Annotated in this window: 57 protein-coding genes (2 of these 57 cut by a window edge); 25 read left to right on the top strand and 32 right to left on the bottom strand. The window is 68.8% G+C overall.

The window, feature by feature from the left end; translation table 11 throughout:
• The 3 genes from BJP32_RS07480 to BJP32_RS07470 all read right to left on the bottom strand — a co-directional run.
• A protein-coding gene (locus tag BJP32_RS07480) for a VOC family protein (protein ID WP_003163610.1) crosses the window boundary here: on the bottom strand, positions 1-374 show its 5' portion. It extends 10 nt beyond the left edge of the window; 374 of the gene's 384 nt are visible here — the first part of the coding sequence; it begins with the start codon at positions 372-374; its stop codon lies off the left edge, out of view.
• A 129-nt stretch (positions 375-503) separates the two neighbouring features.
• Complete coding sequence (locus BJP32_RS07475) at positions 504-707, bottom strand: cold-shock protein (protein WP_003163611.1); 204 nt, start codon at positions 705-707, stop codon at positions 504-506.
• A gap of 368 nt (positions 708-1,075) precedes the next feature.
• Positions 1,076-2,173, bottom strand: a complete 1,098-nt coding sequence (locus tag BJP32_RS07470; protein WP_076223508.1) for a serine hydrolase — start codon at positions 2,171-2,173, stop codon at positions 1,076-1,078.
• A 95-nt stretch (positions 2,174-2,268) separates the two neighbouring features.
• Here BJP32_RS07470 and ppk2 point away from each other — a divergent pair, with 95 nt between their 5' ends.
• The 3 genes from ppk2 to BJP32_RS17490 all read left to right on the top strand — a co-directional run bounded on the left by ppk2 (position 2,269) and on the right by BJP32_RS17490 (position 3,807).
• Complete coding sequence (gene ppk2, locus BJP32_RS07465) at positions 2,269-3,012, top strand: polyphosphate kinase 2 (protein ID WP_046651664.1); 744 nt, start codon at positions 2,269-2,271, stop codon at positions 3,010-3,012.
• Positions 3,013-3,155: 143 nt separating this feature from the next.
• The gene (locus BJP32_RS17495) at positions 3,156-3,449 is read left to right on the top strand and encodes a hypothetical protein (protein WP_198935265.1); all 294 of its coding nucleotides are present in this window, start codon (positions 3,156-3,158) and stop codon (positions 3,447-3,449) included.
• Positions 3,400-3,807, top strand: a complete 408-nt coding sequence (locus tag BJP32_RS17490) for a hypothetical protein (RefSeq protein ID WP_198935264.1) — start codon at positions 3,400-3,402, stop codon at positions 3,805-3,807. Before BJP32_RS17495 ends, BJP32_RS17490 begins: the two co-directional genes overlap by 50 nt.
• Positions 3,808-3,811: 4 nt before the next feature.
• On the opposite strand, the gene BJP32_RS07455 is transcribed toward BJP32_RS17490, so the two are convergent.
• The gene (locus BJP32_RS07455; protein ID WP_046651665.1) at positions 3,812-4,450 is read right to left on the bottom strand and encodes a hypothetical protein; all 639 of its coding nucleotides are present in this window, start codon (positions 4,448-4,450) and stop codon (positions 3,812-3,814) included.
• Entirely contained in the window at positions 4,447-5,727 is a 1,281-nt protein-coding gene (locus BJP32_RS07450; protein WP_046651666.1) for an acyltransferase family protein, read from the bottom strand. Before BJP32_RS07450 ends, BJP32_RS07455 begins: the two co-directional genes overlap by 4 nt.
• Before the next feature lie 12 nt (positions 5,728-5,739).
• Between BJP32_RS07450 and BJP32_RS07445 the strand changes: the two genes are divergently transcribed.
• A complete protein-coding gene (locus BJP32_RS07445; protein WP_083673921.1) occupies positions 5,740-6,666 on the top strand; it encodes a LytTR family DNA-binding domain-containing protein in 927 nt (308 codons plus the stop codon).
• Here BJP32_RS07445 and BJP32_RS07440 read toward each other — a convergent pair.
• The gene (locus tag BJP32_RS07440) at positions 6,630-7,826 is read right to left on the bottom strand and encodes an MFS transporter (protein WP_046651668.1); all 1,197 of its coding nucleotides are present in this window, start codon (positions 7,824-7,826) and stop codon (positions 6,630-6,632) included. The genes BJP32_RS07445 and BJP32_RS07440 overlap by 37 nt on opposite strands.
• Before the next feature lie 127 nt (positions 7,827-7,953).
• Here BJP32_RS07440 and BJP32_RS07435 point away from each other — a divergent pair, with 127 nt between their 5' ends.
• Complete coding sequence (locus BJP32_RS07435; protein WP_046651670.1) at positions 7,954-8,973, top strand: UbiA family prenyltransferase; 1,020 nt, start codon at positions 7,954-7,956, stop codon at positions 8,971-8,973.
• Between the two features lie 25 nt (positions 8,974-8,998).
• A complete protein-coding gene (locus BJP32_RS07430) occupies positions 8,999-9,841 on the top strand; it encodes a DUF3298 and DUF4163 domain-containing protein (protein ID WP_076223505.1) in 843 nt (280 codons plus the stop codon).
• 7 nt (positions 9,842-9,848) lie between these two features.
• Here BJP32_RS07430 and BJP32_RS07425 read toward each other — a convergent pair whose 3' ends face one another.
• The 3 genes from BJP32_RS07425 to BJP32_RS07415 form a co-directional block, all read right to left on the bottom strand.
• The gene (locus BJP32_RS07425) at positions 9,849-10,778 is read right to left on the bottom strand and encodes an alpha/beta fold hydrolase (RefSeq protein WP_046651672.1); all 930 of its coding nucleotides are present in this window, start codon (positions 10,776-10,778) and stop codon (positions 9,849-9,851) included.
• Between the two features lie 126 nt (positions 10,779-10,904).
• The gene (locus BJP32_RS07420) at positions 10,905-11,102 is read right to left on the bottom strand and encodes a helix-turn-helix transcriptional regulator (protein ID WP_003163619.1); all 198 of its coding nucleotides are present in this window, start codon (positions 11,100-11,102) and stop codon (positions 10,905-10,907) included.
• A complete protein-coding gene (locus BJP32_RS07415) occupies positions 11,102-11,509 on the bottom strand; it encodes a hypothetical protein (RefSeq protein WP_046651673.1) in 408 nt (135 codons plus the stop codon). The genes BJP32_RS07420 and BJP32_RS07415 overlap by 1 nt, the downstream gene beginning before the upstream one ends.
• A 124-nt stretch (positions 11,510-11,633) precedes the next feature.
• On the opposite strand from BJP32_RS07415, the gene BJP32_RS07410 reads away from it, so the two are divergent.
• Both BJP32_RS07410 and BJP32_RS07405 read left to right on the top strand, forming a co-directional pair.
• Positions 11,634-12,209 carry a hypothetical protein gene (locus BJP32_RS07410; protein ID WP_052747929.1) on the top strand — a complete coding sequence of 192 codons (576 nt, stop codon included), beginning with the start codon at positions 11,634-11,636 and terminating at the stop codon, positions 12,207-12,209.
• Positions 12,196-12,861, top strand: a complete 666-nt coding sequence (locus tag BJP32_RS07405) for a methyltransferase (protein WP_143255439.1) — start codon at positions 12,196-12,198, stop codon at positions 12,859-12,861. The genes BJP32_RS07410 and BJP32_RS07405 overlap by 14 nt, the downstream gene beginning before the upstream one ends.
• A gap of 7 nt (positions 12,862-12,868) precedes the next feature.
• On the opposite strand, the gene BJP32_RS07400 is transcribed toward BJP32_RS07405, so the two are convergent.
• The 3 genes from BJP32_RS07400 to BJP32_RS07390 form a co-directional block, all read right to left on the bottom strand.
• On the bottom strand, positions 12,869-13,441 hold the full coding sequence (locus BJP32_RS07400; RefSeq protein ID WP_076223503.1) for an NADPH-dependent FMN reductase: 573 nt from the start codon (positions 13,439-13,441) through the stop codon (positions 12,869-12,871).
• An 81-nt stretch (positions 13,442-13,522) separates the two neighbouring features.
• Positions 13,523-14,833 carry a nicotinate phosphoribosyltransferase gene (locus tag BJP32_RS07395; protein ID WP_076223502.1) on the bottom strand — a complete coding sequence of 437 codons (1,311 nt, stop codon included), beginning with the start codon at positions 14,831-14,833 and terminating at the stop codon, positions 13,523-13,525.
• Positions 14,834-14,839: 6 nt separating this feature from the next.
• A complete protein-coding gene (locus BJP32_RS07390) occupies positions 14,840-16,705 on the bottom strand; it encodes a monovalent cation:proton antiporter-2 (CPA2) family protein (protein WP_076223501.1) in 1,866 nt (621 codons plus the stop codon).
• Between the two features lie 181 nt (positions 16,706-16,886).
• Here BJP32_RS07390 and BJP32_RS07385 point away from each other — a divergent pair, with 181 nt between their 5' ends.
• The 4 genes from BJP32_RS07385 (at position 16,887) to BJP32_RS07370 (ending at position 22,319) form a co-directional block, all read left to right on the top strand.
• Positions 16,887-18,701: a VWA domain-containing protein gene (locus BJP32_RS07385; RefSeq protein WP_233126766.1), complete on the top strand. Its 1,815-nt coding sequence runs from the start codon at positions 16,887-16,889 to the stop codon at positions 18,699-18,701.
• Positions 18,702-18,784: 83 nt separating this feature from the next.
• Positions 18,785-19,195, top strand: coding sequence for a CBS domain-containing protein (locus BJP32_RS07380; RefSeq protein ID WP_076223566.1), 411 nt, complete (start codon positions 18,785-18,787; stop codon positions 19,193-19,195).
• A gap of 86 nt (positions 19,196-19,281) precedes the next feature.
• Positions 19,282-19,857 carry a hypothetical protein gene (locus BJP32_RS07375; RefSeq protein ID WP_076223499.1) on the top strand — a complete coding sequence of 192 codons (576 nt, stop codon included), beginning with the start codon at positions 19,282-19,284 and terminating at the stop codon, positions 19,855-19,857.
• Between the two features lie 77 nt (positions 19,858-19,934).
• Complete coding sequence (locus BJP32_RS07370; protein ID WP_076223497.1) at positions 19,935-22,319, top strand: ATP-binding protein; 2,385 nt, start codon at positions 19,935-19,937, stop codon at positions 22,317-22,319.
• Between the two features lie 6 nt (positions 22,320-22,325).
• Here BJP32_RS07370 and BJP32_RS07365 read toward each other — a convergent pair whose 3' ends face one another.
• The 13 genes from BJP32_RS07365 to BJP32_RS17335 all read right to left on the bottom strand — a co-directional run bounded on the left by BJP32_RS07365 (position 22,326) and on the right by BJP32_RS17335 (position 36,702).
• Positions 22,326-22,859: a periplasmic heavy metal sensor gene (locus tag BJP32_RS07365; RefSeq protein WP_076223496.1), complete on the bottom strand. Its 534-nt coding sequence runs from the start codon at positions 22,857-22,859 to the stop codon at positions 22,326-22,328.
• Positions 22,856-23,281: a hypothetical protein gene (locus tag BJP32_RS07360; RefSeq protein WP_223850938.1), complete on the bottom strand. Its 426-nt coding sequence runs from the start codon at positions 23,279-23,281 to the stop codon at positions 22,856-22,858. The genes BJP32_RS07365 and BJP32_RS07360 overlap by 4 nt, the downstream gene beginning before the upstream one ends.
• A gap of 2 nt (positions 23,282-23,283) precedes the next feature.
• The gene (locus BJP32_RS07355; RefSeq protein WP_076223494.1) at positions 23,284-23,916 is read right to left on the bottom strand and encodes an RNA polymerase sigma factor; all 633 of its coding nucleotides are present in this window, start codon (positions 23,914-23,916) and stop codon (positions 23,284-23,286) included.
• A 62-nt stretch (positions 23,917-23,978) separates the two neighbouring features.
• Positions 23,979-24,608 (bottom strand): EF-hand domain-containing protein, encoded by a 630-nt coding sequence (locus BJP32_RS07350; protein ID WP_158043301.1) that lies wholly within the window; start codon positions 24,606-24,608, stop codon positions 23,979-23,981.
• A gap of 67 nt (positions 24,609-24,675) precedes the next feature.
• Positions 24,676-27,561 carry a bifunctional [glutamine synthetase] adenylyltransferase/[glutamine synthetase]-adenylyl-L-tyrosine phosphorylase gene (locus tag BJP32_RS07345; protein ID WP_076223490.1) on the bottom strand — a complete coding sequence of 962 codons (2,886 nt, stop codon included), beginning with the start codon at positions 27,559-27,561 and terminating at the stop codon, positions 24,676-24,678.
• A complete protein-coding gene (locus BJP32_RS07340; protein ID WP_046651684.1) occupies positions 27,558-28,994 on the bottom strand; it encodes a HAMP domain-containing sensor histidine kinase in 1,437 nt (478 codons plus the stop codon). Before BJP32_RS07340 ends, BJP32_RS07345 begins: the two co-directional genes overlap by 4 nt.
• A gap of 9 nt (positions 28,995-29,003) precedes the next feature.
• Positions 29,004-29,675 carry a response regulator transcription factor gene (locus BJP32_RS07335; RefSeq protein WP_046651685.1) on the bottom strand — a complete coding sequence of 224 codons (672 nt, stop codon included), beginning with the start codon at positions 29,673-29,675 and terminating at the stop codon, positions 29,004-29,006.
• Positions 29,676-29,740: 65 nt separating this feature from the next.
• Positions 29,741-31,291: a Do family serine endopeptidase gene (locus tag BJP32_RS07330; protein ID WP_046651686.1), complete on the bottom strand. Its 1,551-nt coding sequence runs from the start codon at positions 31,289-31,291 to the stop codon at positions 29,741-29,743.
• 173 nt (positions 31,292-31,464) lie between these two features.
• A complete protein-coding gene (locus BJP32_RS07325) occupies positions 31,465-31,944 on the bottom strand; it encodes a cytochrome c-type biogenesis protein (RefSeq protein WP_046651687.1) in 480 nt (159 codons plus the stop codon).
• Positions 31,941-33,950 carry a heme lyase CcmF/NrfE family subunit gene (locus BJP32_RS07320; protein ID WP_076223483.1) on the bottom strand — a complete coding sequence of 670 codons (2,010 nt, stop codon included), beginning with the start codon at positions 33,948-33,950 and terminating at the stop codon, positions 31,941-31,943. The genes BJP32_RS07325 and BJP32_RS07320 overlap by 4 nt, the downstream gene beginning before the upstream one ends.
• Before the next feature lie 3 nt (positions 33,951-33,953).
• Positions 33,954-34,451, bottom strand: coding sequence for a cytochrome c maturation protein CcmE (ccmE, locus tag BJP32_RS07315; protein WP_076223482.1), 498 nt, complete (start codon positions 34,449-34,451; stop codon positions 33,954-33,956).
• 67 nt (positions 34,452-34,518) lie between these two features.
• Positions 34,519-35,337: a c-type cytochrome biogenesis protein CcmI gene (gene ccmI, locus BJP32_RS07310; RefSeq protein WP_076223481.1), complete on the bottom strand. Its 819-nt coding sequence runs from the start codon at positions 35,335-35,337 to the stop codon at positions 34,519-34,521.
• 18 nt (positions 35,338-35,355) lie between these two features.
• Positions 35,356-36,702 carry a hypothetical protein gene (locus tag BJP32_RS17335; protein WP_076223480.1) on the bottom strand — a complete coding sequence of 449 codons (1,347 nt, stop codon included), beginning with the start codon at positions 36,700-36,702 and terminating at the stop codon, positions 35,356-35,358.
• A 199-nt stretch (positions 36,703-36,901) separates the two neighbouring features.
• Here BJP32_RS17335 and BJP32_RS07300 point away from each other — a divergent pair, with 199 nt between their 5' ends.
• The 4 genes from BJP32_RS07300 to BJP32_RS07285 all read left to right on the top strand — a co-directional run bounded on the left by BJP32_RS07300 (position 36,902) and on the right by BJP32_RS07285 (position 40,317).
• Positions 36,902-37,507 carry an HAD-IA family hydrolase gene (locus BJP32_RS07300; RefSeq protein WP_076223479.1) on the top strand — a complete coding sequence of 202 codons (606 nt, stop codon included), beginning with the start codon at positions 36,902-36,904 and terminating at the stop codon, positions 37,505-37,507.
• 230 nt (positions 37,508-37,737) lie between these two features.
• Positions 37,738-37,947 (top strand): hypothetical protein, encoded by a 210-nt coding sequence (locus BJP32_RS17115; protein WP_143255438.1) that lies wholly within the window; start codon positions 37,738-37,740, stop codon positions 37,945-37,947.
• Between the two features lie 785 nt (positions 37,948-38,732).
• Positions 38,733-39,524, top strand: coding sequence for a hypothetical protein (locus BJP32_RS07290; RefSeq protein WP_233126764.1), 792 nt, complete (start codon positions 38,733-38,735; stop codon positions 39,522-39,524).
• A 487-nt stretch (positions 39,525-40,011) separates the two neighbouring features.
• Positions 40,012-40,317, top strand: a complete 306-nt coding sequence (locus BJP32_RS07285) for a hypothetical protein (protein WP_143255437.1) — start codon at positions 40,012-40,014, stop codon at positions 40,315-40,317.
• A 27-nt stretch (positions 40,318-40,344) separates the two neighbouring features.
• Here BJP32_RS07285 and BJP32_RS07280 read toward each other — a convergent pair whose 3' ends face one another.
• From BJP32_RS07280 to BJP32_RS07270, 3 genes are read right to left on the bottom strand one after another with little or no spacing between them, the layout of a single operon-like run.
• A complete protein-coding gene (locus BJP32_RS07280) occupies positions 40,345-41,787 on the bottom strand; it encodes a sensor histidine kinase (RefSeq protein WP_083673920.1) in 1,443 nt (480 codons plus the stop codon).
• Positions 41,788-41,794: 7 nt separating this feature from the next.
• Entirely contained in the window at positions 41,795-42,475 is a 681-nt protein-coding gene (locus BJP32_RS07275; RefSeq protein WP_046651694.1) for a response regulator transcription factor, read from the bottom strand.
• Complete coding sequence (locus BJP32_RS07270; RefSeq protein WP_040344462.1) at positions 42,476-42,835, bottom strand: hypothetical protein; 360 nt, start codon at positions 42,833-42,835, stop codon at positions 42,476-42,478.
• Positions 42,836-43,082: 247 nt separating this feature from the next.
• Here BJP32_RS07270 and BJP32_RS07265 point away from each other — a divergent pair, with 247 nt between their 5' ends.
• From BJP32_RS07265 to BJP32_RS07235, 8 genes are all read left to right on the top strand, one after another.
• Complete coding sequence (locus BJP32_RS07265; RefSeq protein WP_046651695.1) at positions 43,083-43,463, top strand: hypothetical protein; 381 nt, start codon at positions 43,083-43,085, stop codon at positions 43,461-43,463.
• A gap of 122 nt (positions 43,464-43,585) precedes the next feature.
• Complete coding sequence (locus tag BJP32_RS07260; protein WP_046651696.1) at positions 43,586-44,374, top strand: folate-binding protein YgfZ; 789 nt, start codon at positions 43,586-43,588, stop codon at positions 44,372-44,374.
• Between the two features lie 110 nt (positions 44,375-44,484).
• A complete protein-coding gene (locus BJP32_RS07255; protein WP_052747931.1) occupies positions 44,485-44,949 on the top strand; it encodes a hypothetical protein in 465 nt (154 codons plus the stop codon).
• Entirely contained in the window at positions 44,946-45,146 is a 201-nt protein-coding gene (locus BJP32_RS07250; RefSeq protein WP_046651697.1) for a helix-turn-helix transcriptional regulator, read from the top strand. The genes BJP32_RS07255 and BJP32_RS07250 overlap by 4 nt, the downstream gene beginning before the upstream one ends.
• A gap of 55 nt (positions 45,147-45,201) precedes the next feature.
• On the top strand, positions 45,202-45,360 hold the full coding sequence (locus BJP32_RS17330; RefSeq protein ID WP_157683775.1) for a hypothetical protein: 159 nt from the start codon (positions 45,202-45,204) through the stop codon (positions 45,358-45,360).
• Between the two features lie 112 nt (positions 45,361-45,472).
• Positions 45,473-46,444 carry a TraB/GumN family protein gene (locus BJP32_RS07245; protein WP_046651698.1) on the top strand — a complete coding sequence of 324 codons (972 nt, stop codon included), beginning with the start codon at positions 45,473-45,475 and terminating at the stop codon, positions 46,442-46,444.
• A gap of 86 nt (positions 46,445-46,530) precedes the next feature.
• Positions 46,531-47,136 (top strand): DNA-3-methyladenine glycosylase I, encoded by a 606-nt coding sequence (locus BJP32_RS07240; protein WP_046651699.1) that lies wholly within the window; start codon positions 46,531-46,533, stop codon positions 47,134-47,136.
• 430 nt (positions 47,137-47,566) lie between these two features.
• Positions 47,567-48,217, top strand: a complete 651-nt coding sequence (locus tag BJP32_RS07235; protein ID WP_369822392.1) for a ribonuclease HII — start codon at positions 47,567-47,569, stop codon at positions 48,215-48,217.
• 7 nt (positions 48,218-48,224) lie between these two features.
• Here BJP32_RS07235 and BJP32_RS07230 read toward each other — a convergent pair whose 3' ends face one another.
• The 4 genes from BJP32_RS07230 to BJP32_RS07215 form a co-directional block, all read right to left on the bottom strand.
• The gene (locus BJP32_RS07230; protein ID WP_046651700.1) at positions 48,225-48,437 is read right to left on the bottom strand and encodes a hypothetical protein; all 213 of its coding nucleotides are present in this window, start codon (positions 48,435-48,437) and stop codon (positions 48,225-48,227) included.
• A gap of 36 nt (positions 48,438-48,473) precedes the next feature.
• Positions 48,474-49,514, bottom strand: coding sequence for a DNA adenine methylase (locus tag BJP32_RS07225; RefSeq protein ID WP_076223478.1), 1,041 nt, complete (start codon positions 49,512-49,514; stop codon positions 48,474-48,476).
• A gap of 9 nt (positions 49,515-49,523) precedes the next feature.
• A complete protein-coding gene (gene pyk / locus BJP32_RS07220) occupies positions 49,524-50,987 on the bottom strand; it encodes a pyruvate kinase (protein ID WP_076223477.1) in 1,464 nt (487 codons plus the stop codon).
• A 153-nt stretch (positions 50,988-51,140) separates the two neighbouring features.
• Positions 51,141-52,841, bottom strand: a complete 1,701-nt coding sequence (locus BJP32_RS07215) for an alkaline phosphatase family protein (RefSeq protein ID WP_076223559.1) — start codon at positions 52,839-52,841, stop codon at positions 51,141-51,143.
• Between the two features lie 154 nt (positions 52,842-52,995).
• Here BJP32_RS07215 and BJP32_RS07210 point away from each other — a divergent pair, with 154 nt between their 5' ends.
• A protein-coding gene (locus BJP32_RS07210; RefSeq protein WP_076223476.1) for a patatin-like phospholipase family protein crosses the window boundary here: on the top strand, positions 52,996-53,392 show its beginning. The gene runs 764 nt beyond the window's last position; 397 of the gene's 1,161 nt are visible here — the first part of the coding sequence; its start codon is at positions 52,996-52,998; its stop codon lies beyond the right edge, outside the window.

The raw sequence follows: 53,392 nt of genomic DNA, 5'->3' as shown, positions 1-53,392 counted from the left end.
CCCGCGCCGCCGACCAGGTGCAGGATGTTGCCGTCCGGATCCTTGAACCAGGCCAGACGCAGCGGCCCGGCGACATGGACGTCGCCGTCATGCGCCATGCCGTCATAGCGTTCAAAGACGACGCCCTTGGTCTTGAGATCGGCGACGATGTCGTCCACCTCGACGCCCACGTCCCAGGTCACGGCGTTGGCCTGGTTCGTCCCGGCGAAGTCCGAGCGGTAGACCGTCAGCCAGGTGTTCCCGGTGCGATAGCCCAGCACCCCGTCCATGCCGGTGTCCGCCAGGTTCAGACCCAGCACGTCGGAATAGAAGGCCCTGGCGCGCTCCAGATCCTTCACCGCCACGATGGCCGAAGAGTTCTTGTCCTTGAGCATGGTGTTTCTCCCGTTTCGAGAGACAACCATCGGCGCCCAGGGTCGATCCCTGCGAGGCGCGACAAAAAAAGACGCGGAGGTCGCCCTCCGCGTCTTCTTCTTTTCACGAACCAGAAGGTCCGTAAGGCCTTAGAGGAGCTTGAGATCCACGGCCGAAGTCTTGCCGCGCTGGGTTTCCAGCTCGTACTCGACCTTGGCGTTGTCATCGAGACCCACCAGACCCGCCTTTTGCACGGCGGTGATGTGGACGAAAACGTCCGCGCCGCCCGTGTCGGGTTGAATGAAGCCGAAGCCCTTCGTGGGGTTGAACCACTTGACCGTGCCGGTCGCCATATTGCGTCTCCGTAAACGCGCTTTTCCAGGCGGACGTCCTAGCAGGATCGCCCGTCAGCCCATCTGGACAAGCTCGTTCAGGCGAAGGAGCAAGACGCGGGTTTGGACCCCACGTGAAATCCGGACTGCGGCGATGTTGTCACCCGACTATCCACAGCGGTCAACTGTAAAGCGAAACCGAGCCGACAGGCTTTACAGTTAATTTCGCCGCGACGCGCGCAGCTTGCGCTTCTTGGCGCCCAGCCGACCACGCACCGACGCGCAGTGATGAGGTCCGACGACTGCACATGGCCGAACAGACGACGTTCCGCCCCGTGCAAACACCGAAGAAACGCCGCTCCTGAAGCGCAGAAGCGGCTATAGCGAGCTCAGATACCCAGCATTTCCATAGCCATGGCCTGACAGGTCGGGCCGCCGCGCCCGCCGTCGTTGGACAGGCCGAAGACGGCCCGGCCGCCCGCCGGATCGACCAGGGCGATGGCGTGCCACAGGGTGTTCGAGCCCTCATGCGCGATTACGGGCCCCTTGGCCCACGGCTGGGGCGGCAGGACGATCCAGCCATAGGCGTAGTTGCGCCCTTCGCCCGGCGTGACGAGACGCCGCACCGTCTCCGGCTTCAGCCAGCCGCCGCCTTCGGTCAGGAAGACCTGTAGAAAGCGGGCGTAGTCGGCCGCCGTCATGTGAACCGTGCCCGACGGGCCGAGCGCCAGAGGATTGTCCGAGCCCGGATCGACTGGGTCCATCGACACGGCCGTCTCGCCCATGCGGCGGTGCCCCCAGGCGTTGTCGCTTCCAGCCGGCGCGCCAAACCCCGCCGAGGTCAGGCCCAGGGGGCCGAACACCTCGGCCTGCATGGCCTCTTCCCACGAGCCGCCGGTGACGGCCTCGATCGCCGCTCCGACCAGCACATAGTTGGCGTTGCCATAGACGAACGCCCTGCGCGCGCCGGACGGCGGGGCGGCCAGCGCCTTCTCGACGATGGCGCGGCGCTGTGCGGGCAGGGATTGAGGGTCGGCGCGGGCGGTCATCAGCCAGGCCATGCCCATGACCGCCTCGTCCTTCAGCCCCGCCGTGTGGGTCATGAAGTCGTCCAGCGTCGCGCCGTCCCAGCCCGCGTCGATCGTCAGGTCGGGAAAGGCTTCAGCCAGCGGCATGGCCCAGCGCGCCCGTCCCTGCTCGACCAGGCGGGCGAACAGCGCCGCCGTCATCGCCTTGGTGTTGGAGCCCAGGTGCCAACGGTCGTCCGTCGTCGCCGGATCGTCCCCTCCCGCGCGCCGCACGCCGCGCACGCCGGACCAGGTCAGTCCTTGAGCCGTCACGACCCCGCCCGCCAGGGCGATCGGCCTGACCCCGTCGAAGGCTGTCGTCAGGGCGGCGTCGAACGCTCCTTCGCCTTGGGCGCGCGCCGCCGATGGCGCGACTGCGGCCGCGGCGCCGACGGCCAGGACATGACGACGATTGATCATTTTCGGCTCCTTTTGCGTTGCACCCTGAACGGCAAGGCTGGCGACGCCAGTGAATTCGCCGCAAGGTTGGTCGATCGCGACACAAGGACACGCCCATGGCCAAGGACGACTACGCCGACATCCTGGAAGCCCTGCAGATCCAGATGGTCGAGACCCAGGCCTGGGCCATCGAACAGGGGCTGAAGGTCGTCATCGTCTTCGAGGGGCGCGACGCCGCCGGCAAGGACGGGGCGATCAAGCGCATGACCGAATACATGGCCCCGCGGCAGACGCGCGTCGTCGCCCTGCCCAAGCCGACCGAGCGCGAAACGACGCAATGGTATTTCCAGCGCTACGCCGCCCATCTGCCGGCGGCGGGCGAGATCGTGATCTTCAACCGCTCCTGGTACAATCGGGCCGGGGTCGAGGCGGTCATGGGCTTCTGCACGCCCGAGCAGCATGAGCGCTTCCTGCACGACGCCCCGCATTTCGAGCGGATGCTGACCCAGTCGGGCGTCATCCTGATCAAGCTGTGGCTGGACATCAGCCGCGACGAACAGGCCCGCCGCCTGGAGGAGCGCGTCGACCACCCGCTGAAGCGGTTCAAGGTCTCGTCCCTGGACGCCGAGGCCCAGGCCCGCTGGAGCGCCTATTCCGCCGCCCGCGACGAGATGCTGAAGCGCACGCATCTGGACTATGCGCCCTGGACCGTGGTGGCGACGGATCAGAAGAAGACGGCGCGGCTGAACATCCTGCGCCATGTCCTGCGCCGCCTCGACCGACCCGGCCTTGAGTGCCGCGAGCCGGACCCGGACGTGGTCTTCCCTGGCGACGAGGCGCAAGGGCGGCTGGCGAAGTAGACCGCCTCACATCATGAGGAGACAGACCATGACGGAGCAAGAACGTCAGGCCCTCAGTTAAAGTCCCCGCTGTCACCCTGGGGTTCTGGATCATCAAGATTCTGGCGACCACGCTAGGCGAGACCGCCGGCGACACCGTCACCATGACGATGAAACTGGGTTACCTGGCCGGAACAGGCGTCTTCATGAGCGTGCTGGTCGTTCTGGTCTGGCGTCAGATCACGGCGAAACGATTCCGCCCCTTCCTCTATTGGGCGACCATCATCGCTTCGACCACCGCGGGAACCGCCCTGGCGGATTTCGCCACCCGTTCTCTAGGCATTCGGCTATACGGGCGGATCGCTGCTGTTGCTGGCCTGCGTCCTGGCCTCTCTGGCCGCCTGGCGTTTGAGCACGGGATCCATCTCTTCAGACACGATCACCACCCCTCGCGCTGAGGCCTTCTACTGGCTGACCATCACCTTTTCACAGACGCTCGGAACCGCGCTCGGCGACTGGACCGCGGACACGGGCGGCTTGGGCTATGTCGGCGCCGCCTTCGTATTCAGCGCCCTGCTGGCCGTCGTGGCCGGTTGCTACTTCTGGACCAGGACGAACCGTGTCCTGCTGTTCTGGGCCGCCTTCATCCTGACCAGGCCGCTGGGCGCCACGGTCGGAGACTTCCTGGACAAACCATTGGACCACGGCGGCCTGGCTCTGAGCCGCCCGCTGGCGTCGGCTGTTCTGGCGGCGGCGATCGTGGCGCTTATTCTGTTGCTGCCCCAACGCGCGGGACGACACCCCGGCGAAACCTGACCGCCTAGCCCCCGAACAGCCGCCGATTCTTGTCGACGAAAGCGCGCATGGCCCGCACCAGCGGCCCGCCCTGGCGTCCTTTCAGATAGGCCCAACCGGCGCCCGCCCCGATCAGGGCGCCGATGGAATCCACGATCAGATCCCACATGGTGTCGACCAGGCCGGACTTCTGGGTGTTGAGGCCGAACACCTGATCCAACATGAACTCCCAGATCTCCCACAGGGCGCCGATGGTCACGGCGAAGCAGAAGGCGAAGAAGGCCACCGTCAGGGGCGCGGCCTTCAACTGGCGGCCCTGCACCAACATCAGCATCAACAGGGCGCCGACCAGGCCGAAGGCCACGGCCGAACCGCCGTGCAACACCACGTCCCACCACCAGTAACGCTCGTAGAAGTCGCCCATCTCGCCCAGGAACAGGGTGGCGCACAGAAAGACGGCGATGGCGGTGACGAAGCCGATCGGCAGGTTCAGCCCGATGCGCGGCGCCAGCCAGAACGGAATCAGGGTCAGCAGAAACGTCCCGGCGCCGACGAAGGTGACGCTGAACTCGCCGGTCAGGAAGCCCCCGACGGCCGCGCCCAGCAGCACCAGCCAGGTCAGGGCCAGCAACCAGGGAAATGGGGGCTTGGTGCGTGTCGTCATCCGTCCTGTCCAACCGGCGGCTGTTCCTGGCGGTCGAGCCTAACGGGACGATCCCGACGCGCAAGCGGGGTCTTCACGCCCAGCAGCAGGCCCAGCGGTCCCAGACGGAGTGCGACCTCATAGGCGGCCCAGCAGCCGCCCAAGGTGACGGCGATCAGCAGCCCCGCCTCCAACCCCTGCGGCAGAGCCAGCTTCGACAGGTGGTAGGCCGCGACCACCGTGATCGTCTGGTGCACGATGTAGAAGCAGAAGACGCCCCCCGTCAGATAGCGCAGCCACGGCCCGCCCCGGTTCAGATAGCGCGCGCCATAGCCCAGCACGGCGGCGATGAAGGCCCATTGGTCGATGGCGTAGATCAGTCGCATGGCGGCCCTCAACGCCTCAGGCGGGGTTCCCACGTCGCGATAGGTCCAGGCATAGGCCGCCCATCCCGCCCAGGCGCACAGGGCCAGGATCAGCGCCGGTCGCCGCAGCCGCTCATAGGTCGCTTTCAGCACCGCCGAGCGGACGCTGAGAAAGCCGAACAGGAAGGCGCTGAACGACACCGCGTGGTTGTACCAGTCGTCGGTCAGGGCGTGGGTCGTCGGGAAGATCCGCGCCAGCGTCCAGCGCAGAACGAACAGCCACAGCACCGGCCAGATCAGCAGGCCCCAGCCCTTCAAGGCGCGCTCCAGCCCGGACTGGATCACAGGCAGCCAGCCGCGTCCGAACGCCAGCAGCCCCGCCAGCACCAAGCTGTAGATGAACAGATAGGCCACGAACCACATGTGGTTCCACGTCGGCGTGGTCAGGCAGCCGTCGGCGTCGCACCAGCCGCCGGACGCCGTGGCGTATTTCAGCCAGAAGTCCGCCAGCCAGGGCGAGCGCGCCGGATCGGCCACGCCCAGCCCCTGAGCCGCCTCGACCACTTCGTAATAGGACTGCGGCGGCACGATCACGAACATGGCGAACAGCAGCGGCGGCAGCAGGCGCCAGCTGCGCGACCCCGCGAAACGGCGCGCGGCGCCCTTCCCTTCGCGTTGGAAGCTGTCGAACAGGAACCGGGTCGCGGCGCCCGAGACCAGAAACAGCAGGGTCAGCCGCCAGGGATTGGTCAGTTGCATCACCGGCTCCAGCCATTCGACCGGCTGCGGGCTGTTCACATGCCAGTCCCAAGGCACGTAGAACATGCCGACGTGATAGAGGATCAGCAGCAGGAAGGCCCCGACCCGGATCCAGTCCAGGTCATGGCGGCGCATCGCTGCGAGGGGGTCGGGTGCGAGGGGTTCTGACGACATGGGCGACCTGAAATGACGGAAACGACGCCATCCGCCGTGCCGCGTGCGCCGCATCCCCGACAAGGCGTTGGGGCCGTTCGGTCGGGTCCGGGGGCCGGATCGCCGTCGGCGGGGACGAGCGGCGCGCCTGTCGGGACGAACGGGGCGGACCGGCGCGACCTGCTGGCCGGGGGTTCGATCCTGCTCGCCGTCACCCTGGCGTTTCTGGTGGTCAACGCCCTGACCGTGCTGGCCGACTGGCCAGGCCTGCGCCCCTGGGCCCCGTGGCTGTGGGAGGGGTCCAGCGCGCTGGCGCTGATGCTGTTGATCTGGCTGCCGTGGCGGGCGGCGGACGCGGCGCCGCCATCGCTGCTGCACGAAGGCTGGCGGGCGCGAGGACGGTTTCTGGCCGTGCATCTGGGCGCCGCCTGCCTCTACAGCCTGCTGCACGTCGTGCTGATGGTGGCGATGCGGCATGGCGTCTACGCCCTGCTGGGCGAGGTCTATGACTATGGCCCGCCTATCGAGCGCTTCGTCTATGAACTGCGTAAGGACATGCTGAGCTACGCCCTGTTCATCGGCGTCTTCTGGGGCGTGCGCAGCCTGCGCGAGGCGCGCGAGACGCCGCTGCGGCCCGTCAGCTTCGACATCCGCGACGGGACGCGGCTGATCCGGGCGCCGCTGGGCGACATTCTGGCCGCGACCTCGGCGGGCAACTACGTCGAGTTCGTCCTGGCCGACGGGCGCAGGCCCCTGATGCGCGTCACCCTGTCGGCGGTCGAGGGCGAGCTGGCGCGCTTCGGCTTCGTGCGGACGCACCGGGGCTGGTTGGTCAACGCTGCGCGAATGACCGGCCTGCGGCCCGAAGGCTCAGGCGACTGGACCGTGCAGCTGGGGGCGCTGGAGGCCCCGCTGTCGCGTCGTTACTCCGAAGCGCTGGAGCGGCTGCGCGCCGCCTGAAGCCGCAGCCATCCGGCGACGCCCAGGGCGCAGACGAGGCTCAACACCGCGCCGACGGCAAAGGTCGCCTGCGGGCCGAAACCGTCCCACAACAGGCCCGCCGCGACATTGCCCGCCAAGGCGATCAGGCCCGAGATCAGGGCGAACAGGCCGAACGCCGAGCCGCGCAGGTGAGCGGGCGCCGCATCAGCGATCAGGGTCATCAGCAGGCCTTGCGAAAAGCCCATGTGCAGGCCCCACAGGGCCACGCCCAGATAGAAGACGACCTGATCGCTCGCCAGCGCCAGCGCCACGTCGGCGGCGGCCAGGAAGACCAGGCTGAGCAGCAGCAGGGAGGTGCGGCCGATGCGGTCCGACAGCGCCCCCACCGGGAAGGCGGCCAGGCCGAACACCAGGTGCAGCAGGACGATGGCCGCCGGCGCGAAGGCGGCGGGGACGCCGACGTCCAGCCCCTTCATCAGCAGGAAGGACTCGCTGAACCGCGCCAGGCCGATCACCGCCGTCAGGGCGATCATGGTCCAGGTGGCGGCGTCCAGACGCAGCGCTCCCTTCAGGCTGGGCGGCTTCCTGGCGCCCTCGTCCGGGCGCGGCGGATCAGACACGCCGCCGACCAGCAAGGCCACGGCCAGGAAGGCGGGGATGGAGGCCAGCCAGAACACCGCCTTGATGTCGTTCGCCAGCACCACCATCAGCCCGATCGCCAGCAGCGGACCGACGAAACCGCCGACCGTATCCAGCGACTTTCTCAGACCGAAGGCGCGACCGCGAATGTCCGGCGGCGTCACGGCGGCGACCAGGGCGTCGCGCGGGGCGGTGCGGACGCCCTTGCCGATCCGGTCCACGCCCTTCGCCAGCAGCACCCCCTCGACAGAAGCCGCCAGAGGGAAGATCGGCCTGGACAGGGCCGCCAGCCCATAGCCCGCCACCGCCAGCCACTTGGGCCGCGAGATACGATCCGACCAGAAGCCCGACAGGAACTTCACCGCCGTCGCCACGACGACGGAAAAGCCTTCGACCAGACCGATCATCACCGCCGAAGCGCCCAGCCCCACCACCAGATAGATGGGCAGAAGCGTCTGGATCATCTCCGACGAGACATCCATCAGCAGGCTGACGAGGCCCAGAATCCAGACGCTGCGGGGGATGGAGCTGCGAGCCATTCGCGCCAAGTGACGGATAGGGCGCCCCCTGTCCACCCCCGGTCCGGCTCCGGCGAGAAACTTCATGAAACTGCGATCCGACGCGCCCCCTTCACCCGGCGCCGCATGGAGGGCTAAGACGGTCCGCATGAACACAGCCCCGCTTCCCGACGCCGCCGGCCAGAACTGGGTCGACCGCCATGCGCCCGAGCGGCTGAAGCCCTGGCTGAAGCTGGGCCGCTTCGACCGGCCGATCGGGACGTGGCTGTTGCTGCTGCCCGGCTGGCAAGGGATCATGCTGGCGCTGAACCAGTATGACCGACCGTTCGGCGGCTATGAGCTGTGGCTGGTCGTCGGCTTCGCCATCGGCGCGGCCCTGATGCGCGGGGCGGGCTGTGCGGTGAACGACATCGTCGACCGCGACTTCGACGCCCAGGTGGCCCGCACCGCCCTGCGCCCCATTCCGGCGGGCCAGATCAGCGTCAAACAGGCCTGGGTCTTCGTCGGCGGCCTGTCGCTGGTCAGCCTGTGCATCCTGCTGACGATGAACCTGACGTCGGTGCTGCTGGGCGCCCTGTCGCTGGGGCTGGTGGCGGCCTATCCCTTCATGAAGCGCATCACCTGGTGGCCGCAGGCGTGGCTGGGCCTGACCTTCAACTGGGGCGCCCTGTTGGGCTTCGCGGCGGCGACAGGAGGCCTGTTCGCGCTCGGCTGGCTCTATGTCCTAAGCGTGAAGGCCAGCGGGGACAGCTACTGGATGGCCGAGGGCCTGAACCGCATGGGGAACCTCGCCCTGTCAGCGGGGCTGCTCTACGCGGGCGGGATCTTCTGGACCCTGGGCTACGACACCATCTACGCGCTTCAGGACATCGAGGACGACGTCATGGCCGGGGTGAAGTCCTCGGCGCGGGCGTTGGGCGGCAAGGTGAAGGAAGGCGTGGTCGTCTTTTACGTCCTGGCCGTGGCCCTGGCGGGCGCGGCGGGATACGTCGCCGGTCTGGGGCCGGTCTTCTATGTCGGTCTGGCGCTCTACGCCCTGCATTTCGTCTGGCAGGTGCGGCGGTTGCAGCCGGACGACCCGAAACTTTCCCTGCGTCTTTTCAAATCAAATCGCGATGCGGGGTTGATCCTTCTGGCCGCCATCGCGTTCAACGGCCTAGCTTTCTGATCGAACCGTTCCAAAGGAGCCCGGCATGATCCCTTCGCGCCCCCTTCGCGTCCTTCTCATCGCCGCCGCCGTCGCGGCCTCGCTCGCCGCCTGCCAGCGCAATGAGAAGAAGGAGACGCCCGCCGCGCCGGCCGCCTCCGCCCACGCTGTCGAAGGGCCGCTGAAGTACGACAGCGCCACGCCCTACGCCAAGGTCAGCCTGAGCCTGCCGGAAAACGTGCTGTCCTATCCGGCGCTCTACACCCCGCTGTACCGCGACGAGGTGGCCAAGCTGAAGGAATACGCCGAGGGCGCCCAGGCCGACCGCACCGAGGCGGGTTCGCCCGAGGGCATGCCGCCCTATGAGAAGACCATCGTCTACGGCGCCCCGGTCGAGACCGGCCGCCTGTTCAGCCTGATGCGGACCGACTTCGACTATTCGGGCGGCGCCCACCCGAACACGGTCGCCACCGGCCTGCTGTGGGACAAGACCGAAGGCCGCCGCATCGCCGCCGCCGACCTGTTCGCCGACAAGGCCGACAAGACCGGCCTGGAGCGCGCCCTGTGCCAGGCGGTGAACACCGCCAAGACCAAGCGTCCCGGCGCCGAGCCGGTCTCGACCAGCGGCGAGATGTGGGCCTGCCCCAAGCTGAAGGACGTGGCCGTGACCCTGGCGCCCGGTTCGGTTCCGGGTAAGGCGGGCGGCCTGACCTTCCTGCTCGACGCCTATGCGGTCGGTCCCTATGTCGAGGGCGCCTATTACCTGACCCTGCCGCTGTCGGCCTTCCAGAGCGCCCTGTCGCCGGAATACGCAGGCGAGTTCGCGGGCGCCCCGACCAAGGCGGGCGACGTCACCGACGACCTGCGGCTAAAGGCGCCCGCCGCCTGATCCGCGATCAGTCCTCGCGCTTCAGGAAGGCGTCGACCAGGGCGTCCAACCGGTCAGGCTGATCGATCATGATGAAATGCCGGGCGTCGTCGACGCGTTTCAGCGTCACGCCCGGCAGGGCGGCGTATTCGCGGCTCCACAGGGCGTCGGCCATGGCGGCGGGCGCGCCGCCGTCCGCGTCCGAGGCGTAGACCGCCCAGACCGGCGTGGTCATGGCCGCCAGGCCGGGGCGCGCGTCGGTCGTCATCACTTCGCGGATCGCCGAGGCCATCGCCTGACGGTTCGAGGCCATCGACCAGTCGACCATGGCGGCGCGCCCGGCCTCGTCGCGCATCATGCCGCCCGCGGTGCGTTCCTGCTGAATGCGAAAGGCCGCTTCGTCCGCGTTCAGGATGGAGGCGGCGGCCTGATCGGCGAAGGGCTTAGCCGTCTGCGGCGTGACCTGCGGGCCGAACATGGCGCTGAAGAAGGGCAGGCTGTCGACGCTCATCACGCGGCTGACCGTCTCGGGACGCTGCTGCGCCAACAGAAGACCGCTGAGCCCGCCCATCGAATGGCCGATGACGGCGGGTTTGTTCAGCGTCGCCGCATAGCGCGCCAGTTCATCCACGACAGGCTGGACGAAGGCGCCGTCGCCGTGCGTCCACGCCTCGCCCGCGAAACCGGCCAGTTGCACCAGATGGACGCGATGCGTCGCCGACAGACGCCGGGCCAGCGGCCGCCACACTTCGCGCGAGGAGGCGAAACCGGGGATCAGGATCACGTCCGGCCCCTGCCCCATCACCTCGACCGACAGCCGATCGGAGACGAAGGCGGGCGCCTCGACGCGGGCCGGTTCGGCCTGGGCGGGAGAGATGATGCTGGCGGCGCTGAAGCCGACGGCGGCGGCCAGGATGAAGGCGCGCAGGGTCTTGGCGGGTGCGGATATCTTGGTCATGGCGTTTCCTTGGCGTGTTGGCCCTGCCCGCTGTTCAGCGCGCAGCAGGGTTCGTCCCTCGAGGCGGCCCCGAAGATGACGGCGATGAAGCGAAACAGGAGAGTAAGGTTTTCCTGACTTTACGCGTCAGGCGTGCGGGTTCTCGAAGATGTCCTCGACCGGCCGCTCGAACAGGGCGGCGATGCGATAGGCCAGGTCGAGCGAGGGGTCGTGCTTCTCGGTCTCAAGGGCGTTGACCGCCTGGCGCGACACCCCCAGCGCCTGCCCCAGCTGCTCCTGGGTCCAGTTGCGCTCGACGCGCAGCAATTTCAGCCGATTCTTCATCAGTTCGACGACCGAATGAAGGGCGAAACCAGACCGAAGGCTGCCCAGAACAACGGATAGATCAGCCAGGCCGGCAGATGCGGCGCCCCGGCGAACGTCTCGCCGAAGCCCCAGAAGGTCGCCGCCGCCATCGCCAGGCCGGAGGCGATGATGAACTGCTTGGCCGTGACCATGCGCACGAACTCATCGCTTTCCCGCATCAGCGCCAGCGTCGCCCAGATCTGGCCGATGACCGGAGCGGCCACGGCGGCCGCCAGCACCCAACCCGCAGGACGCCCCATCACGCCGTCGAAGGCGTCAGTGGTCATCATCGCCACGCAGATCGCCACATAAGGGACCATAAAGGCGAAGGTCCGCAGGACGTAGCGACGCCCGGCGGGGGTCTGTTGTTTGGAGAGGGTCAACATGGCAGGCGCTCCTGACTTTGTGTAAGGCCAACCTGACACCGCCTTCATGTCATGTCAACCTGACTTTTTATCAGCCTGTCCTGACTTTCTTGCCAGCGCCTTCGGCGGCCCCTAGCTTGTCGTCATGCGTAGCCTTCCCGCCTTCGTCCTGGCCGTCCTGACGGCCGCCGCGCCCCTTGCGGCCCCGGCCGCCTCGCCTGCCCCGCCCGCCGTCGAGCAGGATGTCCGGGGCGCGCGCGACTATGAAGACCTGCCGCGCATGGACGGCGCGCGCATCCGCGCCTGGCGCCAGTTGTCGGTGGCCGAAATCACCCTGCCGACCGGCGCGGTGACTGAAGGCGCCGCCCCGGAAAACGCCCTGCGCCTGCAGGGCCAGATCAGCCACCTGGACTACGCCATCCGCCCCGCCGTCGCGCCGATCGACATGGCGCGCCACTATGAGGAAGCGTTGCGCGAGGGCGGCTATGAGACGGTCTTTTCCTGCACCGGCATCGCCCGCTGCGGCTCGGGCATGGGGGCGCTGATCCTGCTCAGCGACGCCGTGGCGCCCGCCGGGTTCGCCGACGGCGTGTTCAACGATCAGCTGCGGGTGGTCGTGGCGCGCAAGGGTTCGACCTGGGTGCTGCTGCACATGACGCGCGGACCGGATCGGTCGCTGGTCTATCAGGCCGTGATCGAGGGCGCCCGTGAACTCGACTAGACGGATCGCCGACCCCGCCCGTTTCATTCGCGACAACACCCGTCTTCAGCCCGTCTCCCACACGCCGGAGGTTTCGCTGTGGCTGGCCGATGAGGTCACGCCCATCTGGCGGCTGACCGAGGAGGAACTGGGCGAGATGGGCCTGCCGCCGCCGTTCTGGGCCTTCGCCTGGGCGGGCGGACAGGCGCTGGCGCGCTGGCTGCTGGACCATCCGCAGGCGGTTGAGGGGCGTCGCGTGCTGGATCTGGCGACGGGCTCGGGCCTCGTCGGCATCGCGGCGATGAAGGCGGGCGCGGCCTCGGCGCTGGCCGCCGACATAGATCCCTTCTGCGCGGCGGCGGTGGTGGCGAACGCTGAGGCCAACGGCGTCGAGATCGCCTTCACCGCCGACAATCTGCTGGAGGCCCCGCCCCAGGCCTTCGATCTGATCTGCGCCGGGGACGTCTTCTATGAAGGGCCGATGGCCGCGGCGATGCTGGCCTGGCTGAAGCAGGCGCGCGCGGCCGGGTCTAGCGTGCTGGTCGGCGATCCGGGCCGCACCTACTTCCCGAAAGAGGGCCTCAGCCTGCTGGCCGAATACCGCGTGCCGACGACGCGCGAACTGGAGGACCAGGAGGTCAAGCGCACGCGCGTCTGGTCGCTGGACGCCTGACGCCGCCTCAGGCGTCGCGCGGCAGGACGGTCAGCACCCGCGCCATGTGCTGATGGAAGGCTTCCATATAGTCGCGCAGGAACTGCTCGGTGCCGGGGACGCTGACGTTTCCGTCGTCGTCGATCAGGTCCGGTTTGAACTGGATATAGGCCTCGACCGCATTCATCTGCGGGGCCTGAAGAAAGCCGAGGATGGGGCGCAGGGTCTGTTGCCCCACCGCCGTGCCGATGGCGCCGGGCGAGGCGCCGATCACCGCCGTCGGCTTGTTCTTGAAGACGTTGGTGCCGTAGGGGCGGCTGGCCCAGTCCAAGGCGTTCTTCAAGCCGCCGGGAACGGAGCGATTATACTCCGGCGTAACGATCAGGATGGCGTCAGAGCGCTTGATCGCCGCCTTGAAGGTCTCGGCCACGGCCGGATAGTCGGCGTCGTAGTCGTAGGAATAGAGCGGCAGGTCGGCGAAGCTGATCTCGCTCATGTTCAGCTTGTCCGGCGCCAGCTTGACCAGAGCCTTGGCCAGCTTGCGGTTGATCGAGCCCTTGGCCAGGCTGCCGATGATGTAGCCGACGTTGTAGGTGGTCATGGAAGCGTGTCCCGCTGAAATTATGGGCGGCGCCCGGCGCCGCTGATAGCCAAATGTCCAACCAAGCTTAGCGGTTCCGTCTCAGACGCGCACGGCCTGACGTCCCCGGCCCGCCTCGCCGAACACGCGCAGATAGCGTTCGATCTCGGCCCGGTCGCCGGTGGCCTTTTCGACATTGTCCGACAGCTTGACCGCCGGACGGCCCGCCGCCTGGGTCACCTTGCAGACTAGCGACAGGGGCAGCAGTTCCGGCGCCTCGACCGGAGCGCAATCGCGGAAGTCGTTGGTCAGATTGGTGCCCCAGCCGAAGCTGGTCCGCACCCGGCCCTTGAAATGGGCGTGGGCCGCCTCGATACCGTCGACGTCCAGCCCGTCGGCCAGCACCAGCAGGCGCTCGCGCGGGTCGCGGCCCTTGGACGCCCACCACTTCATGATGATCTCGCCGCCCTCGATCGGCGGGGCGGAATCGGGGCGGAAGCCTTTCCAGTCGGCCAGCCAGTCGGGCGCGTCGTCAAGGAAGGCTTGCGTGCCGAAGGCGTCCGGCAGGGCGATCAGCAGATTGCCGTCATAGGCCGCCCGCCATTCCTCCAGCACCCGATAGGGGGCGGCGCGCAGGGCCGCTTCGTCCTCGCCCGCCATGGCGGCCAGCACCATGGGCAGTTCGTGACCGTTGGTGCCGATGGCCTCAAGGTCGTTGTTCATGGCCAGCAGCACGTTGGAGGTGCCGATGAAGGCGCCGCCCAGCCCCTCCTTCAGCGCCTCGACGCACCAGCCCTGCCACAGGAAGCCGTGGCGGCGGCGCGTGCCGAAGTCCGACAGGGCCAGCGGCTCCAGCTGTCGCAGCCGCTCGATCTTGCTCCACAGCTTGGTCTTGGCGCGTGAGTAGAGGATGTCTAGTTCGAAGCGGCCCATGCGGCGCAGGGCCCGGCGGCTACGCAGCTCGTTCAGGATCGACAGGGCGGGAATTTCCCACAGGGTGACGTCGGCCCAGCTTCCCGAAAACTCGAGCCGATACTGGCCGTCGGCGCCGCGCGACAGGTCGTAGTCCGGCAGGCGATAGTCAGCCAGCCAGGCCAGGAAGTCCGGGCTGAAGATCGACTTCACCCCATAAAAGGTGTTGCCGCCCAGCCAGATCAGTTCGCGGTTGGTGAAGCGCAGGGACCGGGCGTGGTCCAGTTGGGCGCGCAGTTCGGCCTCGTCCACTTCCTCGGCCAGCCGCGCCGAAGTCGTGCGGTTGATGACCGAGAAGGTCACCGGCACGTCGCGGAACCGGCGCCAGATCAGCTGCAGCATCAGCAGCTTGTAGAAGTCCGTGTCCAGCAGGCTGCGGACGATGGGGTCCAGGCGCCAGCCGTGGTCATAGGCCCGCTTGGCCAGGTCGATGCTCGCCATGCCGGATCAGTCCGCCTTCTGCACAGCCGGCTCGATGACAGCCTCGGGCGGGGCCTCGTCCTCATTGACCAGACGCCCTTCGCGGTGCGGCTTGATGTAGGGCGTCGGCTGCGGCGTCGGCATATTGCCGCGCATCAGGGCGGCCCCGGCCTTCAGCCCGCCGGTCAGATCCAGGTCCAGGCGCGCCTCGTCGCGACGGCGCACGTCGGCGATGACGTCGGCGATCTCGTCTTCCGGCAGGCCCAGCTCCTCCAGAACGGCCTGGCCGAACCGGAGGGCGGACTCAAAGGTCTCGCGCACCTGATAATCGACCCCCGCCTGGATCAGACGCAGCGAGTGGCCGCGGTCGAAGGCCCGCACCATCAGCTTCACGCCGGGAAACTCGGACTTGACCAGTTGCACGATCTTGTCGGCGGCCTCCGGCTTGTCGACGCAGACCAGCACCGCCTCGGCCTTGCCCGCGCCCGAGGCCCGAAGCGTGTCGAGGCGCGTGCCGTCGCCGTAGTAGACCTTGAAGCCGAAGTTCCCGGCCGCCTGGATCATCTCCACGTCGTTCTCGATGATCGACACGTCCACGTCGCGCGCCAGCAGCGGCTGCGACACCACCTGGGCGAAACGGCCGAAGCCGATGATCAGCACCTGGCCGCGCAGGCCGTCGGCGGCGTCCACGCCCTCGGCGTCTTCCGGCGACAGGCCCGCCTCCTTAGGCAGGCAGCGCTTCAACGCCAGGGTCGTCAGCGGCGTCAGCGCCATCGACAGGATGACGATGGCCGTCAGAGCCGTGCTCGCCTGGGCGTCGATCACTCCCGCCGTCGCAGCGGCGCTGTAGAGGACGAAGGCGAACTCGCCGCCCTGGGCGAACAGGGCCGCGCGCTCGATCGCTTCATGGTGGCGCGCCTTGAACACGCGGGCGACGACATAGATGATCAGGGCCTTGACCACCATGAAGGCCGCCAGCCCCGCCACGACGATGCGCCAGTCGTTGATCACCACGCCGATGTCCAGCGCCATGCCGACCGACAGGAAGAACAGGCCCAGCAGAATGGCGCGGAACGGCTCGACGTCCGCCTCCAGCTGATGCCGGAAGGTCGAGTCCGACAGCAGCACCCCGGCCAGGAAGGCGCCCATGGCCATCGACAGGCCGACCCCGTCCATGATCCAGGCCGTGCCCGCCACCACCAGCAGGGCGGCGGCCGTCATCACCTCGCGCCCGCCGTTACGGGCCAGGAAGCGGAACACCGGATTGATGGCGTAGATCCCCACCGCCAGCACGCCCGCCAGGGCCGCCAGCGCCAGGCCGATCGACTGCCACAGGGGCGTCGTGCTCTCGGCCGAATGGCCCATAGACGCGCCCAGCAGGGCGACGATGGCCAGCAGGGGCACGATGGCCAGATCCTCGAACAGCAGGATGGACACCGCGCGCTGTCCGCTGGGCGTCGGCAGGTCGCCGCGCTCTTCCAGCATCTGCACGATGACGGCGGTCGAGGACATGACGAAGCCCATGGCCCCGACAAAGGCCACCGGCGCCGAAACGCCCGCCGCCATAGCCGCCAGCGTCAGGGCCAGGCCCGCCAGGCCGACCTGGGCCGACCCCAGGCCGAAAATCTCCCTGCGCATCCCCCACAGCCGCTTGGGCCGCATCTCCAGACCGATGATGAACAGGAAGATGACCACGCCGAACTCGGCGACGTGCAGGATGGTCTGCGGCTCGCGGAACAGGGCCAGCCCGAAAGGACCGATGGCGACGCCCGCCGCCAGATAGCCGAGCACCGAGCCCAACCCCAGCTTGCGGAAGATCGGCACGGCCACCACGCCCGCCGCCAGCAGCGCGGCCACATGGCCCAGTTCCAGTCCCGTCGTCGCCTCGGCCATCGCTCACCCTTGTGCTTGAGCCTTCATAGTGGGGGCGAAAGACCTCAATAGCGAGGGCTTCATCACCACAACCTCTGCGCCACAGGGCGACAGTGACGCGACTTCACGAAGAACCTTCGCCTTAGTTCCGCCGAACATCGTCATTCTTCATGGTAGTGACAGGGTTGGAGGAGACCGAACAATGCCCCAGCATCCACAGCGCCGCGCCGCCGGATTTCAGCGTCGCCCGGCGAGCCTGACGCTGGTCGCCGTCGCCGCCCTCATGACCGCCGCCCCGGTCGGCGCCGCGCCCGTTCCGCCGCCCGTGGTTCAGGACGGAACGCCCAGCCCGGCCGCCTGTCGCGAACTCGGCTTCGATCTGTCGCCGCCGTCCCATGTGCGGCCGCCCGTCCTGCGATCACGGCCGCCCCATCCCGCACCGCCTCCGCCCGTCACCCTGTCGATCGAAGCGACCAAGAAGGAAGACCGAATCGAATACGCCGCCCCGCCCGCCACCGTGAACAGCGTGGTCGTCAGCGGGTCGCGCATCGGCCCCTATCCCCCCGGCCCTCCCCTGCCGCCGCGTCCCGTCGACACCGAACGCTATCCAGACGCCACGCCCAATGCGGTCAAGCGCACGGCGGATCAGCCGGTCTCGACCTTCTCCATCGACGTGGACACCGCCGCCTACGCCAACGTCCGTCGCTTCATCGACAACGGCAGGGCTCCGCCGCGCGACGCCGTGCGGGTCGAGGAGATGATCAACTATTTCGACTACGGCTACACCCGCCCGACCTCGGCCGCGCGGCCCTTCGCCGTTACGGCGACCACCACGGCCTCGCCGTGGTCCGAAGGCCGCCAGATCGTCCATGTGGGCCTGCAGGGCTATGAGCTGCCCGAGGATCAGCGCCGCCCCCTGAACCTGACCTTCCTGGTCGACGTGTCCGGTTCGATGAACAGCCCCGACAAGCTGGACCTGGCCAAGCAGTCGATGAACCTGATCATCGACCGCCTGCGGCCCCAGGATCGCGTCGCCGTGGCCTATTACGCCGAGGGCGCCGGCACGACGCTGGCCCCCACCGCCGGGACGCAGAAGCTGAAGCTGCGCTGCGCGGTCGCCTCCTTGCGGGCTTCGGGCGGCACGGCCGGGGCCACCGGCATGACCAACGCCTATGACCAGGCCCAGGCCAGCTTCGGCCGAAACAAGGTCAACCGCATCCTGATGTTCACCGACGGCGACTTCAACGTCGGCGTCACCGACGACAAGCGGCTGGAAGACTACGTCGCCGACAAGCGCAAGACGGGCATCTACCTGTCCGTCTACGGCTTCGGACGCGGCAATTATCAGGACGCCCGGATGCAGGCGATCGCCCAGGCGGGCAACGGAACGGCCGCCTATGTCGACGACCTGAAAGAAGCGCGCCGCCTGTTCGGGCCGATGTTCGACCGTGGCGCCTTTCCCATCGCCGACGACGTGAAGATCCAGGTCGAGTTCAATCCGGCGCGCGTCGCCGAATGGCGGCTGATCGGCTATGAAACCCGCCTGCTGAACGAAGAGGACTTCAGCAACGACGCCGTCGACGCGGGTGAGGTCGGCTCGGGCGCTTCCGTCACGACCTTGTATGAGATCACGCCCGTCGGCGGGCCGACCCAGATTCCCGAGCGCCGCTATGCCGACAACCGCATCGCGACCGGCGGCGGCGATCCGAACGGCGAACTGGGCTTCATCCAGGTGCGCTACAAACAGCCCGGCCAGGACCGTTCGGAGCTGATCCAGCAGCCGCTGACCGACCGTTCACCCGCCCACGCTCCGCCCGAGGCCACGCGCTGGGCCCTGGCCGTCGCCGCCTTCAGTCAGAAACTGCGCGGCGATCCCTGGATGGCGCCCGACTACGGCTGGGATCAGGTGCTGGATCTGGCCCAGGGCGCGCGCGGCGACGATCCCTACGGCGAGCGGGCCGAGTTCGTCCAGTTGGTCCGCGCCGCCCAGAGCCTGCCGGAACGTCGGGAACCCTGAGCGTCCCCGCGCCGCCGGAACCGCGACCGGCGGCGCGGGTTCCTTAAGGCCAGGCCGCAACGGCCGCGCCAAGGGAGATGGCCATGAAGATTCGCGACGTGATGAGCAAGGACGTGCAGGTCGCCCGCCCCGAAGACACCCTTCAGAACGTCGCCGGGCGCATGGCGGCGGGCGATTTCGGCTTCATCCCCGTGGCCGACGGCGACCGGCTGATCGGCGCCCTGACCGACCGCGACATCGTGGTGCGCGCCGTCGCCTCGGGCGCCGGGCCGGAGGCGAGGGTGCTGGACGTCCTGTCGCGCGACGCCCTGGTGGTGCGGGCCGACGACGACCTGAAGGTCGCGCTGGATCTCATGTCCTCGCGCCAGATCCGCCGCCTGCCGGTGGTCGACAGGGACGGCCGCCTGGTCGGCGTCGTCTCGCTGGGAGACCTCTCGACGCGGGTCAAGGAACGCTACGCCGGCGAGGCGCTGGAAGAAATCTCCCGCCCCTAGGGTTAACCGCCGCTAACCACGTCGCGGAACCCGACGATAACGGCCGGGGCCGCATCCTTCCCTTCTTTCAGCAGGGGAAGTTCGGAATGGCGCGCGCCCAGTTCCAGAAAGGCCAGAAGGTCTGGGTCGAGAGCGTCGGCGTCTGGGCCCAGGTCGAGAAGGTCAATCCTGTCTGGGCCAAGGGCTTCGACGAGCCGGTCCGCATCACCTACGATGTGGGGCTGGGCCGAGAATTCGCAGCCGCCGAGCTTCAGGTTCCCTCAGGCAATCCCGCCGCCGGCGCCCTGGGCGACTGGCGCATCCTGCGCGCGCGCAACAAGTGGCAGGATCCGGCCGACTGCGCCCATCACCCCTTCCCCGGCAGCTATCCCGTCGTCGTCACCGACAAGGCCGACTGGGGCGGCTGGCGCGTGCCCGGCGCCGAATACGACCGCGACCCGCAGCGCGTCGAGTTCCAGGCTCGCCTGATCGCGGGCGCGCCGGAGCTGATGGACCTGGCGCGCGAGTTGATGGCCTCGGTCGCCGAGGCCCCGGACGACGCCCCGCCCGAGACCCAGCGCCTGGCCCGCAAGGCCCAGGCCATCCTGCGCCGCATGACCGAGATCGCCGCCCCGCCGCCTGCGCCCATCCAGCCCGGCGACGGCGCCGAAGCCGAGGCTTAACGACCTTAATCCCACCCCTCGACGGATTCCGCGACGCAGCCTAGATTCCCGGCTGAATCGTCACAGGAGGGTCGCCCTTGCGGGGCACCGAGCGCCGCAGTTACGGGCCGGGCCGTCGGGCCACGGACCACCAGGCCGCGCGCTCTGCGCCCTGGGTCCGCATCCTTGCGCTCGCCGTGGCGCTGGCGCTGGCGGCCTATGTCATGCTGTTCGCCCGCGAGCACAGCCGTCCCAGCCGTGAAGTCGAGGCCGCCCGCCAGGAGACCCTGACGCTTGAGGCTCGGCTCGCCGCCGCCCAGGTCGAGGCCCGCGCCGCCCAGACCGATCGCGCTTTGGACGCCGCCGCCCGCGTTCTGACCCAGACGCCCGGCCAGCCGGTGCAGGCGCTGGACAGCGCCCGGCTGGAAGACCCCGAGGCCGCCTTCCTGATCGCCGACGCAAACGGCCGCGCCCTGGCGGCGCGCGGCGCCCGCCTGGGTCCGGACGCAGCTGCGGGACTGTCGATCGGGGAGGACGGCCTGACCACGCGCCGGACGACGCCGGGCGGTCATATCCTGGTCGCCCGCACGCCCCTGCCGAACCTGAAGCCGACGCTGGCGCAGGCCGGTCTCAGCGTCCTGCCGTCGGGTCAGGCGCCGGCGACGCCGGATCAGGCGGCCAAGGGGCCGGACGGCCGCCCCCGGACCGCCGCCGTGGCCCCGATCGGCGACACCGGCCTGTCGGTCGTGGCGAGCCTGCCTCGGCCCGACGCCTTCGCCGCCTGGCTGGACGACGCCTGGATGCTGGCGGCGCCCCTGCTGCTGGTGGTGCTGATGCTGGTGGTGATCGCAGTGCAGAATTGGCGCCAGATGCGAGCCAGCCGACGTTGGGCCGACACCGAACGGCGTTTCCGCGTCGCGGTCGAGGCCGCCCGCTGCGGCGTGTGGGAATGGGATCTGGCCAGGGGCGAGGCGACCCTGTCCGACTATATGGCCGCCCTGCTGGAGGTGGAGACGGGAACCACCCTGACCACCCAGGCCATGATCGAGCGGGTCCACCCGCGCTATCGCCAGCTGATGATCGAGGCCCTGGACAAGGCCATGGCCGACGGCGTGTTCGAGGCCGCCTTCCCGGTGCCGCTGAGCAACGGCGGCGTGCGTTGGATCGACGCGCGCGGCCAGTCGCGCCAGCCGCAACGCGACGGCGGCTATGACAGCCTGATGGGAGTGGCGCTGGACGTCACCGAGGCGCGTCGCACCAAGGCCCAGGCCCAGGCCGCCGAGAGCCGCCTGCGCGACGCCATCGAAAGCGTGTCCGACGCCTTCGTCCTGTTCGACCGGCGCGGGCGGCTGATCCTGTGGAACCAGGGTTTCCAGGACGCCTTCGCCTTTCCTAAGGGCGTGGTGCGGCCCGGCGCCCAGAAGGACGAGCTGAACCGCATCGCCGCCGAGGCGATCAAGGCCGAGCACCCTTCCGCCGGGGGCCGCGCCGGGGTACGCGAGGTCGAGCTGAAGGACGGCCGCTGGCTGCAGATGGCCGAGCGCTTCACCGGCGACGGCGGCACGGTGGTGATCTGCGCCGACATCACCGTCATCCGCCGTCAGGAGGCCGAGCGCCGCCGCGCCGCCGACGAGCTGCGCGCCATGGTGGCGGAACTGGAGGCCAGCCAGGCGAACCTGGCCCTGCTGGCGCGCAAATATGAGGTCGCCATGACCCGCGCCGAAGCCGCCAATCAGGCCAAGTCCGAGTTCCTGGCCAATATGAGCCATGAGCTGCGGACCCCGCTGAACGCCATCAACGGCTTCTCTGAGATCATGGCGGCCGAGATGTTCGGTCCTCTGGGCGACCGTCGCTACAAGGGCTACGCCGCCGACATCCACGGCTCGGGCCAGCATCTGCTCAGCCTGATCAACGACATCCTCGACATGGCCAAGATCGAGGCGGGCAAGCTGACCCTGCACTATGAGCCGATGGCGCTGGACGTGCTGTGCGCCGAAGCGGTGCGGCTGATGCGCGGCAAGGCCCAGGAGGCGCAACTGGCCCTGACGCTGGACTGCCCCGAGGATCTGCATATCGAGGCCGATCAGCGCGGCCTGAAGCAGGTGCTGCTGAACCTGATCTCCAATGCGGTGAAGTTCACGCCCGAGGGCGGCGCCGTATCGGTGAAGGTCGCGCCGCGCGACGCCGCGACCGTGCGCGTCTCGGTCGTCGACACCGGCATCGGCATCGCCGCCAAGGATCTGGAGCGGCTGGCCCAGCCGTTCGAACAGGTCGAGGGTCAGCATTCCAAGTCGACGCAAGGGACGGGTCTGGGCCTGGCCCTGACCAAGTCGCTGATCGAACTGCACGGCGGCGCCATGACGATCGAGAGCGAACCGGGGCGCGGCACCACCGTCTGGTTCGACCTGCCGACCCGCGCGCCCGAGGGCGCCGTGGCCCCCGTCGGCGCTCCGGCCCAGCGGGTTCAGGCCCGCGCGGCGTAGGGCCTATCAGGCCGCCGGTTCAGACGCCGTCGACGACTTGGCCGCCGTCTTCCCCGTCGAGGGCGCGCACTTCGACGACTCCTTCGACCGGGACTTATGGCGCGACAGGATCGGCGCCAGGGCGGCGCGATCAGCCGGATTGAGGCGGTTCAAGGTCTCCACCGCTCCCGATTCCAGTCGCGCCCGACCACGCATTTCGGACGCGCGCGATCGTTCCAGCAGGGCGGCGACCGCCACGGGGTCGAACTGATCCGAGCGGGTCAGGGCGATCGCCTCGCGACGGGCGGCGCGCGCCTCCTCGAAGTCAGGGCGAGCTTCCAGAGCCGTGGCGCGCATCTCGCGCTTGATCTGGTCGCGCACGGCGGGCGGGCGGGCCTCGACTACCGCCCAGACAGGCTCGCTGCGGCCCGGCTGACGCGCCTCGGCGGTGGCTTCCTTGACACGCTTGGCCGCCATCCAGGCCGCGCCCGCGCCCGCCACGGCGAAGATATTTAGGGCGACCGACGCCGCCAGGGCGATCTTCAGGCCTCTTCCGTTCATCCGCCCAGAACCTCCGTGTCGTCCGCGCTGCTCAGGCTGGCCTGGTACAGCACGGTGTCTGCGCGAACGTCCGCCGTCATCTGGCCGGTCAGGACCACGCCGAAGACGGCGCCGGCGCAGGCCGCCGCCGCCCAACCGGCGCCCGACAGCCAGGCCATGACGCCGATCCCCGCGCGTCGACGACGGCCCAGGCCCGCGCCGGCCGCCGCCGCGATCACCCGTTCGCGCAGAGCATGGGACGCCGCCACGCGCGGCGCGGCGTCCAGCAGGGCGTCCAGGCCGTCCGCCTCATGCAGCAGAGCCGCCGCCTGAAGGTCCGCCGCCGCCAGCGCGCGCGCCGCCTCGCGTTCGGTCTCGGGCCAGCGGCGCAGGTCTCCGCCATAGGCGTCGGCCAGGTGCTCAAAGCGTTCTGGAGTCATCATCGTCATCTCGTCCCCCGCCACAGTCGTTCGGCGCGCTCCGCGGCGCGCCCTCGCATGCCCTGTCGCCCATCCCGCGCGACGCCAGAATGCGGCGCGATGTCCGCCAGGGCGGTCCGCAAGGCGCGTCGGCCCCGCGACAACAGGCTTTCCAGCGCTTCGACGCTGATCTCCATCAAGGCGGCGGCTTCGATATTGCCCAGCTCCTGATAGTGACAGAGGACGATGGCTTCGCGCTGCCGTTCCGGCAGACGCGCCAGGGCCGCCTCGACCCGCGCGCCCGTCTCGGCCGCCAGCAGGCCCCGGTCCGGCGCCGGGCCGTCGTCGACGCCGTCCGGCAACACATCCGTCGCGATCTCGCGCCGACGTCGCAGCCGATCGTAGCACAGGTTCAAGCCCACCCGGTGCAGCCAGGTGTCGAACCGCGCCTGGCCGGGGGTCCAGCGCGGCGCCTGTCTCCAGGCTCTGAGCATCGCTTCCTGAGCCACGTCCTCAGCCTCCGCCGCGTCGCCCAGCATCCGCCGGGCGAGCGACAACATGCGCGGCAGCTTGCGCGCCACCATGGCCTGAATGGCCGCGGGGTCGCCTTCGCCCACACGGCGCACCAGATCCTCGTCGGGGTCGACGGTTGTCGCCAATCCAGCCTCTTCGGCTCAATCCAGAAAGGGCGGACGGACGAGCCGTCTTCCCCGCCATCACCCTACTCCGAAGCAGGCGCCGAAGGCGACGCCGCCGGCGTGCGCGCGCGACGCTGTTCGTGCCTCTGGCGCATGTCGCCTCGATTGGCGCGCATGGCGGCGCGGCGTTCGTCCTGCGTCAGCACGCCGTCGCTGTTGGCGTCCATACGCGCAAAAGCCTCATTCGCCCGGCGTTCAACGTCAGCGATGACGATAGGGAACCGGCTTTCTCCGCCTCGCGCCATGCCGCGCATGTTCGCGTCCCGATGATTGCGGCCGCCGCCATGACGCCCGCCCATGCCCTCGCCGCGCTCGCCGCGCGCACGCGGCGTGTTGAACTCCTCACGGTCCAGCACGCCGTCGTTGTTCGCATCCAGCCGGTCGAAGCGCGCGGCCCGTCGCTCGGCGCGGCGCGCCTGGGCATAGGTCCGCATCTCCTCGGCCGTCACCTGACCATCGCTATTGGCGTCCGCCGCGCGCAGGCGCTCGACCCGGCGCTGCACGAAGTCCGCCTTGCTGACCGGTTCGACCATCTGCGCGTGGTGCGGACGAGCGTCCGGCGTCTGAGTCCGAGCCGGCGCCTGGGCCATGGCTGCGCCGCTGACGGCGAGAGCCGAAGCAAGGACGGCCATGCCGCTGAAACTCTTTTTCATGTCGATGTTCTCCATCTGGCCCGAAGGCCGAGAAGCGATCCTGTCGAAAGATGGAACGACGCCCGGATCAGATTCCGTCGCGCAAAGCGGGCAGCATCGCTTCAAAGGCCCGCCGCGCGCGCAGTCTCAGGTCGATCAACCGGGCCTTCAGCGTGTCGAAATCCGGCGCCCCGACCGTTCGGGCCAGCCGCATCTGGAAGCCGAACGGCTCCTGATCCGGGTCGCCCCCGCCGTCGAAGGCGCAGGCCATCAACTGGCCCAGCTGTTGATGCGTGCGCCAGGCGTCCGCCAGGATCGGATCGTCGGCCAAAGCCTCCAGCGTCGAAACGGTCAAAGGGGCTCCGACCTGCGCCGCCGTCAGCTGGCGATACTGGGCTGCGAACTCGGCGTCGACCTGGCCGCCCGCCGACAGCTTCAGATCCCAGAAGCCCTTGGGCCGCCGCTCTCGGTCCATCAGATCGCGCATGGCCCGCACGTCCCCGGCGATGTCGACGCCGGGCCGCGGCCGCCGCAGCGCCGCCTCCAGCGCCGCCTCGACCCGCGCCCCGAACGCCTCGTCGCTGGCCCAGACCAGCCGCGCGCGCGTCAGAGCCATGAACTCCCAGGTCTCGGCCTCTTCGGCGTAGTAGGCCTCCAGCGCCTCCAGCCGCACCGACACCGGCCCCTTCGAGCCGGTCGGACGCAAGCGCATATCGACCTCATACAAGCCGCCTTCGGCCGTATGGGCCGACAGGGCGGCGATGAACCGCTGGGTGAAACGGCCGTAGAAGGTCTCGGCGCTCCAGCCGCGCCCGGCGGACACCGCCTCGGGCGGCGCCGCATAGACGGTCATCAGGTCCAGGTCCGACCCCGCCGTCATCTCACGCGACCCGGCCTTGCCCAGAGCCACCACGGCGACCGCGCCGTCGAAGGCCCCGCCCATCCGCTCAGCCTCGGACAGGGCCGCCGGGGCCAGCCCCTTCATGCAGGCGTCGGCCAGGGAGGTGTAGGTCAGCCCGGCCTGCTCGGCCGTGGTCCGGCCGGTGACGACATGCATGCCGATACGGAAGGTCTGTTCGCGGTGCAGGCGGCGCACGGCGTTCATGGCCCCTTCGAAATCGCCGGCCTCATGCGCCTCGCGCACCACCTGATCGGCCAAGCCGGTGTCGGTGCCCAGGGCCGTCATGAAGCGCGCGTCCAGCACCCCGTCCAGAGCCTGCGGCTGACGTCCCAGCGCCCGCGCCAGTCGCGGCGCGAAGGCCATGACCCCGACCACCAGGTCGAACAGCTTGGGCTGATTCAGGAACAGGGCCTGCACCTGCACCCCGGCGCTGAGGCCCGAAAAGAAGACGGCGAACCGGCGGAAGGCCGCGTCCGGCGCCCCCGTCCTGGCCACCGCCGTCAGCAGTTGCGGCGCCAGGCGGGTGAACAGCTCGCGTCCCCGCGCCGTGCGCGTCGCCTGAATGCGGCCGTGGTGCCAGCTGCGGATCGTGTCGGACACCGTGGCGGGCTCGGAAAAGCCCATGCGGGCCAGGGTCTCCAGCGTGCCGGGGTCGTTCTCCACTCCCGTGAACACTAGGCTGCCGTAGGGCGAGGACAGGTCTTCGCCGCCCTCGAACAGTTCGCCATAGCGGGCGTTGACCCGCACCAGCAGGCGCTCAATCCCCGCATCGAAGGCGGCCAGATCTCCCTGCCCCGCCAGAGCCGCCACATCGGCGCGGCGTTCGGGATCGACGGGCAGGATGTGCGTCTGTTCGTCCGCCAGCATCTGCGCCCGATGCTCCAGCGCGCGCAGCTCGACATAGGCGGCGTGCAGTTCGTCGCGCGCCTCAGGCGCGACGTGGCCGGCGGCGGTCAGGGCGTCCAGCGCCTCCAGGGTGCGCGGCGAGCGCAAGGACCGGTCGCGTCCGCCCAGGATCAGCTGCTGGGTCTGGACGTAGAACTCAATCTCGCGGATGCCGCCCCGGCCCAGTTTCAGATTGGCGCCCGCCGCCTCCAGACCCTCGCCGGTCTTGTGAACATGGATCTGTTTCTTGATCGACTGGATGTCGAGCACGGCCTGGTAGTCCAGGCTGCGCCGCCAGATGTAGGGGACCAGCGCCTTCAGGAAGGCGGCGCCCTCGGCCGCATCCCCGGCGCAGACGCGGGCCTTGATGAAGGCCGCCCGCTCCCAGTTCTGGCCGACGGATTCGTAGTAGGCCAGCGCCATCGGCGCCGCGACTGCAGGCGGGGTCGAGGACGGATCGGGCCGCAGCCGCAGATCGACCCGGAAGACGTAGCCGTCCGCCGTCCGCTCGGCCAGCAGGGCCGTCAGCCCCTGGGCCAGACGGTTGGCGAAGCCCTGCATCTCTACGCCCTCGGCCAGGGCGCTCTGCAGCGCCTCCGGCTCGTAGAACAGCGACAGATCGATGTCTGAGGAATAGTTGAGCTCGAACGCCCCGCCCTTGCCCATGGCCAGGACGAACAGGCCCGGAACCGGCCCGCGCGGATCGTCAGGCGCCGAGGTCAGCCGACCGCGCCTGCGCCAGTCGTCGGCCGTAATCCGCAGCGCCGCCCGCGCCGCCGCATCGGCGAACCGCGACAGGGCGCCCGTCACCTGATCCAGATCCCAGACCCCGCCCAGATCGCACAAGGCCGTCAGCAGGTGCAGTTCCGCCTTCAGCCGGCGCAGCGGCGCCTTGGCCTCATCCGGCGCGCCGGTCAGGGCGTCGGCGCCCGCCAGAATCTCCGCCAGTCGCGCTTCGGGATCGGCGTCCAGCGTTCGCCGCAACCGATCCGGACAGCGGCGCGCCAAGCCCGCCAGATAGGGCGAGGCGGCGAAGACCGGCTCCAGCGCCGCCCAGGCCGCATCCAGCGTCGCGCGCCAGCCGTCGGCGTCCGCCGCCTCGGCCAGCCGTTCATGCAGGCGCGCCGCCGCCTCGGCGTCGCGCACGGGACCGCAGGGCTGCAATCGTTTCGCCAGAGCTTCGCTCACGCCTCAGCCTCAAGCGCCCGCATCGCGGCGGGCAGGATCAGGGCCACGCGCAGGCCCGGCCCGCGTCCGTCATAGACGCCCGGCCCCTCGTCCAGCTGGATGCGACCGCCGTGCGCCTCGGCCACCGCTGTCACCAGCGACAGGCCCAGGCCCGACCCCGGCTCGGTGCGGCTGTTGTCCAGTCGGACGAAGCGTTGCAGCACGCGCTCGCGATCCTCGTCCGGCACGCCCGGCCCGTTGTCAGTCACGGAAAACTCCACGTCGCCCGACGAGCGCCGCCGCGCCCGGAACGTCACCGCCCCGCCCTCCGGCGTATATTTGATGGCGTTGTCGATCAGATTGGCCAGCGCCTGGGCCAGGAAGGGCTGGTTGCCCTCGATCATCAGCCCCTTCTCGATCTCGGCGGCGAACTCCAGCCCCTTGTCCTCGCCCGCCGGTTCGTACAGCTCGGCCATGTCAGCGGCCAGATCGGCGGCGTCGAACACCTTGGGGTCCGGCGCCCCGCCCGCCTGCAGACGGGCGATGGCCAGGACGGTGTTGAAGGTCTTGAGCAACGCGTCCGCCTCGTCCAGCGCCACGCCCAGGGCGTCCACGCCCGACGTTCGCCCCGCCTCGGCGTCGATAAGCGCGACCTCCATCTTGGCCTTCATCCGGTTCAGAGGCGTGCGCAGGTCGTGGGCGATGGCGTCCCCGGCATGGCGGATCGAGGCCATCGAGCCCTCCAGCCGGTCCAGCATCCCGTTCAGACCCTCGGCCAGTTCGTCCAGCTCGTCGCCGGAATGGCGGATCGGAACGCGCGTCTTCAGGTCGCCCTCCTGCACCGCCGCCACCACCCGGTTCAGACCCGCCATGGCGCGCTCGACGCCCCGGCTGATCCACAGACCGCCGCCGACGCCCAGCACCAGCACCATGACCATCGCCCCCCACAGGGCCTGGGTCAGCCGCGCCAGATAGGCCTCGATGTCGCCGATGTCCTCGCCCACGAACAGATGCTCGCCGCCGGACAAGGTCGTTTCCACGCCGATAGCGCCGCGACGACGCACACGCCCGTCCTCATCCGTGTCGGTCAGGCGGAAGTCGTCCCAGCGCGCAGTCGACGGCGGCGCGTCCGCCTTGGGCGGGTCCAGCGGCGATTCCGAGACATTGCCGGTGATGACCGAGCGGTCCGGCGCCATCAACAGATAGAGGTAGGGCCCGCCCTTCAGCGTGCGTTCGACCAGCACCTGGTTCAACGCATCGCGCCCCCGTGTGCGATAGACGGCGGTCAGCCCCTCGACCTCAGCCTTGACGCTGGCCTCGGCCCGCGCCCGCGCCTCGGACGCCGAGGCGAAATAGACATAGGCCAGCACAGCACTGGCCGTCGCCACGAACAGCGCCAGAAACAGCAGCGTCAGCCGGAAGGGCGTCCGTCGAAAGAGCGAGGGCAGTTTCATGCCGGGGCCTTACGCCTCCAGCCGGTACCCCGCGCCGCGCACGGTCTGCAGCATGGCCTTGTCGAAGCCCTTGTCGATCTTGGAGCGCAGGCGGCTGATGTGCACGTCGATGACATTGGTCTGAGGGTCGAAGTGGTATTCCCAGACCTTCTCCAGCAGCATGGTGCGCGTCACCGATTGGCCCGCGTGGCGCATCAGGAACTCCAACAGCTGGAACTCGCGCGGCTGCAGGTCGATCTCCTGGCCGTCGCGGTGGACGGTGCGGGCGATCAGGTTCATCTCCAGGTCGCCGACCTTGAGCACGGTCTGGACCCCGCCCGTCTCGCGGCGGCGCGACAGGGCCTCGACCCGCGCAACCAGCTCGGCCAGGGCGTAGGGCTTGACCAGATAGTCGTCGCCGCCCGCCTTCAGACCCGTGACGCGGTCCTCGACCTCGCCCAGGGCGGACAGGAACAGGACCGGCGTCTGGTCGCCGCCCTTGCGGATGGTCTCGACCATGCCGACGCCGTCCAGGCGCGGCATCATGCGGTCCACGACATAGACGTCGTAGCCGCCCTTCTGCGATTCCAGCAGGCCGAAGGCGCCGTCCACCGCATGAGTGACTTCGTGCCCAGCCTCGCTCAAACCGCGCACCATGGCGGTCGCGGCTTCAGCGTCGTCCTCAACCACCAGAATACGCATGCAGCCTCCCAAAAAAGATTCGGCGGCGATGTTAGCGCATCGCCGCCGATCTCGTGAGTTACGCCTTATTCAGACTTGGCGAAGGGCAGAACCACCGAAGAATTGCCCGCCGGGGTTCGCACCAACAGGAAGACCCCCGGCCGCCCCGCCGCTCGCGCCGCGTCGACAGCCGCCTTCAGATCGGCCTCGGTACGGACCACGCGATTGTTGGCGCGCTGGATGACCGTGCCGACCGGCATCCGCATCTTGCCTGCTTCCGAACGCGGAGCGACGGCGGTGACCACCACGCCCTGCATATCCTCCGGTATCGAGTAGCGCTGACGCAGGGCCGCAGTGATCGGCGTCACCGTCATGCCTTCGATCGACTGGCTGGCGGCGGCGCCGTCCTCGCCCGGTTGCTGGGCGCCCGAATCCTGGCCGCCGTTCAGTTCAGCTTCCGACGGACGGGTGCCGGCGCGGATGTTCAACGTCTGGCGCTTGCCGTCGCGCAGAACTTCCAGCCGCAGCGTGTCGCCGGGCTTGGCGCGGGCCACGCGTCGGGTCAGTTCGGTCGAGCTGTCGACCGCCTCGCCGTTCACGCTGACGACCACGTCGCCGATCTGCATCCCGCCACGTTCGCCAGGGGCGCCGGCCGTCACCTCGGCGACATAGGCGCCCTTGGTGTCTTCGCTCAGCCCCAGGGCGGCCGCCGCATCCTTGGACAGGGTCTGGATTTGCACGCCCAGATAGCCGCGCTCGACGCTTTCGCCGCGCATCAGCTTATCGGTGACAGCCTTGGCCGTGCTGGCCGGGATGGCGAAGCCGATGCCGACCGAGCCGCCCGACGGCGAGAAGATCGCCGTGTTCACCCCGATCACGCGGCCATAGATGTCGAAGGTCGGCCCGCCCGAGTTGCCCCGGTTGATGGCGGCGTCGATCTGCAGATATTCGTTGTAGCCGACCGGGTCGATGTCGCGCGACTTGGCCGAGACGATGCCCGCCGTCGCCGTGCCGCCCAGGCCGAAGGGGTTGCCCACGGCGATGACCCAATCGCCGACGCGCGGCTCGGCGCTTTCTTCAAAGCTGACGAAGGGGAAGGCCGAACCTTCCACCTTGATGACCGCCAGGTCGGTGCCCTCGTCGCGGCCGATCAGCTTGCCCTTCAACTCACGGCCGTCGCTGAACTTGACGCTGATCTCCTCGGCGTTCTCGACGACGTGGTTGTTGGTGACGATGAAGCCGTCAGCCGAGATCAGGAAGCCCGAGCCGGCGCCCAGGGCCGTGGTCGAGTTGTCTTCGCCCTCCTCGCCCGAGCCGCCCGGCGCGCCGGGGATAGGCACGGCGCCGAAGCCGGGGATCTGGAACACCCCGCCGCGCGGGCGCTGGACGCGGGTCTTCACGTCGATCTGCACCACGGCGGGGGCGACCTGCTGGAAGATGTCGGCGAAGCTGAGCGGCGCGCCCTGCGGCGGGGCGAAGGCCAAGGCTCCAGCCCCGGCCGAGGGAACCAGCTGTCCGACCTTGGCGGCGGGCGCGGCTTCGGCGCCCGGCCAGGTGATGACCCCGCCCGCCGTCGCGGCGGCGGCGAAGGTCAGGCCGACAGCGGCCCCCAGAATGAACTCCTTGCGTTTCAGCATCGTCGTCCTTGCAGTCTCTACTGGCGGATACGGAAAAGCTCCGTTCGCCCATGGATATAGGGCGTTACGGCTCAAGCCAATGCACGCCCTCGCGATGATTGTTCCCGATCGTCGTTCGCGATGTGGCGCGTCTGCGTCAGGAAGGCGGCGAAAGGCTTTCCAAACGGACAGGCTCAGGCGTTCTCGTCGTCCGCCGTCAGGGCGGCCAGGGCGCGTTCTTCCTCCGACGTCAGGGGGGCGGCCTCGCCCGTCCCGCGCCGACGCGCCCGCAGGACCAGCACCACGCCCGCTCCTGCCGCTAGGGCGAAGGGGCCGAACCACAACAGCCAGGTGCCGATCCGCAGCGGCGGCTGGAACAGCACATAGTCGCCGTAGCGGCGCAGCAGGTCGGCCTTGATCTCGTCGTCCGTCTTTCCGGCGGCGATCTGTTCGCGCACCAGGCCGCGCAGGTCGGCGGCGATGCCGGCCGGGCTGTCGGCGATGGATTCGTGCTGGCAGACGACGCAGCGGATGTCGCCGAACAGGGCGCGGGCGCGGGCCTCCTGCGCAGGATCCGTCAGCGGACGATCCGGCGCAGGCGGCGGCTCGGCCAGCGCGGGCGCGGCGGCGCCGGCCAGAAGGACGGCGGCGAACAGGGCGGCGGCGCGCTTCATGCTTGAGCCTCGACTGGCTCGACCGGCTGGGCGGCCTTCTTCACGCGCGAGCCCGCCCCGACGCGCAGGCGCCGGTCCAGCAGGGAGATCAGTCCGCCCAGCGCCATCAGCGCCGGTCCCAGGAAGATCAGCCGCGCCCAGGGATTGTAGTAGATGCGCACGATCCAGGCCCGCTCGCCGTCGTCGGTCGCCGCGCGGTCGCCCATGACCGCGTAGACATCGTCCAGACCGCGGAAGTCGAGGCCGACCTCGGTCGTGGTCTGGCCGCCCGCCGGGAAGAAGCGGCGCTCGGCGGTGATGACGCGCTCGGGCGCGCGTCCGTCGACCGGCATGATGGTCAGGCGGCCCTGCTCGGCCAGATAGTTCGGGCCCTCGATGACCTGAACCGCGTCCAGCCGCGCCTTCCACGGCCCCGCCGCGACTTCACCGCCCAGCGGCAGGGCGGCGGCCGCCTCGGCCTTGAAGCTGGTCTCGACCACGGCCCCCAGAATGAAGACGCCCAGACCGGCGTGCGCCAGCGCCATGCCCCAGGCCCCCAGCGGCAGGCCCTTGGCGCGGCGCAGCGTCTCTGCCAAGGGCGCGCGGAAGGCCTTGGTGCGCACGCCCAGCTCCGCCAGCGCGCCGCAGATCAGCCACGCCCCGACGCCCAGTCCTGCGGCGGCCAGCGCCTTCTTGGGCTCGAACAGGAAGAAGGCGGCGAAGGCGGCGGCGATGGCCAGCGCGGCGGCCAGCCACAGGCGCTGCAGGGCCCCCTTCAGATCGCCCCGCTTCCACGCCAGCAGCGGCCCGGCGGGCAGGATCAGACAGGCCACGATCATCAGCGGATTGAAGACAGCGTTGAAATAGGGCGGGCCGACCGAGATGGTCGCCCCCGTCACGCCTTCCAGAATGAGCGGATAAAGGGTGCCCAGCAGCACCGTGGCGGCCGCCGCCGTCAGGAACAGGTTGTTCAGCACCAGCGCGCCTTCGCGGCTGACCGGGGCGAAGGCGGCGCCCGAGCGGATGGCCGGGGCGCGCAGGGCGAACAGGATGAAGGCCGCGCCCGCCGCCACGCCCAGAATGGCCAGCAGCATCATCCCCCGCTGGGGATCGACGGCGAAGGCGTGGACGCTGGTCAGCACGCCCGAGCGCACCAGAAACGCGCCCAGCATGGAGAAGGTGAAGGCCAGGATCGCCAGGAAGACCGTCCAGCCCGCCAGCGCCCCGCGCCGCTCGGTGACGATGGCCGAGTGCAGCAGGGCCGCGCCCGCCAGCCACGGCATGAAGCTGGCGTTCTCGACCGGATCCCAGAACCACCAGCCGCCCCAGCCTAGTTCGTAATAGGCCCAGAAGGAGCCCAGCGCGATGCCGACGGTCAGCAGGGCCCAGGACGCCAGCGCCCACGGCCGCACCCAGCGGCCCCAGGCCGGATCGACGCGCTTCTCGATCAGGGCGGCGACCGCCAGGGAGAAGCAGACCGAAAACCCGACATAGCCGCCGTAGAGCAGCGGCGGGTGCACCGCCAGCGCCGGATCCTGCAGCAGGGGGTTCAGGGATGCGCCCTGCACCGGCGCCGGGTCCAGCCGGAAGAAGGGGTTGGAGGTGAAGGCGGCGAAGGCCAGGAACAGGCTCGACAGGCCCGCCTGCACCGCCACGGCCGAGGTCTTCAGCCCGAACGGCAGGCCGCGCGCCAACGCCAGCGCCCCGCCGAAGACCGTCATCACCAGACACCACAGCAGCAGCGAGCCCTCATGGCTGCCCCAGGCGGCGGCGACCTTGTAGAAGACCGGCTTGTCGGTGTGGCTGTTCATGGCCACGTTCGACACCGAGAAGTCCGACACCACGAAGGCGTAGATCAGGGCGGCGAAGGCCAGGGCGATCGCCGCGGCCGAGGCCAGCATGGCGCCGCCCCCCGCCCCGGCCAGCACCGGGCTGAGCCGCAGACGTCCCGCCGTGGTCAGCGCCAGGCTGAGCGCCGACAGCACCAGCGCCAGGATCAGGGCGAAGGCGCCCAGTTCGACGATCAAGGCTTAGGCCCCCTGCTGCACGGTTGCGGCGGCGGACGCGGCCTCGTCGCCCTCGGGCCGCCACTCGCCCTTTTCCTTCAGACGGTCGGCGACTTCGCGCGGCATATAGGTCTCGTCGTGCTTGGCCAGCACCTGGCTGGCCTCGAAGGTGCGGTCGGGACGGAACGACCCTTGCGCCACAATGCCCTGCCCCTCGCGGAACAGGTCGGGCAGGTCGCCGTGATAGATCACCTGCGCCGTCGCCCCGTTGTCGGTGACGACGAAGACGACCGAACCGTCGGCGGCCTTGTGCACGCTGCCCGCCTCAACCAGACCGCCCAGGCGGATCATCTGGCCGGCCGGAACCTTCTGCGGCGTCACCTCAGAGGGGGAGTAGAAGAAGGTCACATTGTCCTTCATCGCCCACAGCGACAGGCCGACGGCCAGCGCCAGCACCGGCGCCGCAGCGATGACGACCCACAGGCGGCGGCGCGCCTTGGGCGATTTGGGCAACCAGCTCATGTCGACGATCCGGGGACGGCGGAAAACACCACCGCGTATAGGGCGAGGTTAAGGGCGGGCCAACGGCTCATCGGGCGGCCTCGGCCAGGCGGTTCTGCAGGTCGGCGCGACGCGGATCCGACGGCGCCAGCACGGCGATCAGAGGCGTCCACATGGCCTCGGCCTCGGCCCGGTCGCCGCGCGCCAGGGCGGCCTCGCCCAGATAGAAGCGCGCGCCCAGCTGGTCGGGGTCCAGCTTGACCGCCTGGCGGAAGGCCGCCTCGGCGTCGCCGTCGACCGCGCCGTCATTGGCCCGCACCAGGCTCTCGCCCAGCCGCGCCCAGCTCTGGGCGTCGTCGGGCTGGATGGCCAGGGCGCGGCGGAAGGCCGAGGCCGCGCCGATGGGGTCGCCCGCCTCGAACCGGGCGGCGCCCAGCATGGTCAAGGCCAGACGGTCGTCGGGCCGGTCCTTGACCACCTGCCCCAGCACGGCCGCGACCTGAGCCGGCTCCAGCGCCTCGGGCGTCGAGGCCCATTCGCGCACGCGGGTCTCATAGGCCTGATCCTTCATTCCCGGCGCGCCGAAGACGGCATAAAGGCCCAGCGACGCGGCGGCCGCGGCTCCGATCCCGCCCAGCACCCAATAGCGGTCGGCCGGGCGCGACACCGGACGGCGATCCGCGCGGTGGGCGGCCAGCAGGCGACGGCCCGCTTCGGCTCGCGCGGCGGTCCAGCTCGCCTCGTCCAGCAGGCCCCGCGCCTTCAGCCGGTCCAGCTCGGCCAGTTCGCGCGCGCCCGCGTCGCGATCCGCCACGCTCTCGGCCTCCGCCCCGCGTCGCGCGGCGGACAGCACCGCCAGGCCCGCCAGCGCCGTCGCCAGGGCCGTCATGATCCAGAAGATCGTCATGGCCGCCGCTGTAGCGGATCAGGCGGCCGGAGGCGAGGCGCGCGACGCCGCACCTGACGCCATCAACCGCCGCCGCACCGTGCGCGACGCCTCGCGCGCGCCGATCAGGCCCAAAAGCTCGGCGGTCAGGACGATGCGCTTGCGCGCCGCCGCCTCGTCGGCGGCCATGCCGTCGTTGAGCCGCTCCATGGCTTCATCAGCCCAGGCGGCCAGGCGGCCGGTCAGGGCCTCGGCCGTCTGACGCCGTTCCGCCTCGCAGCCGAACACGGCCGCCGGGCCGCGCACCAATCCCACCAGCGCCGCCAAGGCCCGCGCCCGATCGGCCGCGACCGCCTCGACCGCTCCGTCCAGCCGGGGCGTCGGCCGCGTCATGCGCCCGACCAGGGCGGTCCGCTCGACCGGCAGGACGGCGTCCACCGCCCGCTCGGCCGCGCTGAAGCGTTCGGACAGGCTGAGCGCCACCTTCAGCCGCGCCTGCCGCACCGCCTTGCCCCAGGCGCTGTCGGCCTTGAGCGGCAGGGCCATGTCGATCTCGGCCAGGGTCTCGGCGCACCAGTCCAGATCGGCCTTGAAGGCGTCCAGGTCGGCCTCGCCCCTAGCCGGGTCGAAGGCGGCGGCCTCGGCGGCGCGGCGCGCCAGAGCCAGCAGGATGCGGTCGACGAACAGGCCCAGCTCGCTTTCACCCAAGGCCGTCTCGGCGCTGAGTTCGCGCCCGCCCGGCGCGGCCAGCGCGGCGACGCGCAAGATCAGACGCGCGTCCTCCAGATGGGCGAAGATGATCTCCAGCAGGCGGCTGGCCCCCTCGGGCGCGATCCCGGCCGCCTGGCGCAGCGCCAGCTTCAGCTCCGCCGCCGTTTCCGGCCCCGAACGGCCGATCCAGTCGGGCAGGTGCGGCAAGGCTCTGCGCGCCGTCGCCGCCAAATCCAGGCAGGCCGCCAGCTCCTGCGCTTGTCCAGACGCGTCTTCCGGCCAGATCTCGCCCGCCCGGTCGCGCAGGGCGAAGGCGGCGCTGAGGCAGAGGCGGTCGGCGATCATGCGCGACAGGTCGTCAGCGCGATCCAGCTGCGGCAGCAGTTCCGGCTCGTTGCGGGTGGCGCTGCGCCACAGCCGCCCCAGCACCGCCGGCGGAAAGCCGAGGCCCGGCAGGCCGTCGGCGCGCGGCTGAAACAGAGGCAGAAGGGGCCCGAAGGCGATGTTGCGGCGACGCCGGTCCAGCGCCTCGACCTCGATCATGTCGCGCAGGTCCGCCGCCCGGTCGCCCGCCATCGTCCCCGCCAGCCCCGAAAGCTGCGTCAGAACCCGGTCCGGACACCGTTCGATCAGCTGGGCCAAGGCGGCCCTCTGGGCGACCGACAGGTCCGCCATTCCCACTCCTCCGGCCGTACAGAGATTCACAGCCACGGCGCCAAAGGTGCGCCATCGCGGGTTAACAGGGGATTTGAGGCGTGATCGATAGCGTGAACAGGATCGCCCGCCCTTTGAGTGAACCTCGTTTCGCGTCTCTTGCGGCCAGACTGCAAACCCGCGAATAGCTCCTTCTCTGATGCAATGGATTGCAGGTCTGATGAAGCCGACCGTCTTGATGGTGGATGTCGATGGCGTCGTGGTTCGTCACCCTGACCCGTCAGGATGGTCCGCTCGCATTGAGGAGGATCTGGGTGTTCCGCGCCAAGCGCTGCAAGACCGCTTCTTCAAGCCGTGGTGGGACGAGGTCGTTCATGGTCGCGCAACGCTGCGGGACCGATTGACGCCCGCGCTCGCGGACGTCGCGCCGCATGTCAGCTGTGATCAGCTGATCCGCTATTGGTTTGAAGGCGACGCCCATCTGGACGAAGCTCTGCTGCGGCAACTGGCCGAGGTCCGGGCGTCAGGCGTGCCGCTGCACCTGGCGACCGTTCAGGAGCATGAACGCGCGTCCTATCTGTGGGATACGCTCAAGCTTCGCGATCGGTTTGACGACATCCACTATGCCGCGCAGCTTGGGGTTTCGAAGCCGTCACAGGATTTCTATGCGGCGGTCGAGCAACGCGTGGGCCTGCCCGCGTCAGCGATCGCCTTCATCGACGACACCGAAAAGAACGTCGAAGCCGCACGTGCGCGCGGCTGGAATGCTGCGCTTTGGACCCCCGGCGCAACGCTCAGCACGCTCATTCCAGAACTGAGCGATTAACCGCAACGTCCGCTTCCTCCCCTTAGGCCCAATGTCAGCTGTCGACCCATTGCGGACATGAGCACAGCAATCCAATGTCCCCGATGTCTACCCAAGATAGCCTGACTATAGGGGACCGTTTGCAGCTTGGCGGCGGCTATGAACCCAATTCCGCTTGGCTGTCCGGTCGAGCATCGGTTCTTGGCACAGTGACCCAATTCTTACCGGGTCAGAATGGATCGCGTGCCGTCGTGGTCCAGCTCGACGAACCAATCAGTGGCGAAAGCCTGTCTGGTTCGACGGTCGTGCTCCAGCTTCGGTATGCCGATGCGAAATGGGAGCCGACCGAGACCGTGCACGGCGAACTGTGCGATTTCACTCCCGAGCCGAAGGTCTGGAAAGATCGGCGTCAGGGTGAATGGATCGAAAGCCACGCCACTTATCGCTTGGTTTCTGACTGACCATCGGGTCCGCTAACCACCCTTAAGCGAACTTCGCTTCATGACGCTTAGCGACGTTATGCTATCCAAGTATCCACGCACCTTGCGCGATGCCACATGCCCCAGAAGCGGTAAAAAGTGCAGTCCTGCCCCGAGCCGGCAAGCGCCGCCAGAACCACACCAACTCCGACCTCAGCTCTAAAACCACCAATGCTGTATCTCGGGGCTTCGACTGTGCTGCCCCCGCTCTCCGTTCCAGGAGCAAGTTGTTCGTATGCCACGGCATGTGGGAACCCCAAGCCCCGCCAGTCGCAGGCACGATCTGAACCGATCACGCGATAAGGAGGAGGCGTGCTGCGCAACGCCTGCGCCATGAGCATGCAATCTGCCCCCAACGGACCATCCATTCTCTGCCCCGGAACAGGGAGAGCTATTCCGACCATTGTCACGATTAATAGCAGCGAAGCGGTGACTGCCGAGGCCTTGCCTACAGTACCGATGCGTCTTTCCATCCGCCCCCCCAACGCGACGACGAAACTAGCAGATTGATGACCGCTTCCCACCCTTAAGCGAACTTCGGTTCACGACCCGTTGCGGACTTCTCATTCGGACGATGTCGGCGGCGCCGTCGGCGTTGGCACACTACACCGTGGCAAAAGCCACCACTTCGTCGAGCGGCTCATCGGGATGGCTTGACGTTGTAATAAATCGAGTGTCGTCAGACCCGTCGCCACTTATGAACCGGTCGATCCCGCTTCTCATAGCGCCGCAGTTTCGGCTACCATTCCTCATTGATCGGGGAAATCATGACGGACCAGTTGCAGCAAGGCAGGGAAGTAGCATCTGACGTCAGGAAGCCCGCAGCGCCGACCAGCGTCCCGGTTATTCGATCAGGAGGATTTCAGCTTGCCAAACGGCTGACTGAGTTTTTCTCCGTCGTCACCGCCGCATCGTTTGCCGTGTCAATATTCGCAAATCAGGCGGTATTTGATCGTTGGGGTCTGAACTTCCTCCAACTCGCAACGGTCACTGACGTCGTAATGTCGGGTCTGTCGCTTCTCTTCTTTGCCATTCCCTTGGCAATGGCGCTGCTGGCCGCTAGGGTCATCGGAGGTTTTAGAGGGCGGTTGCGCTGGTTTGGCCGGATTGCGCTCATCATCGCCGCCCTTGTTTTCGCCCTGGGCCTCTGGGGGTTATCCCAAGGCGAAGCCGACCAAGGCGCAGCGGCTGCGGTGTCCTCGAGCGGCTTCGTGCTGGTGGGTCTGCTCGGTCAACCCGCTCTGCGTTTTCATAGAGAAAGGAGCCTGCGCGCCGGCATCGCAGCCATCGCCGCCGCTATCCTCGCCGCCCTCACCTTGGGCCAGACAGTCGCCTACACCGTGAAGAGGTATGAGGCGCGCGGCTATTCCGCCGACGCCCAACTCTATCTTCAGCCCGCGATCCCTTCTTGCAAAGGTCGAGCGCTGTGGGTTGGTGAGCGTGCCGTAGTGCTCGACTGCAGCGAACGAAGCGGCCCCCGCAGTATCAGCATCATCTTTGGACAAGAGGATCGGCTCTACAGAGCTGTGGCACCCCAACGGGATGGGGGAGTCCGCTAACCACCCTTAGCAGACTTTGGCGAATTGAACTTAGGAGAACCGATGATCATCGCCACGATGTTGTTCACTGTCTATCAATCTGCACCGCCTGCCGCACTGCGGCCTGAACCTGCCGTCTGTGAACTATCCGAGCGTGACCTAGCGACAGGATCTCGGCTTTGGTGCCCTGCCGAGCTCCGGAGGCGAGTGCCGCAAAGCCTAGTGACGACGATGCCCATCGATGGGAAGGGCAAGGGATGGGCGCTGTTGAAATGCGACCTAGGCGAAGGTGGCGTAACGACGGCGTGCAGTCTGGTCGATGAGTCGGAACCGGGTTCTTCGTTCGGCGCATGGGCGACGCGCGTTCAGCTCAGAGCGACTGCGCAGTGCACCGATGGCAGCTTTCCCCCGGCTGGTGATAGCTACTACGCCTTTGCTCGATGGGAAGTTCGTTAGCGTCTGCTTCCCACCCGTTGCGGACATAAGCTCTGGACTGCAAGCTGACCCCATGGGAACGAAATTCAGCGCTGAAGATGCGTGCGCCTACGAAGCTCTGGATCGCCTCTTGTTTCGTCAGTGGGATCCCATTGGTGTTTCGGACATGGAGGGATCGGCTGACGATGAATATCGAGCCTATCTGCCCGAATTCTGGAGGTTGGTGCGATCCGGCTCCACAGAAACACAGATCGCCGAGTATCTCTCAGAAATCGAACGTGATCGGATCGAGTTCGAAACCAGCGACGAGCACAGGCTGGACATCGCGCGAAAAGCTATCGCCTTGGTCGCAACTTGGCGCCTAGCGGTTCGCCCTTAGCGAAGGGCCCTCCGCGCTTCCTCGCCCTCACCCCTCCGCCGCCGGCAGCTCCAGCACCACCTTCAGGCCGCCCATGTCGCTGTCGCCGAGGGTGACGCGGCCGCCGTAGGCGCGGGTCAGTTCGTCGACGATCGACAGGCCCAAACCTGTGCCGGGCGTGTCCTCATCCATGCGGGTGCCGCGTTTCAGGGCCGTGTCGCGCTGGTCGGCGGGCAGGCCGGGGCCGTCGTCCTCGACCACGGCGATCATCTGGCCCGGCGTCGACGGCCCGGCCGAGATGCGCACCCGGCGCGTGCACCACTTGGCGGCGTTCTCGATCAGATTGCCGAAGATCTCCTGCAAGTCCTGGCGCTCGCCCAGGAAGGCCAGGTCGTCAGGGGCGCGCCAGTCGATCTCGACGCCCTTGGTCTCGAACACCCGCTCCAGCATGACGGCCATCTCGTCCAGCACCTCGGCGACAGCTGTGCGTTCGCCCAGGCCGTGGGCGGCGCGGGCGGCGGCGCGGGCGCGGCGCAGATGGTGGTCGACCTGATCCTGCATCACCTTGGTCTGGCGGCGGATCAGGTCCGGCAGCGGTCCTTCCTTCGTCCCGGCCTCGGCCAGCATAACGGCCAGAGGAGTCTTCAGGGCGTGGGCCAAGTTGCCGACGTGGGTGCGCTGACGCTCGACCGTCTCCTGATTGTGGGCCAGCAGGCGATTGACCTGTTCGGCCAGGGGCTGGATCTCGACCGGGTAGGCGCCCTCGACCCGATGCGAGCGGCCCTGGCGCACGTCGGAAATCTCGTCGCCCAAATCAAAGAGCGGTCGCAGGCCCACCTGCACCTGGATGAAGACCGCCGTCACCAGCCCCGCCCCCAGCAGCAGCATGGCGATCCAGGTGACGGTGGCGAACTGACGGGTGTCGGCGTCGACGTCCGAGCGGTCGATCCCCGCGAAGAAGATCACCGGCCGGTCGCGCCCGGGCAGTTGTTTCATGCTGGCGGCGATGCGCAGGGGCTCGCCCTTGGGACCGTCCTCGGCGTTGTAGCTGATGGTCTGGCCGAAGGCCGAGCGCAACCGGTTGGTCAGGTCGGGACCGTGCTCCAGCTCAGCCTCGCCCAGAGAGGCCGAGTGCGCCAGAACCTGCATTCCGCCCGTCGGCGTCGGCTCGGCCACCATCCAGTATTTGCCGGACAGCAGGCGCTGGGTGCGGGCGTCCTGAATCTCGCCGATAAAGACCTCGCCCTCGGGCGTGATGGTGGCGGCCACCACCGCCTCGTCGATGGTGTCGCCCAGGATATTGCCCAGACGGCGCAGGGCCGATTCCTGAAACACCGCGGTCAGCACCACGGCCGCCGCCGCCAGGGCGATCAGGATCCACGCCGCAGCCAGCCAGATCAGCCGCCGCGTCAGCGAGCGGCCGGGCCGACCGAACCAGCGGCCCCATTGCGCGCGATCAGGCTTGGTCTGGCTTCGGGATTGGCCCGTCATGCGGCGCTCAGGCCGCGTCGCTCTCGCCGACCAGCGGCGACAGGCGATAGCCCAGGCCGCGCACGGTCTCGATACGGTCGGCCCCGATCTTCTTCCTCAGGCGGCCGACGAAGACCTCGATGGTGTTGGAATCGCGGTCGAAATCCTGGTCGTAGAGGTGTTCGACCAGTTCAGTCCGGCTGATGACCCGCCCCTGGTGCATCATCAGATAGTGCAGCAGGCGATACTCCAGACTGGTCAGGCGCAGAGGCTCGCCGTTGACCGTGGCCCGCGCGGCGCGCGGGTCCAGGCGCAGGCCGCCGCAGCTCAGCGTCGCCGCCGCATGGCCGGCCGAGCGGCGCAGCAGGGCGCGCAGGCGCGCCAGCAGTTCTTCCGTATGGAAAGGCTTGGTCAGATAGTCGTCGGCTCCGGCGTCGAAGCCGGCCACCTTGTCCGACCAGGCGCCGCGCGCCGTCAGGATCAGCACCGGCGTCGCCTTGCCCTCGCGTCGCCAGCGCTCCAGCACCGACACGCCGTCGATCTTGGGCAGGCCCAGGTCCAGCACCACCACGTCATAGGGTTCGGTGTCGCCCAGGAACCAGGCTTCCTCGCCGTCCGGGGCGTGGTCGACGGCGTATCCGGCGTCGGTCAGGGCGGTCTTCAGCTGGCGCGACAGATCGACGTCGTCCTCGACAAGCAGAACCCGCATTCAGTCGTCCCCGCGAACCCGGCCGGAGCGGCCGTCAACCTGGATGTCCGACACGCGGCCGCCCGGATATTCCCAGCGCACCACATAGTCGCCGCCGCGTTCCTGCACGCCCAGCATCCGGCCGGGACGGCCCGACTGGACGCGGCGCGCCACGTCGCCGGGATTGGCGCGCGGGCCGCTGTCGCCGCGCGGCATGTCGCGCAGGCCTTGCCCCGGATAGTTCGGTCCGGATGAGCTGCGGAATTGCTCCCGGCGATCATCGTCGCGATCCCGGTCGCGGCCGCGCGACTGAGCCGCCGCGTCCGTCAACGGGACGAGGGCGATCAGGCCGGCCAAAAGAAGGGCTCGAATACGCATCATGGATCGCGGTCTAAACCAGGGCCTCTGAACAGCGGCTGAACGCGCAGTCTACCGGCGTTCAGTTCAAAGAGGAACGTCGAGGGATGGAATCTCCGTCGCGGTTTCACACGCGAACCGCCCAGCATGACCACAATGTCACGCTGATGAACCCTATCTGAAGCGCGCCGTTCAGACGCGGCTCAGGCGCGGCGGGGTCATCTGGCGTCAACGCAGCCGATCGGTTGCGTCCAGATGAAGGAGCCCGACCATGGCCAAGTTCAAAACCCTGATGATCCCCGTCCTGGCCGCGACGACGGCCGCCGTCGCCCTCGGCGCCGCCCTGCCCGCCGCCGCGCAATCCTATCGCCACGCGCCGGTCTACGAGAGCCGCCACGACGGCTGGCGGTCGATCCACCAGCGCAAATACAATCTGGACCGCCGCATCGACCAGGGCGTCCACACCCGCCAGCTCAGCATCCGCGAGGCCAGCCGCCTGAAGAGCGAACTGAACAGCCTGGTGCGGCTGGAGCGCGCCTATCAGCGCGACGGCCTGAGCCGCCGCGAACGCATGGAGCTGGATCGCCGCTACGACGCCCTGTCGGCCAAGATCCGCTATGAGCGCCGCGACCACAACGGCCGCCGCTGGTAAGCCAGACAGGCGCCGACCTTCGAAAGGCTGCGGGAGACGTCCCGCAGCCTTTTTCGCGTCTGCTCCACTTAAGGAGGGCGGCCGGGCTGGAGGACGGCGCCCCGCCTGCCTATCTTGGCCTTATGTCCATCGCCCGTCTTGATAGTCGCGCCCTGATCCGCGTCAGCGGCCCCGACGCCCGCCCCTTCCTGCACAATCTGCTGACCCAGGATGTGGAGACATTGCAACCGGGCGAGCTTCGCTTCGGCGCCCTGCTGTCGCCGCCGGGACGGCTGCTGTTCGACCTGTTCATCTGGGGCGAAGAGGGCGGCGTCGTCCTGGACGTCGCGGCCGAACGGCGCGACGCTCTGGTCCAGCGGCTGAGCCTCTACAAGCTGCGCGCCCAGGTCGAGGTCATGCCCATCCCCGACGCGGTCTTCGTCGGCTGGGGCGCGGATGTTCCCCAGGGCTTCGTCGCCGACCCGCGCCTGCCCGGCCTGGGCGGCCGCCGCTGGGGCGATCAGAGCGAGACCGACGCGGTCGAGGCCGACTGGCAGGCGCATCGCCTGACCCTGGGCGTGCCCGATCCGACCGAAGACGCCCTGATGGACAAGACCTATCCGATCGAGGCGGACTTCGACCTGCTGAACGGCATCGACTTCCACAAGGGCTGCTTCATCGGCCAGGAGACGACCTCGCGCATGAAGCGGCGCGGCACGATCAAGAACCGCATGATGGCCATCGCCTTCGACGGTCCCGCTCCCGAACGCGGCGCCGAGGTGCTGAAGGGCGAACTGCGGGCCGGCGAAGTCATGACCGGCGCCGAGGGACGCGCCATCGCCCTGATGCGGCTGGACCGCATGGACGGCGATCTGACCGTCGAGGGCCGCCCCGTGCGGGTCGAGAAGCCTGACTGGATCCCTGATTTGTAAGGGAAAATCCGACAGAACGGAAAATCTGCTTGTCGCGATGTAAAAGTCGCTTGACGAAAACACGACCTCATTGGTAAAGCTCACTTGTCAACACGACAGGGGAGCTTGTCATGAACACCGAAATCACCACCGCCGCCGGCGCCGTCGCCGCCGACAAGAAGAAGTTGGACGACCTGACCGTCGTCCTGTGCGCCCTGACCGTGGTCGGGGTCAGCGCGGCCTCCGCCACGCCGTTCTGGCCTGAAGCCTGGGGCCGCGCGCCGTCGATCGGCGTCGTCGTCCTGGCCGCCGGGCTGGCCGTCTTTCTGGCCCTGCACACCCTCTACTGGTGGCGCGCGCTGGATGAGGCCGCCAAGGAAGCCCACAAATGGGCCTGGTGGTGGGGCGGCAACCTGGGCTTCATCGGCGGCGGCGCGGCCGTCGTCATCGCCGCCCTCGCAGGGGTGAACCTGCTGCCCGCCGCCGCGCCGCACACCGACGCGGCCCTGATCGCCCTGGGCGTCGCCGCCGCCTTCGCCGCCCAGGCCGTCGGCTACGGGATCGCCTGGTGCGGCTGGTGGATCGCCCGCCGATGACCAGCGCCTTCATCAACCGCCTCAAGGTCTTCCGCGCCGAGCGCGACTGGACCCAGGCCGATCTGGCCGAGCGCCTCGGCGTCTCGCGCCAGACCGTCCAGGCGCTGGAGAAGGGTCGCTACGACCCGTCCCTGCCGCTGGCCTTCCGCATCGCCCGCCTCTTCGGCCAGCCGATCGAAGCCATCTTCATCGCCTGACCCCGCCTGCCCTGCTCATCTCAATCGACACATCGAAATCCAAAGGACCGTCATCATGTTCAACCTGTTCTCGACCGCCGCCGACCGTTTCTCAGGCTTCGCCATGGGCGTCTGCGGCGCCCTGCTGATCAGCCTGGCCGTCCAGGCCGTGCCGACCTTCGGCCGCTCCGCCGAAACCCCGGCGGCCGCCGTCGCCCAGATCGTCGCCCGCTGATCCCTCTTCACGCCTCGTCTTCCCGCTCCCAGCCCCTGTGCTGACGAGCCTTCCGTCGCCCGCATCTGAGCTCGGCGACGCCTGAAACCCCCTACAATCCAAGGACACTGCAATGACCCTCGCACGCCGCATGGGCCAATCGGCCAACCATGTCTCGCGCTTCGCCGCCGGCCTTTTGGCGGCGCTGGCCGCCTCCGCCGCCCTGGCCGCCGCGCCCGGCGTCGCCCACGCCGAACAGGCCGCGCCCGCCCCCGCCGTCGCTCCCATCCCCCGCGCCGAGGGCGCCGGCCCGCCGCTGTGGGTGGTCAAGGACGCGGACTCCACCGTCTATCTGTTCGGCACGGTCCATCTGTTGCGACCCGGCACGGCCTGGGGCTCGGACAAGGTGGACGCCGCCTTCGCCAGCGCCTCGGACATCTGGGTCGAGATCGCCGACCAGGACGATCAGGCCGTAGTCATGCCTGTGATCCAGCAGCACGGCGTCGATCCGTCCCGCCCCCTGTCGTCGGTCCTGTCGGCCGAGGACTTCGCCGCCTTCGACAAGGTCGCCCAGGCGAACGGCGCCAGCGCGGCCGCCCTGGACGCCTACCGCCCCTGGCTGGCGGCCTTCATGATCTCCATGTCCGGCCCGACCGAGGCCGGCTATCGATCCGAAGCGGGCGTCGACAAGACGCTGATGGATCGCGCCCGGTCGGAAGGCAAGGCGCTGCACGGCTTCGAGACCGCCGACATCCAGGTGCGCCTGATCGCAGGCATGAGCGAAGAGGCGCAGGTGGCCTACCTGAACCACTTTGTCCGCAACACCGACCGCGTCGTCGCTAACCTGGATGAAACCGTCGCCGCCTGGCTGAAAGGCGACATCGCCGAAACGGGCCGTCTAAACCGCGCCAACACCCGCGACGTGCATGAAGACATCCACCGCGCCGCCCTGATCGACCGCAACAGCGACTGGACCCGCCAGATCGAGGCGATGATGAAGGGCTCAGGCACGGCCTTCGTCGCCGTCGGCGCCGCTCACCTGATGGATCAGGACAGCGTCATCGACATGCTGACCGCGCGCGGCTTCACGGTCGAGCGACTGTAGGACGCTCCGCACAACCCCATGAAGGCCCGGCGGAAACGTCGGGCCTTTTCGCTTGCGCCGCCAGAACATTCCAGCAACATCGCGCCATGACCGAATCCGAAAAGGCTGAAGGGCGCTGCGGCTGGTGCGGGACGACGGACCCGCTCTACATCGCCTATCATGACAGCGAATGGGGCGTGCCCGAGTACGACGCCCGCGCCCTGTGGGAGAAGCTGGTTCTGGACGGCTTCCAGGCCGGGCTGGCCTGGATCACCATCCTGAGAAAGCGCGAGGGGATGCGCGAGGCCTTCGACGGCTTCGACCCCGAGATCGTCGCCCGGTACGGCGAGGCGGACCGCGCGCGCCTGCTGGCCGACCCGCGCATCATCCGCTCACGCGCCAAGATCGACGCCGCCGTCAACGGCGCCCGCATCTGGCTGGACATGAGGGTTAGCGGCGAGGATTTCTCAGCCTGGCTGTGGTCCTTCGTCGGCGGCCAACCGCTGGTGAACCAGTGGGACCATTTCCGCGAAGCCCCGACCCAGACCGCGGAAAGCCTCGCCATGGCCAAGGCCCTGAAGGCGCGCGGCTTCAAGTTCTGCGGCCCGGTGATCACCTATGCCTTCATGCAGGCGGTGGGCATGGTGAACGACCACCAGACGACGTGCTTCCGGCATGGGGAGGTGGGTGAAATGGGCGCCGCCAACGGCTGATTTCAGGACACTCGCGATTGTCCGCCTACGACCCATCGCGGACATTGCATCCCTGTGTGAAGGGCTAGCTGGCAGCCGGCTTGGGTGTACACGGGCGCGTCATCGCCCAGATCAGGAAGCCTGTTCCAGCTCCAACGAGTGCCAGCATTCCAACTGGAACGAACACCCCATACCGTGATGAAAAGCCCACGGAGTAGAACTGGAACATGCTTCCGACCATTAGCCAGCCCGCCACTTCAGCAGAGATGACGCCTGTGAGGATGAGTTGTGTAAGTCGGTTCATGGGCTGGCCCTCTGCACTGGCTCGACCTTGGATCACCTTGCGTCCGCTTTCCACCCTTAGCAGCAACTCGGCACAGCCGCTTCTCGCAACACAAGTAGACTAGGCTGCAGCCTTCCCCCATGCCCCGGTTCGTGGCACTGACGCCTGATGCTCGCCAGCACCGCTACCGCCAAGACCGACCGCCCCTTTCCCACCCTGATGCTGGAGCTTGAGGCGCGCGCGACCTGGAACGGTCATGTCTGCGGGGTGGATGAGGCCGGGCGCGGGCCGTGGGCCGGGCCGGTATCGGCGGCGGCGGTGATCCTGAACCCGGACGATCTGCCGCCCGGCATCGACGACTCCAAGGCGTTGACGGAGAAGCGCCGTGCGGCGCTGGAGCCGCTCATCAAGAGCCGCGCCCTGGCCTGGGGCGTCGGTTTCGCCTCGGTAGAGGAGATCGACGATCTGAACATACTGCACGCCACCGGCCTGGCCATGCGCCGCGCGGTCGAGGCCCTGGCCCATGCGCCGGTTCACGCCCTGGTGGACGGCAACTACCGCTTCAAGCTGCCGTGCGCGGTGACGCCCGTGGTCAAGGGCGACAGCCGGTCGCTGTCGATCGCGGCGGCGTCGATCCTGGCCAAGACGGCGCGTGATCGACTGATGATCGAGATGGATGCGACCTATCCGGGTTACGGCTTCGCCAGCCACAAGGGCTATAACGCCCCCATCCACCAGAAGGCTCTGCAGACGTTGGGCCCCTGCCCCGAACACCGCCGCAGCTGGGCGCCGATCAAGGCCCTGCTGGACGCCGCTTAAGCGAAAATCAGACGGACAGGGCGCCGCCCAGCAGCATTCCCATCAGGCCCGCCGCGATCGCACCGATCAGCAGGATGGTCCAGCTGTCCAGCCCCCGCCCGCGCCGAGGCGACGGGCGGACCGGACGCGCGGCCTCCCGCTGGGCGTCGAAACGCGCAGCGTCAAAACCACGGGCGTCAAAGCGGGAAGCGGGGGGAGGAAGACTGGAAAGCGTACGCATACGGCACAAACGGCGTGCGCCCGGCTTTCGTTCCCGTCAGGCGGCGACCGGCAGTTCGATCGGCCGATCCGTGACCACGAATAGATATTCCACATTCCTCAGCCGCCCGACCGAGCCGACCTTCTGGCCCTTCAGGTTATGGATGCCGATACGGGCGCCGACGTAGCGGGGGCGCGGAATCTCGACCACCTGCACATGGCCGCGCGCCGACAACATCGCTGTCAGCTCGTCGCGGCTCAGATAGCCCTCGTCGTTGAAGCTGACGATCAGGTTCGGCGCCCTCAGCCGCTCGATGACGGTCTGCAGGGCGGGGCCGATGCCCGGCCGGCTGTTGAAGGCCGACTTGCGCGTCTTCACGTCGACCCGCTTGCGCGCCACGCCATAGGTCTCGGGCTTGTCCCACAGCACCAGGCTTTCCCAGCAGTGGTAGTTGCCGAGGTAGGAGTGCTGGTTATAGGGCGGGTCCAGATAGACGAGGTCGGCCTCGACCTCGGCGGCGATCTCGACCGCGTCGCCGTGCGTCGCCACGCACGAGCCCGCCGCCACGCCGGGCAGCAGGTCCGGCAGGCGCAGCTCAAGCGGCTTCAGCGCGCGCGGCGCCCACTGCTTCATGAAGGCCATCTGCAGACCCGCCGTGGAGTCCACCCGGTCGGCCGCCTCCATCAGGGCGACCAGGACGACGGCCTTCAGCTCCGGCTCCAGTCCCATGACCTCGATCCGCTCGCGCATGGCGTCGATGCGGGCGCCGTTGTCGGGGTGGAAGAAGCGGGCTTCCTCACAATAGGTGCGGGTGAACCAGCCGGGTGCGGGCGCCACGGCGCGCAGTTCGGCCAGCACCGCCTCAGCCCGTTCGGCCCAGACCTCGCGGTCGGCCTGGACATAGGCGGTGGCGAGCGCATGGGCATAGGCGTTGTGATCATTGGACCAGACGCGATAGCCCTCGCGCTTCAGCGCATGGCCCACGCGCGCGGTGCCGGAGAACAGGTCGCAGACCGTCCCGCCCTGCGGCTGAGCCGCGCGCACCGCGCCGATCACCTGGCCCAGAAGCGCACGCTTTGAGCCGATGTATTTGATCATTCCGCCCCGTCAGGTTTTGCGGGCGCGCTTCGCCCCATGTTGCCGGGGGGCAGCATGGGCCGGAGCATGGGCCAGACGCAACAGATTCGCGGCCCCCGGCGCGCCGAAGGGCGTTCCGGCCAGGATCAGGATGCGCTGACCCGGCTCGGCCAGGCCGTAGAGCATGGCGGCCTCGACCGCATCGTCGGTCAGGCCTTCCAGCGAGGTCGGCTGTTCGCCCAGGCGCGGCTCCAGCCCCCAGACCAGGGCCAGGCGGCGCGCCGTCTCGGGCTTGGGCGTCAAGGCCAGAACCGGCTGCAACGGCCGCTCGCGCGACATTCGCCGCGCCGTGCCGCCCAGGGTGGTGAACACCACCATGCAGGCGGTCGAGGAGGCCTCGGCCGCCTTGCGCGCAGCCGCGACCAGGGCGTCGACGTCGTGAATGTCCATGCCCGCGTGTTCGGCGTCCATCAGGCCGGGCCACAGGGGATCGCGCTCCACCCGCTCCATGATGCGGTTCATGATGGTCACGGCTTCCAGCGGATAGTCGCCCGCCGCCGTCTCGGCTGACAGCATCAGGGCGTCGGCGCCCTCATAGACGGCGTTGGCCACGTCGGACGCCTCGGCGCGGGTCGGGGCCGGAGCGCTGGTCATGGATTCCAGCATCTGCGTCGCGACGATGGCGGGGACGCCCCGCTGGCGGGCGGCGCGCAGGATCTTCTTCTGGGCGACCGGCACTTCCTCGGGGTCCATCTCGACGCCCAGATCGCCGCGCGCGACCATGACGCCGTCGCAGTAGTCAAGGATGCTCTCGAGATCGTTCAGGGCCTGGGGCTTTTCGATCTTGGCCAGACAGGCGGCCTGGCCGTCGACGATCTGCTTCAGCTCGGCCATGTCCTCGGCCTTCTGCACGAAACTGAGGGCCACCCAGTCGACGCCGAGGCGAAGCGCGAAGGCCAGATCCTCGCGGTCCTTGGGCGTCAGGGCCGAGACCGGAATGACCGCCTCGGGCACGGCCACCCCCTTGCGGTCCGACAGCTTGGAGCCGCTCTCGACCGTGACGTCGCACCATTCGTCGGTGCGCTCGCCCACGCGCAGCCGCACCCGGCCGTCGTCCAGCAGCAGCAGCATGCCGGGCCGCAGCGCCTTGAAGATTTCCGGATGCGGCATCTGCACCCGCGTCTCGTCGCCCAGCGCCGGGTTCAGATCGAAGCGCATCTGGTGGCCCGGCTTCACCTCGATCTCGACATCGGCGAAGCGGCCCAGCCTCAGCTTGGGCCCCTGCAGGTCGGCCAATACGCCCAGCGGCCGCTTCAGCGCCATTTCGGCCCCGCGCACGGCCTTGAGGGCGGCGGCGTGGTCGTCGTGCGAGCCGTGGCTGAAGTTCAGGCGAAAGACGTCCACCCCGGCCTGGGCCAGCGCCTTGACCGTTCCCGGCGCACGGCTGGCGGGTCCGAGTGTCGCGACGATGCGCGCGCGGCGGGCTCTCTGCATGAACAGGTTTCCTCTTGCGGCTCTGACGGCCTGACGCCTCCCCTCAGAGGCGTTTCTCAAGCCCTTGTGCCAAGGAAACGCGGAAGGCGTAAGGCCGTCGCACCGCGTCGAAACACGAGTTTATGACGGCCCGCGCAGCCTGTTTCGCGCCGCCTACTTCGTAGGGCAGCGGCCCTTGGCGAACTGGGGCAGGTCCATGCAGCGGCCGTCGATCGGGCCGTCAGGCTGGACGCCGATCAGATTGGCCAGGGTCGGCGCGATGTCGATGGTGCGCATCGGCAGGAACCGCTCCTGCCCTTCGGCGCCCGGCCACCAGAAGACGATGGGCACGCGGCGGTCATAGTCCCAGGGCGAGCCATGGCTGGAGATGGCGCCGCCGACGCGGCCCTGGCCGGTCAGGCCCGGCTGCCAGGCGCGCAGGATGTCGGGCGAGCGGCCCGCCACCGCCGACAGACGCAGGCGCTCGCGCACATTCAGGTCTTCGGGGTTGATCGAGTTCGGCACAGGCTCGGCCAGCAATTCGTCGCGGGCCACGGCCAGGGCGACCTGCGGCTCGGCGTTCAGCAGTTCGATCGCGGCGGCCAGCACCTGAGACCGCAGCGGCTCCGGCAGGGACTTGCGATCCTTGTCGACGATGACGAAACCGCCAGCCGACGACACCACAGGATCGGCGTCCAGGCCGAAGCGGGCCTTCAGCGCGGCGTTGACGCGCGGCTGCAGGGCGCGATCCACCCGGCCGGCGTGAGGATAGCCCTCGACCGCCGAGCGCTCGGGGAAGTCCGAACCGCCGTGGTCGGCCGTCAGAACGACGATGGCGCCGCCGGGGATGGTCGACAGCTTGTCCATCAGCACGCCCAGGGCCGTGTCGAGGCGCAGCATCTGCTCGCACATCTCGGGCCCCTGGGTGCCGTAGCTGTGGCCGATGCGGTCGGTGGCCGACAGGCTGACGCCCAGCATGTCCGTGACGCCGCGACGACCCAACTGCCGGCTGTCCATCAGCTCGATCGCCCCTTCGATGGTCAGCTCGTCCAGGATCGGCGAGTTGTCGAGGCGGAAGTTGGCCGGCGGCACCTTGGAGTCGAAGGTCTGGCCCGCAATGGTCCACTGCCCTTCCAGGCGGCGGCAGGCGGCGTTGGAATAGGTCCAGCTGGGCGCCTGTCGCGTGAAACGGTCGATCATGCGGGCGTTCAGGGCCGCCACCGGGGCCAGGCGCGCCTGGGCCGACTGGCCCGGCTCGACATAGGTGGTGAAGCCGAAGTTGTCGGTCAGCCAGAAGGCGCCGTCGCCCTTGTGCCCAGCCAGGGTGATGGCGCCGCGATCCTTGCCCGACACGCCGTAGACGCGGCTTTCAGGGCTGACCGCCTTCAGCCAGTCGCCCAGGGTCGAGGCGCTCAACTGTTCCGGACCGACCGGGCCGTTATCAGTGTTCTTGCCGTGGGCCAGGGTGTTCTGCGGCGCAGCCAGGCAATAGGTCTCCTGGCCCGTCGTCGTGTCCAGCCAGTCGTTGGCGGGAATGCCGCTGCGCGCCGGATGGGCCCCGGTCAGGACGGTCGAGTGGCCGGCGCAGGTCACGGTCACCCCGTGGGTCTGATAGCCGTTGATCGAGACCATGCCCTGATCGGCCAGGGTCTTCAGCCCGCCGGTGAACTGGCTGCGGTACTGGTTGAACAGATTGGCGCTGAGTTGATCGACCACCACGGTGACGATCAGGGACGGGGCGGCGCGGCCGTCCTGGGCCGCCGGAGCCGCAGTCTGAGCCGCAGTCTGAGCCGTCTGGGCGAACGCCGCGGGCGCAGCCGCGCCCAGGCAGAGGCTCAGACCCAGGGCGGAAGCGAGAAGTCGGCTACGAAACATGAAACGGCTCACCTGGCGGAACAATCAGTGTGCGACACCTACGCCCCCCTCATGACGAGGCCAAGACAGTTAAGCTGGACGCCCGCGCAGTTTCGCCCTGCGGAACCGCGGCGCCGCATTTGACCCAAGCCGCGCGAAAGCCGAGAAAACCGTCGTGATTGATCCGCGCCCCTTGTCGTCCCTGCCTCTGCCGCGCAAACGGCTGCCTGCGCCCCCGGCCGGCCGCGGGCGCATTCGGGGGTTCGAGGATATCCGGCTGAGCGTCGAGCAGGCGGAAACGTCGCTGGAGGCGGCGGCGGACCGTCTGTCCCTGCCCCGCTCCGGCTGGTCGTCGGGGCATTTCGACATGCTGGCCGTATCGGGCGGCGCGGCGGGCGGCGCCTATGGCGCGGGCGCCCTGGTCGGACTGACCGAGGCGGGAACGCGGCCTGAGTTCGCCCTGGTCACGGGCGTCAGCACCGGCGCCCTGATCGCGCCCTTCGCCTTCCTGGGACCGGCCTGGGACGAGCGGCTGGCCGACGCCTATACCGGCGGCCATGCGGCCGACCTGC

Source organism: Brevundimonas sp. ZS04, assembly GCF_001956865.1.
GTDB lineage: Bacteria > Pseudomonadota > Alphaproteobacteria > Caulobacterales > Caulobacteraceae > Brevundimonas > Brevundimonas diminuta.
This window is presented reverse-complemented; position numbering and strand designations above follow the sequence as displayed.

Excerpts from the sequence above, each read along its gene's own strand:
- BJP32_RS07475 (WP_003163611.1), bottom strand. The coding sequence starts at position 707 with ATGGCGACCGGCACGGTCAAGTGGTTCAACCCCACGAAGGGCTTCGGC.
- BJP32_RS07470 (WP_076223508.1), bottom strand. The coding sequence starts at position 2,173 with ATGATCAATCGTCGTCATGTCCTGGCCGTCGGCGCCGCGGCCGCAGTC.
- ppk2 (WP_046651664.1), top strand. The coding sequence starts at position 2,269 with ATGGCCAAGGACGACTACGCCGACATCCTGGAAGCCCTGCAGATCCAG.
- BJP32_RS17495 (WP_198935265.1), top strand. The coding sequence starts at position 3,156 with ATGACGATGAAACTGGGTTACCTGGCCGGAACAGGCGTCTTCATGAGC.
- BJP32_RS07455 (WP_046651665.1), bottom strand. The coding sequence starts at position 4,450 with ATGACGACACGCACCAAGCCCCCATTTCCCTGGTTGCTGGCCCTGACC.
- BJP32_RS07450 (WP_046651666.1), bottom strand. The coding sequence starts at position 5,727 with ATGTCGTCAGAACCCCTCGCACCCGACCCCCTCGCAGCGATGCGCCGC.
- BJP32_RS07445 (WP_083673921.1), top strand. The coding sequence starts at position 5,740 with ATGACGGAAACGACGCCATCCGCCGTGCCGCGTGCGCCGCATCCCCGA.
- BJP32_RS07440 (WP_046651668.1), bottom strand. The coding sequence starts at position 7,826 with ATGGCTCGCAGCTCCATCCCCCGCAGCGTCTGGATTCTGGGCCTCGTC.
- BJP32_RS07435 (WP_046651670.1), top strand. The coding sequence starts at position 7,954 with ATGAACACAGCCCCGCTTCCCGACGCCGCCGGCCAGAACTGGGTCGAC.
- BJP32_RS07430 (WP_076223505.1), top strand. The coding sequence starts at position 8,999 with ATGATCCCTTCGCGCCCCCTTCGCGTCCTTCTCATCGCCGCCGCCGTC.
- BJP32_RS07425 (WP_046651672.1), bottom strand. The coding sequence starts at position 10,778 with ATGACCAAGATATCCGCACCCGCCAAGACCCTGCGCGCCTTCATCCTG.
- BJP32_RS07420 (WP_003163619.1), bottom strand. The coding sequence starts at position 11,102 with ATGAAGAATCGGCTGAAATTGCTGCGCGTCGAGCGCAACTGGACCCAG.
- BJP32_RS07415 (WP_046651673.1), bottom strand. The coding sequence starts at position 11,509 with ATGTTGACCCTCTCCAAACAACAGACCCCCGCCGGGCGTCGCTACGTC.
- BJP32_RS07410 (WP_052747929.1), top strand. The coding sequence starts at position 11,634 with ATGCGTAGCCTTCCCGCCTTCGTCCTGGCCGTCCTGACGGCCGCCGCG.
- BJP32_RS07400 (WP_076223503.1), bottom strand. The coding sequence starts at position 13,441 with ATGACCACCTACAACGTCGGCTACATCATCGGCAGCCTGGCCAAGGGC.
- BJP32_RS07395 (WP_076223502.1), bottom strand. The coding sequence starts at position 14,833 with ATGGCGAGCATCGACCTGGCCAAGCGGGCCTATGACCACGGCTGGCGC.
- BJP32_RS07390 (WP_076223501.1), bottom strand. The coding sequence starts at position 16,705 with ATGGCCGAGGCGACGACGGGACTGGAACTGGGCCATGTGGCCGCGCTG.
- BJP32_RS07385 (WP_233126766.1), top strand. The coding sequence starts at position 16,887 with ATGCCCCAGCATCCACAGCGCCGCGCCGCCGGATTTCAGCGTCGCCCG.
- BJP32_RS07380 (WP_076223566.1), top strand. The coding sequence starts at position 18,785 with ATGAAGATTCGCGACGTGATGAGCAAGGACGTGCAGGTCGCCCGCCCC.
- BJP32_RS07375 (WP_076223499.1), top strand. The coding sequence starts at position 19,282 with ATGGCGCGCGCCCAGTTCCAGAAAGGCCAGAAGGTCTGGGTCGAGAGC.
- BJP32_RS07365 (WP_076223496.1), bottom strand. The coding sequence starts at position 22,859 with ATGAACGGAAGAGGCCTGAAGATCGCCCTGGCGGCGTCGGTCGCCCTA.
- BJP32_RS07360 (WP_223850938.1), bottom strand. The coding sequence starts at position 23,281 with ATGATGACTCCAGAACGCTTTGAGCACCTGGCCGACGCCTATGGCGGA.
- BJP32_RS07350 (WP_158043301.1), bottom strand. The coding sequence starts at position 24,608 with ATGAAAAAGAGTTTCAGCGGCATGGCCGTCCTTGCTTCGGCTCTCGCC.
- BJP32_RS07340 (WP_046651684.1), bottom strand. The coding sequence starts at position 28,994 with ATGAAACTGCCCTCGCTCTTTCGACGGACGCCCTTCCGGCTGACGCTG.
- BJP32_RS07335 (WP_046651685.1), bottom strand. The coding sequence starts at position 29,675 with ATGCGTATTCTGGTGGTTGAGGACGACGCTGAAGCCGCGACCGCCATG.
- BJP32_RS07330 (WP_046651686.1), bottom strand. The coding sequence starts at position 31,291 with ATGCTGAAACGCAAGGAGTTCATTCTGGGGGCCGCTGTCGGCCTGACC.
- BJP32_RS07325 (WP_046651687.1), bottom strand. The coding sequence starts at position 31,944 with ATGAAGCGCGCCGCCGCCCTGTTCGCCGCCGTCCTTCTGGCCGGCGCC.
- ccmE (WP_076223482.1), bottom strand. The coding sequence starts at position 34,451 with ATGAGCTGGTTGCCCAAATCGCCCAAGGCGCGCCGCCGCCTGTGGGTC.
- ccmI (WP_076223481.1), bottom strand. The coding sequence starts at position 35,337 with ATGACGATCTTCTGGATCATGACGGCCCTGGCGACGGCGCTGGCGGGC.
- BJP32_RS17335 (WP_076223480.1), bottom strand. The coding sequence starts at position 36,702 with ATGGCGGACCTGTCGGTCGCCCAGAGGGCCGCCTTGGCCCAGCTGATC.
- BJP32_RS07300 (WP_076223479.1), top strand. The coding sequence starts at position 36,902 with ATGAAGCCGACCGTCTTGATGGTGGATGTCGATGGCGTCGTGGTTCGT.
- BJP32_RS07290 (WP_233126764.1), top strand. The coding sequence starts at position 38,733 with ATGACGGACCAGTTGCAGCAAGGCAGGGAAGTAGCATCTGACGTCAGG.
- BJP32_RS07285 (WP_143255437.1), top strand. The coding sequence starts at position 40,012 with ATGGGAACGAAATTCAGCGCTGAAGATGCGTGCGCCTACGAAGCTCTG.
- BJP32_RS07280 (WP_083673920.1), bottom strand. The coding sequence starts at position 41,787 with ATGACGGGCCAATCCCGAAGCCAGACCAAGCCTGATCGCGCGCAATGG.
- BJP32_RS07275 (WP_046651694.1), bottom strand. The coding sequence starts at position 42,475 with ATGCGGGTTCTGCTTGTCGAGGACGACGTCGATCTGTCGCGCCAGCTG.
- BJP32_RS07270 (WP_040344462.1), bottom strand. The coding sequence starts at position 42,835 with ATGATGCGTATTCGAGCCCTTCTTTTGGCCGGCCTGATCGCCCTCGTC.
- BJP32_RS07265 (WP_046651695.1), top strand. The coding sequence starts at position 43,083 with ATGGCCAAGTTCAAAACCCTGATGATCCCCGTCCTGGCCGCGACGACG.
- BJP32_RS07260 (WP_046651696.1), top strand. The coding sequence starts at position 43,586 with ATGTCCATCGCCCGTCTTGATAGTCGCGCCCTGATCCGCGTCAGCGGC.
- BJP32_RS07255 (WP_052747931.1), top strand. The coding sequence starts at position 44,485 with ATGAACACCGAAATCACCACCGCCGCCGGCGCCGTCGCCGCCGACAAG.
- BJP32_RS07250 (WP_046651697.1), top strand. The coding sequence starts at position 44,946 with ATGACCAGCGCCTTCATCAACCGCCTCAAGGTCTTCCGCGCCGAGCGC.
- BJP32_RS17330 (WP_157683775.1), top strand. The coding sequence starts at position 45,202 with ATGTTCAACCTGTTCTCGACCGCCGCCGACCGTTTCTCAGGCTTCGCC.
- BJP32_RS07245 (WP_046651698.1), top strand. The coding sequence starts at position 45,473 with ATGACCCTCGCACGCCGCATGGGCCAATCGGCCAACCATGTCTCGCGC.
- BJP32_RS07240 (WP_046651699.1), top strand. The coding sequence starts at position 46,531 with ATGACCGAATCCGAAAAGGCTGAAGGGCGCTGCGGCTGGTGCGGGACG.
- BJP32_RS07235 (WP_369822392.1), top strand. The coding sequence starts at position 47,567 with ATGCTCGCCAGCACCGCTACCGCCAAGACCGACCGCCCCTTTCCCACC.
- BJP32_RS07230 (WP_046651700.1), bottom strand. The coding sequence starts at position 48,437 with ATGCGTACGCTTTCCAGTCTTCCTCCCCCCGCTTCCCGCTTTGACGCC.
- BJP32_RS07225 (WP_076223478.1), bottom strand. The coding sequence starts at position 49,514 with ATGATCAAATACATCGGCTCAAAGCGTGCGCTTCTGGGCCAGGTGATC.
- pyk (WP_076223477.1), bottom strand. The coding sequence starts at position 50,987 with ATGCAGAGAGCCCGCCGCGCGCGCATCGTCGCGACACTCGGACCCGCC.
- BJP32_RS07215 (WP_076223559.1), bottom strand. The coding sequence starts at position 52,841 with ATGTTTCGTAGCCGACTTCTCGCTTCCGCCCTGGGTCTGAGCCTCTGC.